This is a genomic window from Roseibium denhamense, from assembly GCF_009711415.1.
GTDB classification, from domain to species: Bacteria; Pseudomonadota; Alphaproteobacteria; order Rhizobiales; family Stappiaceae; genus Roseibium; species Roseibium denhamense.
In genome coordinates, this window is the sequence record NZ_SMLZ01000086.1 from 1 (window position 1) to 55,456 (window position 55,456).

Annotated in this window: 45 protein-coding genes; 24 read left to right on the forward strand and 21 right to left on the reverse strand. The window is 57.8% G+C overall.

All coding sequences use genetic code 11. The features are described 5' to 3' along the window. Positions 1–105: 105 nt before the first annotated feature. The 3 genes from tssH to E1180_RS02620 all read left to right on the forward strand — a co-directional run bounded on the left by tssH (position 106) and on the right by E1180_RS02620 (position 6,135). The gene (gene tssH, locus E1180_RS02610; RefSeq protein WP_155189532.1) at positions 106–2,853 is read left to right on the forward strand and encodes a type VI secretion system ATPase TssH; all 2,748 of its coding nucleotides are present in this window, start codon (positions 106–108) and stop codon (positions 2,851–2,853) included. 130 nt (positions 2,854–2,983) lie between these two features. Next, positions 2,984–4,600, forward strand: a complete 1,617-nt coding sequence (locus tag E1180_RS02615) for a sigma-54-dependent Fis family transcriptional regulator (protein ID WP_155189533.1) — start codon at positions 2,984–2,986, stop codon at positions 4,598–4,600. A gap of 197 nt (positions 4,601–4,797) precedes the next feature. Further along, on the forward strand, positions 4,798–6,135 hold the full coding sequence (locus E1180_RS02620; RefSeq protein WP_155189534.1) for a serine/threonine-protein kinase: 1,338 nt from the start codon (positions 4,798–4,800) through the stop codon (positions 6,133–6,135). A gap of 23 nt (positions 6,136–6,158) precedes the next feature. Here the strand turns inward: E1180_RS02620 and E1180_RS02625 are convergent, their stop codons facing one another. Next, entirely contained in the window at positions 6,159–6,932 is a 774-nt protein-coding gene (locus E1180_RS02625; protein ID WP_283404474.1) for a MinD/ParA family ATP-binding protein, read from the reverse strand. 19 nt (positions 6,933–6,951) lie between these two features. After that, complete coding sequence (locus E1180_RS02630) at positions 6,952–7,380, reverse strand: hypothetical protein (RefSeq protein WP_155189535.1); 429 nt, start codon at positions 7,378–7,380, stop codon at positions 6,952–6,954. Between the two features lie 297 nt (positions 7,381–7,677). On the opposite strand from E1180_RS02630, the gene E1180_RS02635 reads away from it, so the two are divergent. The 3 genes from E1180_RS02635 (at position 7,678) to E1180_RS02645 (ending at position 9,827) form a co-directional block, all read left to right on the forward strand. Next, positions 7,678–8,304 (forward strand): LysE family translocator, encoded by a 627-nt coding sequence (locus tag E1180_RS02635; protein WP_196220511.1) that lies wholly within the window; start codon positions 7,678–7,680, stop codon positions 8,302–8,304. 93 nt (positions 8,305–8,397) lie between these two features. Next, positions 8,398–9,279 (forward strand): 4-hydroxy-tetrahydrodipicolinate synthase, encoded by an 882-nt coding sequence (gene dapA / locus E1180_RS02640; RefSeq protein ID WP_155189537.1) that lies wholly within the window; start codon positions 8,398–8,400, stop codon positions 9,277–9,279. A gap of 53 nt (positions 9,280–9,332) precedes the next feature. Beyond that, positions 9,333–9,827, forward strand: a complete 495-nt coding sequence (locus E1180_RS02645) for a GNAT family N-acetyltransferase (protein WP_155189538.1) — start codon at positions 9,333–9,335, stop codon at positions 9,825–9,827. A gap of 104 nt (positions 9,828–9,931) precedes the next feature. Here the strand turns inward: E1180_RS02645 and metG are convergent, their stop codons facing one another. The 3 genes from metG to E1180_RS02660 all read right to left on the reverse strand — a co-directional run bounded on the left by metG (position 9,932) and on the right by E1180_RS02660 (position 14,122). Continuing rightward, positions 9,932–11,452, reverse strand: a complete 1,521-nt coding sequence (gene metG / locus E1180_RS02650) for a methionine--tRNA ligase (protein ID WP_155189539.1) — start codon at positions 11,450–11,452, stop codon at positions 9,932–9,934. A 330-nt stretch (positions 11,453–11,782) separates the two neighbouring features. After that, the gene (locus tag E1180_RS02655; RefSeq protein ID WP_155189540.1) at positions 11,783–12,778 is read right to left on the reverse strand and encodes a YeiH family protein; all 996 of its coding nucleotides are present in this window, start codon (positions 12,776–12,778) and stop codon (positions 11,783–11,785) included. Positions 12,779–12,793: 15 nt separating this feature from the next. Then, the gene (locus E1180_RS02660; protein WP_155189541.1) at positions 12,794–14,122 is read right to left on the reverse strand and encodes a cytochrome-c peroxidase; all 1,329 of its coding nucleotides are present in this window, start codon (positions 14,120–14,122) and stop codon (positions 12,794–12,796) included. Between E1180_RS02660 and E1180_RS02665 the strand changes: the two genes are divergently transcribed. Continuing rightward, on the forward strand, positions 14,114–14,596 hold the full coding sequence (locus E1180_RS02665; RefSeq protein WP_196220512.1) for a tetratricopeptide repeat protein: 483 nt from the start codon (positions 14,114–14,116) through the stop codon (positions 14,594–14,596). The two genes, E1180_RS02660 and E1180_RS02665, sit on opposite strands and share 9 nt — an antisense overlap. A 114-nt stretch (positions 14,597–14,710) precedes the next feature. Here E1180_RS02665 and E1180_RS02670 read toward each other — a convergent pair whose 3' ends face one another. The 6 genes from E1180_RS02670 to E1180_RS02695 are packed head-to-tail and all read right to left on the reverse strand — an operon-like array spanning position 14,711 to position 20,494. Next, positions 14,711–15,769, reverse strand: coding sequence for a TRAP transporter substrate-binding protein (locus E1180_RS02670; RefSeq protein WP_155189542.1), 1,059 nt, complete (start codon positions 15,767–15,769; stop codon positions 14,711–14,713). A 26-nt stretch (positions 15,770–15,795) separates the two neighbouring features. After that, positions 15,796–17,289: a TRAP transporter large permease gene (locus E1180_RS02675; RefSeq protein WP_155189543.1), complete on the reverse strand. Its 1,494-nt coding sequence runs from the start codon at positions 17,287–17,289 to the stop codon at positions 15,796–15,798. Next, on the reverse strand, positions 17,289–17,879 hold the full coding sequence (locus E1180_RS02680) for a TRAP transporter small permease (protein WP_155189544.1): 591 nt from the start codon (positions 17,877–17,879) through the stop codon (positions 17,289–17,291). Before E1180_RS02680 ends, E1180_RS02675 begins: the two co-directional genes overlap by 1 nt. A 55-nt stretch (positions 17,880–17,934) precedes the next feature. Further along, on the reverse strand, positions 17,935–18,450 hold the full coding sequence (locus E1180_RS02685) for a flavin reductase family protein (protein WP_155189545.1): 516 nt from the start codon (positions 18,448–18,450) through the stop codon (positions 17,935–17,937). Continuing rightward, positions 18,450–19,340 carry an aldo/keto reductase gene (locus E1180_RS02690; protein ID WP_155189546.1) on the reverse strand — a complete coding sequence of 297 codons (891 nt, stop codon included), beginning with the start codon at positions 19,338–19,340 and terminating at the stop codon, positions 18,450–18,452. The genes E1180_RS02685 and E1180_RS02690 overlap by 1 nt, the downstream gene beginning before the upstream one ends. Beyond that, a complete protein-coding gene (locus E1180_RS02695) occupies positions 19,340–20,494 on the reverse strand; it encodes an LLM class flavin-dependent oxidoreductase (RefSeq protein WP_155189547.1) in 1,155 nt (384 codons plus the stop codon). Before E1180_RS02695 ends, E1180_RS02690 begins: the two co-directional genes overlap by 1 nt. A 128-nt stretch (positions 20,495–20,622) precedes the next feature. Here E1180_RS02695 and E1180_RS02700 point away from each other — a divergent pair, with 128 nt between their 5' ends. Both E1180_RS02700 and E1180_RS02705 read left to right on the forward strand, forming a co-directional pair. Next, the gene (locus tag E1180_RS02700; protein ID WP_196220513.1) at positions 20,623–21,333 is read left to right on the forward strand and encodes a GntR family transcriptional regulator; all 711 of its coding nucleotides are present in this window, start codon (positions 20,623–20,625) and stop codon (positions 21,331–21,333) included. A 40-nt stretch (positions 21,334–21,373) separates the two neighbouring features. Continuing rightward, positions 21,374–22,498, forward strand: coding sequence for a Gfo/Idh/MocA family protein (locus E1180_RS02705; protein ID WP_155189549.1), 1,125 nt, complete (start codon positions 21,374–21,376; stop codon positions 22,496–22,498). A 50-nt stretch (positions 22,499–22,548) separates the two neighbouring features. Here the strand turns inward: E1180_RS02705 and E1180_RS02710 are convergent, their stop codons facing one another. Beyond that, on the reverse strand, positions 22,549–23,007 hold the full coding sequence (locus tag E1180_RS02710; protein WP_155189550.1) for a hypothetical protein: 459 nt from the start codon (positions 23,005–23,007) through the stop codon (positions 22,549–22,551). 339 nt (positions 23,008–23,346) lie between these two features. On the opposite strand from E1180_RS02710, the gene E1180_RS02715 reads away from it, so the two are divergent. Next, positions 23,347–25,998 (forward strand): SH3 domain-containing protein, encoded by a 2,652-nt coding sequence (locus tag E1180_RS02715; RefSeq protein ID WP_155189551.1) that lies wholly within the window; start codon positions 23,347–23,349, stop codon positions 25,996–25,998. Positions 25,999–26,025: 27 nt separating this feature from the next. Here the strand turns inward: E1180_RS02715 and E1180_RS02720 are convergent, their stop codons facing one another. Continuing rightward, positions 26,026–26,487 (reverse strand): Lrp/AsnC family transcriptional regulator, encoded by a 462-nt coding sequence (locus E1180_RS02720; protein ID WP_155189552.1) that lies wholly within the window; start codon positions 26,485–26,487, stop codon positions 26,026–26,028. A 104-nt stretch (positions 26,488–26,591) separates the two neighbouring features. Between E1180_RS02720 and E1180_RS02725 the strand changes: the two genes are divergently transcribed. The 3 genes from E1180_RS02725 to E1180_RS02735 all read left to right on the forward strand — a co-directional run bounded on the left by E1180_RS02725 (position 26,592) and on the right by E1180_RS02735 (position 30,146). Beyond that, on the forward strand, positions 26,592–28,058 hold the full coding sequence (locus tag E1180_RS02725; protein WP_155189553.1) for an aminotransferase class V-fold PLP-dependent enzyme: 1,467 nt from the start codon (positions 26,592–26,594) through the stop codon (positions 28,056–28,058). A 16-nt stretch (positions 28,059–28,074) separates the two neighbouring features. After that, positions 28,075–28,857: a class II glutamine amidotransferase gene (locus tag E1180_RS02730; protein WP_155189554.1), complete on the forward strand. Its 783-nt coding sequence runs from the start codon at positions 28,075–28,077 to the stop codon at positions 28,855–28,857. Between the two features lie 260 nt (positions 28,858–29,117). After that, entirely contained in the window at positions 29,118–30,146 is a 1,029-nt protein-coding gene (locus E1180_RS02735) for a hypothetical protein (protein WP_155189555.1), read from the forward strand. Positions 30,147–30,160: 14 nt separating this feature from the next. Here the strand turns inward: E1180_RS02735 and E1180_RS02740 are convergent, their stop codons facing one another. From E1180_RS02740 to E1180_RS02755, 4 genes are all read right to left on the reverse strand, one after another. Beyond that, positions 30,161–30,781 (reverse strand): HD domain-containing protein, encoded by a 621-nt coding sequence (locus E1180_RS02740; RefSeq protein ID WP_155189556.1) that lies wholly within the window; start codon positions 30,779–30,781, stop codon positions 30,161–30,163. Between the two features lie 136 nt (positions 30,782–30,917). Further along, the gene (locus tag E1180_RS02745; RefSeq protein WP_155189557.1) at positions 30,918–31,520 is read right to left on the reverse strand and encodes a helix-turn-helix transcriptional regulator; all 603 of its coding nucleotides are present in this window, start codon (positions 31,518–31,520) and stop codon (positions 30,918–30,920) included. Positions 31,521–31,569: 49 nt separating this feature from the next. Then, on the reverse strand, positions 31,570–31,932 hold the full coding sequence (locus tag E1180_RS02750; RefSeq protein WP_155189558.1) for a VOC family protein: 363 nt from the start codon (positions 31,930–31,932) through the stop codon (positions 31,570–31,572). A gap of 631 nt (positions 31,933–32,563) precedes the next feature. Further along, positions 32,564–33,190: a DapH/DapD/GlmU-related protein gene (locus E1180_RS02755; protein ID WP_155189559.1), complete on the reverse strand. Its 627-nt coding sequence runs from the start codon at positions 33,188–33,190 to the stop codon at positions 32,564–32,566. Between the two features lie 387 nt (positions 33,191–33,577). Here E1180_RS02755 and phnC point away from each other — a divergent pair, with 387 nt between their 5' ends. The 5 genes from phnC to E1180_RS02780 all read left to right on the forward strand — a co-directional run bounded on the left by phnC (position 33,578) and on the right by E1180_RS02780 (position 39,013). Further along, positions 33,578–34,411, forward strand: coding sequence for a phosphonate ABC transporter ATP-binding protein (gene phnC / locus E1180_RS02760; protein ID WP_283404471.1), 834 nt, complete (start codon positions 33,578–33,580; stop codon positions 34,409–34,411). 56 nt (positions 34,412–34,467) lie between these two features. After that, on the forward strand, positions 34,468–35,379 hold the full coding sequence (phnD, locus tag E1180_RS02765) for a phosphonate ABC transporter substrate-binding protein (RefSeq protein ID WP_155189561.1): 912 nt from the start codon (positions 34,468–34,470) through the stop codon (positions 35,377–35,379). Positions 35,380–35,452: 73 nt separating this feature from the next. After that, the gene (gene phnE, locus E1180_RS02770; protein ID WP_155189562.1) at positions 35,453–36,301 is read left to right on the forward strand and encodes a phosphonate ABC transporter, permease protein PhnE; all 849 of its coding nucleotides are present in this window, start codon (positions 35,453–35,455) and stop codon (positions 36,299–36,301) included. A 15-nt stretch (positions 36,302–36,316) separates the two neighbouring features. Beyond that, positions 36,317–37,657, forward strand: coding sequence for a phosphonate ABC transporter, permease protein PhnE (gene phnE / locus E1180_RS02775; protein WP_155189563.1), 1,341 nt, complete (start codon positions 36,317–36,319; stop codon positions 37,655–37,657). Positions 37,658–37,822: 165 nt separating this feature from the next. Beyond that, on the forward strand, positions 37,823–39,013 hold the full coding sequence (locus tag E1180_RS02780) for a lytic murein transglycosylase (protein WP_155189575.1): 1,191 nt from the start codon (positions 37,823–37,825) through the stop codon (positions 39,011–39,013). A 10-nt stretch (positions 39,014–39,023) separates the two neighbouring features. On the opposite strand, the gene E1180_RS02785 is transcribed toward E1180_RS02780, so the two are convergent. Continuing rightward, positions 39,024–40,577 carry a GGDEF domain-containing protein gene (locus E1180_RS02785; RefSeq protein WP_155189564.1) on the reverse strand — a complete coding sequence of 518 codons (1,554 nt, stop codon included), beginning with the start codon at positions 40,575–40,577 and terminating at the stop codon, positions 39,024–39,026. A gap of 251 nt (positions 40,578–40,828) precedes the next feature. Here E1180_RS02785 and parA point away from each other — a divergent pair, with 251 nt between their 5' ends. The 4 genes from parA to E1180_RS02805 all read left to right on the forward strand — a co-directional run bounded on the left by parA (position 40,829) and on the right by E1180_RS02805 (position 50,873). Next, complete coding sequence (gene parA / locus E1180_RS02790; RefSeq protein ID WP_155189565.1) at positions 40,829–41,470, forward strand: ParA family partition ATPase; 642 nt, start codon at positions 40,829–40,831, stop codon at positions 41,468–41,470. 110 nt (positions 41,471–41,580) lie between these two features. After that, positions 41,581–47,127: an alpha-2-macroglobulin family protein gene (locus E1180_RS02795; RefSeq protein ID WP_155189566.1), complete on the forward strand. Its 5,547-nt coding sequence runs from the start codon at positions 41,581–41,583 to the stop codon at positions 47,125–47,127. 48 nt (positions 47,128–47,175) lie between these two features. Next, positions 47,176–49,251: a penicillin-binding protein 1C gene (gene pbpC, locus E1180_RS02800; RefSeq protein ID WP_208996876.1), complete on the forward strand. Its 2,076-nt coding sequence runs from the start codon at positions 47,176–47,178 to the stop codon at positions 49,249–49,251. A gap of 428 nt (positions 49,252–49,679) precedes the next feature. Beyond that, positions 49,680–50,873 (forward strand): porin, encoded by a 1,194-nt coding sequence (locus E1180_RS02805; protein ID WP_155189568.1) that lies wholly within the window; start codon positions 49,680–49,682, stop codon positions 50,871–50,873. A gap of 108 nt (positions 50,874–50,981) precedes the next feature. Here the strand turns inward: E1180_RS02805 and E1180_RS02810 are convergent, their stop codons facing one another. Next, the gene (locus E1180_RS02810) at positions 50,982–51,908 is read right to left on the reverse strand and encodes an alpha/beta fold hydrolase (protein WP_155189569.1); all 927 of its coding nucleotides are present in this window, start codon (positions 51,906–51,908) and stop codon (positions 50,982–50,984) included. A gap of 274 nt (positions 51,909–52,182) precedes the next feature. Here E1180_RS02810 and dapA (E1180_RS02815) point away from each other — a divergent pair, with 274 nt between their 5' ends. Both dapA (E1180_RS02815) and smpB read left to right on the forward strand, forming a co-directional pair. After that, positions 52,183–53,061 (forward strand): 4-hydroxy-tetrahydrodipicolinate synthase, encoded by an 879-nt coding sequence (gene dapA / locus E1180_RS02815; protein WP_155189570.1) that lies wholly within the window; start codon positions 52,183–52,185, stop codon positions 53,059–53,061. Between the two features lie 123 nt (positions 53,062–53,184). Continuing rightward, positions 53,185–53,664, forward strand: coding sequence for an SsrA-binding protein SmpB (gene smpB, locus E1180_RS02820; RefSeq protein WP_155189571.1), 480 nt, complete (start codon positions 53,185–53,187; stop codon positions 53,662–53,664). A 181-nt stretch (positions 53,665–53,845) separates the two neighbouring features. Here the strand turns inward: smpB and E1180_RS02825 are convergent, their stop codons facing one another. Further along, positions 53,846–54,259, reverse strand: a complete 414-nt coding sequence (locus tag E1180_RS02825) for an acyl-CoA thioesterase (protein WP_244313944.1) — start codon at positions 54,257–54,259, stop codon at positions 53,846–53,848. Positions 54,260–54,297: 38 nt separating this feature from the next. Continuing rightward, on the reverse strand, positions 54,298–55,456 hold a 1,159-nt coding region (locus E1180_RS02830; RefSeq protein WP_155189573.1), incomplete at its 5' end, for an iron-containing alcohol dehydrogenase.

A 55,456-nucleotide genomic window follows, 5' to 3' on the forward strand; every position in this document is an offset into this window, starting at 1 on the left:
GTGTGACCTAGCGTAATCTGTTTCCCGGTCATGACATGTCTGTCATGAAACCAATCTAACCATTGACTTGCGCCGCTTGCGAGCGCCGAACCAGAGGGTGGAAAGTTGCTGGATCTTGATCTCCGTCGCCTCATTGGCCGTTTGAATACCTATTCCCGGCGTTCCCTGGAATCCGCTGCCGGGCTGGCGGTTACCCGAGGCCACTACGAGGTGTCGATCGAACACCTGCTGCACGTCTTTTCCGAAGACAGCCAGCATGATGTTCAAAGTGCCCTGAGGCATTTCGAGATTGACCCCGCTGTTTTGCGCAAGGGTTTGCAATCGGTCCTGGAGAAGATGAAGACCGGCAATCAGGGCCGTCCGGTCTTCTCGCCGCTTCTGATCGAGCTCATCTCGGATTCCTGGCTGATCAGTTCCGTCGAGCTGGACCTGGATCAGGTTCGTTCCGGCAGCTTGCTTGCAACGATCTTCGCGCAACCGAACCGGTATGGCGATGACCGCTGGATGCAACACCTGGACGCCATGTCCTTTGCCGAGTTCAAGAAGAACTTCGGCGAAATTATCGGCAATTCCGAAGAGACAACTGCTGGACTGACCGCCGTTGCAGCTGGCGACGACAAAGCACCGTCCGTTGCTCCGGGCATGAGCCCGGATAGCGCGCTGGCAAGATTTTGTACCAATTTTACGCAGGCCGCCCGGGAAGGGAAAATCGATCAGGTGTTCTGCCGGGATCGTGAGATCCAGCAGATGATCGACGTTCTCGGCCGCCGCCGGAAAAACAATCCGATTTGTGTGGGTGAGCCGGGCGTGGGTAAAACCGCGGTTGTCGAGGGTCTTGCCGTCAAGATTGCCGAAGGCGATGTTCCGGACATGCTGAAGAATGTTGAACTGATCGGTCTCGATCTTGGCATGCTTCAGGCCGGTGCCGGCGTTAAGGGCGAATTCGAAAACCGCCTGAAAGGCATTATCGATGAGGTGAAGTCCTCCCCGAAGCCGATCATCCTGTTCATTGATGAAGCGCATATGCTGATCGGTGCGGGCGGGTCCGCCGGTGGCGCCGACGCCGCCAACCTTCTCAAACCGGCACTTGCTCGTGGTGAATTGCGCACGGTCGCCGCCACGACATGGAGCGAGTACAAGAAGTATTTCGAAAAAGACCCGGCACTGGAACGCCGCTTCCAGCTGGTCAAGCTGGATGAGCCCAGCCCGGAACAGGCCATCACGATCATGCGTGGCCTGCGCGGTGCCTATGAAAAGAACCACGGCGTTTACATTCGCGACGGAGCGGTCGTGGCGGCGGCCAAGTTGTCCGCGCGTTACATTTCAGGGCGCCAATTGCCGGACAAGGCGGTCGATGTTCTCGACACGGCTTGTGCCCGTGTAAAGCTGTCCCTCTCGTCAAAGCCGTTCGTAATCGAACTGAAAGAGAAACGCTTGGGCGAGTTGAACCGCGCCTTGGAGTCCTTGAAACGGGATTATCAGGCTGACTTCAGCGGCGGCGAGCTTGACGTTGAAGAGATCGAGGCCGAGATCAAGACAGCGGAAACCGAGATTGCGGACTTGACCGCCCGTTGGCAGAAGGAACTCGGCATCGTCAACGAAATCCTCAAGCTCCGCCATGAACTAGGCTTGAGTTTGGCTGGCGATGAACCGGCTGATGTGGAGACGGTTGAAGCAGAGGCCGAGGCAGCCGCTGACGCCAATGACGGCGGCTCAGACACACCGGCAGACGAAAGCGCACCTGCGGAAGCAGCGCCGGACGCGGACGCCATGAAAGTCCGGTATGCGGAGATTGCGCAGGACCTGAAGGAAGCGCAGGCGGGCGATCCGCTGGTTTCCTTCGAAGTTACGGAAGAAGCAATCGGTCAGGTCATCTCTGATTGGACCGGAGTGCCGCTGGGCCGGATGGTTGAAAATGAGGCCGATTCCGTTCTCAAACTCTCCCAGAACCTCCAGGCCCGCGTCATCGGCCAGGATCACGCCATCCAGGCCGTGGACGAGGCGCTGAGAACAGCCAAGGCCGGTGTTCAGAACCCGGATGCCCCGATGGGCGTGTTCCTGTTCGTTGGTCCGTCCGGGGTGGGCAAGACCGAACTGGCGACAGCCATCGCCGATCAGCTCTTCGGCGGTGAGCGTTTCCTGATTTCCATAAACATGTCCGAATTCCAGGAAAAGCACACGGTGTCGAAGCTGGTCGGATCCCCTCCGGGCTATGTAGGCTACGGCGAGGGTGGCGTTCTGACCGAAGCCGTTCGTCAGCGGCCTTACTCCGTGGTATTGCTGGATGAGGTCGAAAAGGCCGATCTTGAGGTGATGAACCTCTTCTATCAGGTCTTCGACAAGGGCGTTCTGTCCGACGGGGAGGGCCGCCAGATCGACTTCAAGAACACGATTGTGGTTTTGACGAGCAATCTTGCGACCGACGTCTTGACGGAAATGGGGTCCTTGCCGAACAAGCCGGATGTGGATGAACTGGTGGCTGCCTGCCGTCCGATCCTGAGCGCGCACTTTAAACCGGCTCTTCTGGCGCGGATGCAGATCGTGCCATTCTATCCGCTGATCGGCGACCCGCTGGAAAAGATTGTCCGCCTGAAGCTGAACAAGGTTGGAAAGCGCCTGCGCGAAAACCAGAAGATGGAACTCGAATATTCGGACGACGTCGTCAAATCGATCGCCGCACGATGCACGGAAGTCGAAACCGGAGCCCGGAATATCGACCACATCGTCAACCGCACCATCTTGCCGGAGCTGTCCACCGAGCTTCTGACGCAGATGGGCGGGGAGGATGCCGATTTCACCAAAGCCTCAATCGGTGTCGGTGAGCCCGGACACTTTACCTATACGCTGTCCTGACGGCGGCACCAGATCCGGCGGCTCAAGAAAACGGTTGCCGGTGCGGAAGTGAACAACAGGCTGGACAGCGGCTGAAACGGCTGCTCTCCACCTGTATTTCCCGGCGGAGGCCGGATGGTGGGAGACCTTTATGCTCGATGAGATACTGGAGCTGACCGAAGCGCTCGCTGGGGCAGAAAAAGTTGAGACTGTTCTGGACCTGGTGCTGGATTCCGCACTGAAGATCTCACGTGCCGAAGGTGGATCCATCTACACGCTCGACACGCTCGGCCGGAACCTTCACCGGACAGCTTCGAAATATTTCAGCACTGCGTCGGCTGTTCCCTCCGGAGAGCGGATCGATATTTATGGCCCGGACGGGGTGCCTAATCTCAATTTGCCGTCGGCCCTTGTCGTATCCACGGGTACAGTGATCAATATTTCCGATATCAAAACGGCGGTCGGATATGATTTTTCCAGGATCGAGGAAGACGACCGTGTTGGCGGAACGACTACCCGGTCCCTCGTCATCGTTCCGATGACTGTTTTGAAAGACCGCTCGGTCGGCATCCTGCAATTAATCAATACCCGGAACGGCGTCGACCAGATCGGAGCCGTCAACGAGAAGGCGCTGAAACAGCTTCAGGCTCTGACCATCCATGCGGGCATTTGCCTTTGGAATGCGCGCATTCTTGAAGAAAATACGCGGATGAAGAAACAGTTCGACCGCTATGTGAACGAACTGCCGAAACAGATGACGAAGCGGCCGGACAAGCCGCTGAAACCCGCCCACAAAAAACCGCAAGGCCTGGTCGGTGACAGCCCGCCGATTGAAAAAGCAATCAACCTGATCGGCAAGGCAGCCGGTTCCGATGTTCCGATCCTTCTGCGCGGCGAGACCGGTACAGGGAAGGAGATGATGGCGGCCTTCATCCATCAGTCGAGTGACCGCACAGACAAGCCGTTTGTTGTGCAGAACTGCGCAGCCTTGCCGGAAGCCCTTCTGGAAAGCGAATTGTTTGGGCATGTCAAAGGCGCGTTCACGGGTGCTGGCACCAACAAGCAGGGACTGGCGCATGAAGCGCATAACGGCACGCTGTTTCTTGACGAAATTGGGGACATGCCGCTTGCACTGCAGGCGAAAGTCCTCAGGCTGCTTCAGGAAGGTGAAGTGCGGCGGGTTGGCGCCACAAAAACCGAATACGTTGATGTCCGGATCGTTGGCGCGACCAATGTCAATCTGGAGGAGAAGATCGAGCAGGGCGAGTTCCGGCGGGATCTCTTCTACCGGCTGAACGTCTTCCCGATCAATTTGCCCCCGCTTCGCGAACGTCCTTCCGATATTCCAAAGCTTATCGACCATTTCCTCAAGCAGGGCGCTGCCAAGGCGGGCCGCCCCGTGCCGGTTGTTGATTCAGAGGCGCTCGATGCCCTGATGTGCTGGAGTTATCCGGGGAATGTGCGGGAATTGAAGAACATTCTGGACCGTGCCCGGTTGATGGCGGAAGAGGGCTATCCGATCCAGTTGGAACATTTGCCGATTGAATTGTCAGGGCCGCGCGATGGGATAGGCGGGCGCATGCCGTCATCGATCCCGGACGGAGACCTGAAATCGATTGTCGGCCAATATGAAGCGCTGGTCATCGAAGCGAAAATGCGGGAAGCTGGCTGGAACAAAACGAATGCGGCCCGTTTACTGAAAGTAAGCAGGCGCACCATTATTGAAAAGCTCAATAGGTATAACATCACGCGCCCGGCCGGTTTCTGACGCCTGGGGGCTGCAGACGAAAGCTCGGACCGCTGCGACTTTTTGGATCAAAACCGAAGAAGATTGATCCGGCTGGAAATGGGCCGGATACCTCCGGGCTGCTGCAGCAGTTCGTAACAGGTCGGCTTTCGTATGACGCGCTGGTTCACAAGCTGAAGGACAGTGCCGCCCAGTCAGCCGAACATGCTGGTACTGTTTTGAAAACCCTTTCAGAAGCGGTGGAAACGGGCCGGATCCCGAATGATCTGGCGCAGATTATACGCACCCAGCTTCCGCAAGGCAGTCACGCCGTACCGGACAATGAACCTCCAGTGAAAGCAACTCCACAAGGTGATGCCGACGACCTGGATGAGCCAACCATTCCGCATGCAGTGGTCCGGGAAGAGGCGCCGCAGAACCCTGGCCCGAACCAATCGCCGTACCTGCCGCCTTTACCCTATCTGACCAGCCCGCCCGCTCATGCCGGGGATGAAATGCGGGAACGGGTGGACGACGTTGTGCTCGGGTCGCTTGTGGAAGGATACAAGGACTTCCGCAAAGCGCGGGAAAGCGGAGAACAAAACACACCTGCCGAGGAAGACACCGGAAATCTCGATCAGTTCCTTACCGGATACAAAAGCGCCCGGATGCGCTCGGATGCGCGCAGGGCAGCCTCGGGGCACTCGCGCGGGGCGGCAAGCCTTGAAAGTCTTGAAACCGGTCACCGCGCGAGAGCCGATGTCGGCTCTATCCTGCGGGACCGTTTTGTGCTGGACGAGGAAATCGGCCGGGGCGCCATGGGCATCGTTTATTCTGCGGTGGACCGGCGGCGGCTCGAAGCGGGGCATGACGAGCCTTATGTGGCGATCAAACTTTTGAACGATACCGTTCGCGCCGACGTGGATGCCCTGCGCCAGATGGAGGCAGAGGCGCGAAAATCCCAGATGCTGGCCCATCCGAATATCGCCAATGTCTACGATTTCGACCGGGATCGCGGCGAAGTCTTCATTGTGATGGAGCTGTTGCAGGGAACAACGCTGGACCGGCGCCTTTCGGCAATGGTGGGGCGGCCCCTGCCGGGGAGCGAGGCGTCCACATTGCTTCAGGGCATGTGCGCCGCGCTTGTTTATGCCCATAGCAAAAATGTTGTGCATTCCGACCTGAAACCCGGCAATGTTTTCGCCCATAAAGGCGCTGCCAAGTTGCTGGATTTCGGACTTGCGGCCGTCACGTCCGGTGACGCGAGCGGCTCCGGTCTGCCGAGCGGTCTGACGCCGAGCTATGCAAGCCCTGAAATGTTCGAAAATGCGCCGCGCGACCCCAGAGACGACGTGTTCGCACTTGGCTGCATCGCCTATCAAGTGCTGTCCGGACGTCATCCCTTTGGCATGATGCCGATTGATGACGCGGTCAAAAATGGCGCGCGCCCAGATCCGTTGGGTGACCTGGAGCCCGGTGTTTGGGAGACAATCGAAGCAGCACTTGCCTTCCAGAGGGAGGCCCGCCTTCCCAACGCGGAGGCGTTTCAAACGGGGCTATTTGCCCGCAGTGTTTAAATCAGCGGGTACCCGATCAAAGGCTATTCGATAGAGTCGACAATTGCCTCAATTGCCTTGGTGAACTGGTGGTCAGGATGCAGGGTTCTGATCAAACCCGTGCTGCCGATCTGGATCAGGTCTGTTGATAGCGGCAGGACGGCCGCGACCGGGGTACGGTAATTCGAAAAGATCCGCTGCGACAAGTCTTGAAAGTCGAACGTCTCAAGGGCCTTGTTGACGACGAGGAAGAGCTGCGGCACCTCGAGTTTACGGGCGAGCTCAAGCGTCACGGCGGTTCCCTGATAGTCCTGGATATCAGGCCGCAGGATCAACAGGAGCGTGTCTGAAATTGCGATGGACAGGAGCGTCTCTTCGTTAACCCCCGGATGGGTGTCGATCAGCAGATAGTCGAGTTCCATGGTCTTGCAGAATTCCATGAAACCGCGGTTGAGCGACTCCACATCATACATTTCCTTCACGATCCGGGCGATGTCTCCGGTCTTGATGGAGGAGGGGATGAGGAAGACCTTGCCGGGACCAGAGATTGACGGCGCCCCATCGGGGCCTGTCACGCCGTCGGTGATATCCAGAACCGTGTCCTGGATGCTGCAATAGCCCCAAAGATAGTTGTTGAGCGTATGGGTGACCGTGTTCAGATCAACATGAAACAGCGTGTGAATCCCGGGCGATTGAATGTCGGTGTCGACAATGCCAACGCGATATCCGCGCAGAGCAAGGCTTGCCGCGAGATTCGCGGTCACATTCGATTTGCCGGTCCCGCCTCGGTAGGAATGGGTTGAAATGATTTTGGTCACGCAGATCTCTTTTGTCTGATTAGCTATCTGAAGTCTTGTACTTGGCGCGCAGCGACTTGGCCCGGGATTGCAGGGACCGGAAGTAATCCGTATCGGCGACCTTCTCGACTTCCATTTGCGCCTCTGCTTCGTCATAGGCGACTTCAAACTTGTCCAGCCGGACCTTGAGTTCCGCGTTTTCCTTGCGCAGCTTGGCCTGAGCCATCTCCAATTGCCGCCGGGTTTCAGACAGATCCTCGATCAGCTGGCTGGAGTGGAACTCGCGCGCTTCCACCTGGACCACCATGCTGGAAAACGTTTCCGCAAGGCCGCGGATGGCCGCCGGAACGCTTTCATCCGTGATGACGTTATAAAGGTCTTCAACATCTTCATAGCGGCCGTTTGCAATTGCCTCACATGTCTTTGCAAGACTGGCAATGGCAGGCTCTATGGTGCTGGGTGAACTCACGGCACATCCCTTGGTGATTGTTGCGGCTTGATGCCGTTTGCCCATGGATACATCACCTGTCCCCCAAGCCCAAGGCAAAACTCCCGAACCGCGCCAAGACCTTGCGTCAAAACGGATTATGAAGGGCGGTTGCCCGGGCAATGCAGATTGCGCGGGCTGGAGAATAAAGCGCCTTGGAAACACGCTGAGAATGACCGGCAGTTTGAGATAATCGCAGCGGCATGTGAGAATTCGCTTTCCGTTCAAGGCTGCCTGATCTACGCAATTGGACCTTGCGAGACTGATTTGGAGACAGGCTTGATTCCCTTCGATGTTCTTTCGGTTTTCTTCGCGGCTGCCATCGCGCTTGGATTGGCGCCGGGTCCCGATAATCTCTTTGTTCTGACGCAATCAGCCCTTCATGGAAGGCTGGCCGGTTTCGTCGTCACGCTTGGCCTTTGCACGGGGCTAATATTTCATTCCGCCGCCGTGGCGCTGGGTGTCGCTGCAGTGTTTCAAACGTCGGCTTTGGCCTTTACCGTTCTGAAGCTGGCAGGCGCGGCCTACCTTCTTTATCTCGCCGTGCAGGCTTTCCGGGCCGGAGCGGATGATCCTGAAAACCGGGACGTTCCGGACTTGTCGCTCCTGGCGCTCTATCGCAGGGGCATCGTGATGAATGTCACCAACCCGAAGGTGGCGATCTTCTTCCTGGCGTTCCTGCCCCAGTTTTCCGATCCTGCGCGCGGCCCTGTTGCGGGTCAAATCCTGATCCTGGGCGCCTTGTTCATCTGCGCAACGGTTCTTGTCTTTGGCGGGGTCGCGCTGGGCGGCGGGACGCTCGGCAATTTTCTGAAGCGGTCGCCGGCCGCGCAGATTTGGCTGAACAGGCTGGCGGGCGCGGTCTTTGCAGCACTTGCTGTCCGTCTGGCCCTGGCAGAGAGGTGACCATCCACAACCGGTTTGCGCTCTCCGCTTAGTTTGGACATAAACGGCACAGACAAGATAACGCAGTGACTAGAAACTGGTTTGGGGATGGGAATGCCGGATTTCAAAGGATCGATACCAGCACTGGTAACACCGTTTCGAGAGGGGGACGTTGATTACGAAGCGCTGGCGCGGTTGGTCGAGTGGCACATCGAGGAGGGCAGCCACGGGCTGGTTGCCGTCGGCACGACCGGCGAGAGCCCGACCCTGCCCAAAGACGAGCACAAGCAAGTCGTCCGTGAAGTTGTGCGACTTGCCGCCGGGCGGATCCCGGTAATTGCCGGCACGGGGTCGAACAGCACGGACCAGTCGCTGGACATGCTCCAGGCGGCGGAAGCTGCGGGTGCCGACGCCGCGCTCATCGTTACACCCTACTACAACAAGCCGAACCAGGCCGGCCTTCTGGCGCATTACAAGGTGCTCCACGACAACAGCACGCTCCCGATCATTCTCTACAATATTCCTGGCCGCTGCGTGATTGACCTCGAGCCGGAAACCATGGCGGAAATGGCCCGGTGGCCCCGGATCATCGGTGTGAAAGATGCGACCGGAAGCATGGAGCGTGTCAGCCAGCAGCGCGCCCAATGCGGCCGGGAGTTTATTCAGCTGTCCGCCGAAGATGCCGCCGCGCTGGGCTTTAACGCCCATGGCGGGGTTGGCTGTATTTCGGTCACGGCAAATGTGGCGCCGCGGTTGTGCGCCGCATTTCAGGAGGCGTGCCTCTCTGGCCGGTGGGACGATGCGCGCGATCTTCAGGATAGACTGCTGCCGCTGCACAATGCTCTGTTTTTGGAACCGCCCGCCGCTTGTGCCAAATACGCCCTGTCGCGCCTTGGGCTTTGCACGGACGAAGTCCGCTCGCCGCTGACAACACTTGAAGACACCACCAAATCAGCGCTGGACCGGGCCATGGCGGCGGTTGGTCTGACAGGGTAGGCCACGCGTCTCGGCAATCGCCCCGAAGGGCAGGTATTCAAAACAGGCAGTTTATGATCGTCGTCCAGAAAGCCAATCCGGAAGATCCGCAAGTTCAGAAACTCATCGAGGCGCACGTGGCCCATGGCAACGCGCATTATCCGGCGGAGAGCAATCATCATATCGGGGCGGGCAGTTACGCCGACAGCGGTGTGCAGCTGTTCGGCGCCTGGGAGGAGGGGACGATTGTCGGCATGGCGGGTCTTAAAGCGCTGGATGCAAGTCACGGCGAACTGAAATCCATGCATGTGCTGGATGCTGCGCGGGGGAAGGGCGTCGGGGCCAAATTGGTTGCGGCCGTTCTTGAGGAGGCGCACCGTCTTGGTTTGAACCAATTGTCTCTGGAAACCGGCAGCCGGGAGGCTTCCAGCGCCGCCCGCCGTCTCTATGAGCGTTTCTCGTTTCAGTATTGCCCGCCCTTTGGCGGCTATGCTGAGGATCCGGAAAGCGTATTCATGACGCGGCCTGTTGGCCCCTTAGTCCAGCATCACGAGCGGGATGGCGCCTGACACGAAGATTGAGCGCGCACTTTCAGCCCGCATCCCCGCGTAACGCGGGGATGAATGCCGTTTCTTAAGACCCAGATCGAGAGGCGGTCTTAACGAGCCTGTCCTTACTGCACGCGTGGGAACAGGGTTCCAAGCTCGCCGAGCGGATTGCCGCCAGGTAGTCTGTCCAGTTCCGGTTTCCAGGGCGTTTCCGCACTGGGAGCGTTCAGCATCGCAAGAGCCTTCCCGGAAGAGGCCGGAATGACCTGGCGCAGGGCTTCGAACAGGACCCGCTGGCAATCGAGCGTGACATAGAGAACGGTCGCGCAGCGCTCGCGGGTCTCTTCGTTCTTGAACAGCGACCAGGGCGCCTGTTGATCGATGTATTCGTTCATCGCGGTGGCCGCTTCGACGATCTTTTGAACCTGCGCCGGAATGTCAGCCATGTCGATCCAGGCACCAAAACCGGCAACCGCATCCAGAACCGTCTTGCGCAGCGCCTCGTCTTCTGCGGTCAGTGCGCCCGGTGCTGGGACCTTGCCGTCGAAGTTTTTGTTGGAGAACTTGGCGACGCGGGACAACAGGTTGCCGATCTTGTTGCCAAGCTCGCTGTTGAACGTCTGAATGATCAGATCGACCGATATCTGGCTGTCGCTGTCCGCCCGCATGTGACGGGCGAGATACCAGCGCAGGCCGTCAATCCCAACTTTTTCGGCTACTTCTTCCGGGTCCACCGTGTTGCCGATGGACTTCGACATCTTGACGCCGCCCGCACCGACCCAGTGGCTGTGGACGGAGAGCTTCTTTGGCAGTGGAAGACCGGCCGCCATCAGCATGATCGGCCAGTAGACACCGTGCGGCTTCAAGATGTCCTTGCCGATCAGATGCTCGCAGCCTGCCCACCAGTCTTCATAACCGTTTTCAGGCCAGCCGATGTTGGTCAGGTAGTTCGCCAGCGCGTCGAACCAGACATAGGTCACAAAATCCTGGTCAAAGGGCAGCTCCACACCGAGCGTCACGCGTGACTTTGGCCGGGAGATACAAAGATCCTCCAGCGGTTCGGCCAGCATCTTTTTCAGTTCGTTCTTGAACGCTTCTGGCTGCACGAAGTCGGGATTATCGTCGATATGCTGCAGGAGCTTCTCGCGGAACGGTTCCAGCTTCAGGAAGTAGTTGGTCTCATCCGTCGTCTCGACCTTCATCGTCGGGTGCAGCGGGCACTGGCCGTCTTCGGTCAGGTCGCTTTCCTTCTTGAACTCTTCACAGCCCTTACAGTAGGTGCCGGTGTACTGCTTCTTGACGATCAGGTCCTTGTCGAAAATCGTCTGTTCCATTCCGGCAACGGCAGTCTTATGGCCGTCGCGGCTGGTGCGCACGAAATAGTCGTAGGACACGCCGAACTGGTCAAAGACGTCTTTGAACTCCTTGCAGCGCATGTCGAGATAGGCGTTGACGTCCATCTCCAGGTCTGCAGCTGCTTCCTGGTTCTTTTGGCCGTGTTCGTCCACACCGGTGGACAGCATCATCTCATAGCCCAAAGCCTCCCGGTTCCGCTTCATGATGTCGGCAACGATCGATGTGTAGGCATGGCCAATATGCGGCTTGCCATTGACATAGTAGATCGGGGTCGTGATGTAGCTTTTCATCAGGTGCTTTCGAAGTTCCGGGCAAAGTCTGTCGGGGACGACATTTATATGTGATGTGTGCGACCGCACAGGGCAAGTGCGCGCTATATTCCATACTCAGGGCTTGATGGAAAGGGGCGGCGGCGGGAAAGCCGAGACGCCGCGAAAATATGCCGTCGTCTTGTCCGCCTCCAAGTGGGGGCACTCTCATTTCCAATTACCGAAGCGCTCGATTGAAACAGCGAACGCTCTGCTCCTTAATCGATCCCGGGTCTGGGCGAAGGCTTCACCCGGGAGGACGAAGGAGCGTAGGTCTCGATTTTCCCATCTCGAGACGACTGTTGAGTCTACCTATCCAATCAGCCAGATCCCGGCGAGGACGAACAGCGCCAGAAAGGCGGTTTGGGTCACAACCATCCAGATCGCAGGGCCGCCGACTTCCAGAAGTTTCGGGATTGACGTTTTCATGCCAACGGCCGCGATGGCGGCAAGCAGTGCCCAGCGGGACACCTGGCTGGCCGTATCCTTGATCAGGTCCGGGATGAGCTCGAAGGAATTCAAGGTCGCCAGAACAAGGAAGGCGATCACAAAGCCGGGCATTAGCGGCGGCCGGCTGGCGCCGGGATCCATCCCCTTGCGCAGGATCAGGGCCGCAATCAGCACGATAGGCGCAAGAAGTGTAACCCGGATCAGCTTGACCAAAGTGGACAAATCTCCGGTTTCTTCGGAAACCGAAAAGCCAGCGCCGACCACCTGGGCAACATCGTGAATGGTGCCGCCGAGAAAGACGCCGGTTTCATCCATCGTCAGCCCGAGGTAACTGGTCACGATGGGATAGAAGATCATTGCCATGGTCGACAGCACGGTCACGGTGATCACGGTGAACGCGAGATCCCGCTCGGCGTTCTCGCGCTTTGGCAGGATCGAACCGATGGCCATGGCTGCCGAGGCGCCGCAAATGGCGACGGCGCCACCGGACAGGAACGAAAACAGCCGGTCCTTGCCAAACAGGCGGCCGACCAGAAGCGAAAAGCCGATGGTGGCAAAAACACCCGCAACCACCAAAAGAAGGAAGGGCAGACCGAGGGACTGCACCATCTCGACACTGATGCGCACGCCCAGAAGCGCCACACCAATCCGCAACAGGGTCTTGGCGGAAAAGGCGATCCCTTCCGATGTCCGGGTTTCCTCTGACAAAAAGTGCAGGGGCATGCCGAGCAAAATCGCCATCAACATGGCCGGAGCGCCATAGTGCTCATTCAAAAACTGCGCCGAGATCGCCACCAGACCTGCAATGGCAACTCCCGGGAAAAGCTCATTGGCCCGGCTTTTGATCGTTTCGACCATTTGGCGTCCTTGTTATTATCTGTCGACCGGCAGGCCGCTGGGTACGGCGTCGGGAATCCCGAAAGGTGGGGAAGTCACGGAATCCGTGCCTGTAAGCGCTTTCATAAAAGCAACTATATCATCGATTTCACGGTCCGAAAGAGTCATCGGCGGGAGATCGCGAAAAAGACTCTGCCGGGCCATCTCCCGGCTGTCGGTCCAGACCACGAAATCGATTGCCTCCAGCCAGGGCGCTGCGGGCAGGCGGGCATCCTCCGGCTTCCACTCGGCAAGCATACCGTCCGGGTCCAGGTGATGGCGGATAATGCCGTCAAGAGTCGCATAGGCACCGTTGTGGCCATAGGGGGCGGTCAGCTCGACATTTCGCAGCATCGGCGTCCGGAACCTGTAGGCGTCTTCCAGGCGGTTGCTTTCGCCCATGCGGCCCACATCCCGAACCATCGGATCGAATATGCGTGTCCGGCCAGGGCCAAAGGGCGGCAGGCCAAGCGCATGAAACTTCTGATCGGACAAGAGCGGGCCAGAGTGGCAGCTCGCGCAGTTTGCCTTCCCATAAAACAGGGTCAGGCCGCGGACCTGCTGATCGGACAAAGCGGTTTTGTCGCCCTGAAGATATTGATCAAACGGGCTGTCAAAGCTTTGCCATTCCACCGCCTGGAAAGCCGCCAGTGCATTGGCGATTTCGACAATGGTCACCTGTTCGGGTTTCTCAATGTGATCAAAGGCTTCGACGAATCTCCTGCCATACTCAGGAATGACCCGCACCCGCTTTGCCATGATGGGCCAGGCAGCATCGATCCGGTCATGGACCGCGCCTACGATCTCGTTTTCCTTCAGATTTCCCGCCATTTCGAACTGGGCCACCAGCGGGAAGACGGCCTGCGCCGCCAGAAGCGAGTTGAAACCTTCCGGCAGCCACTCTTCGGCCGGCGAGTTGAAGCCGTTTTCGAACGTGTCGGCAATGGACAGGCGTCCGTCATGAAACAGGGTATGAAGGTCTTTTGCGCCTAAATTCCAAAGGCCTGGCGCATTTCTCGGAATCCTTTTCTGAATCCGGTCCGGGCCCGAGCCTGCCGTTCTGTTTAGTCCAAGGCCTTCGCCGCCCTCGCCAATGCCGAGAGACAGCCGGTCGCCTGTACCAAGGGTGGGATGATGGCAGGTGGCGCAGGCAATATTCCTGTTGCCCGACAGGATCTTGTCGTAAAACAGGAGCTGACCGAGTTCGGCCTGTTTCCGGTCGAACGGAATAAAGGCGTCCTGTGTCAGGGGGGCAGGCAGATCCGCTGCACTCGCGGTCAGGGACGTTGCAAAAACCAGGGGAATGGCAAGCGCCAAATGAAACATACGCTGAAAGCCGCCGTGATCGCATTGACCGTTCTTGCCGGTCCGGCCTTTGCCGAAATCGAAGAAGCGCGCGACATGATGGAAGCCGGCCAGTTTGAGGAAGCCAAAGAAGCGCTGTGGCCGGCCGCCCGGTCCGGCAATGCGGACGCGGAGGAACTGATCGGCGTCATGTACGCCATGGGACTTGGTGTCGAGCGGGACGACCAGCGCGCCTTTGAATGGTACCTGCGCAGCGCCATGAAAGGCCATCCCGGCGCGCAATCCGGCGTTGGCTGGTACTACGAAATCGGCCGCGGCCTGCCGGCCCCCGATCTGGTGCGCGCTTACATGTGGTATACGCTGTCCGCAATCGGCGGCGATCCCGATGCGGCTATCTCTTTGGAAGAGGTGGTCAAGAAGATGACCCAGGAAGAGATCGATAAAGCGCATATTCTTGTCGATGACTATAAGGTCTGGATGTACCCGTTCAGATGATGGCTGTTTGACCTGATCGGCTCAACCCTTTCATGGATTAAAGACCTGAGCGGATGAGAACTTTTGCGCCAGATGAAAAGCCCGGCCTGGCCGGGCTTTTCCTGTTTTAAGCGGTTAGTTCAGGTCGGCGTCGCGTGCGCCATTGACGTCCGCCTCAGCCGCAGCAACGGCTTCTTCAAGTGCGCCGAAGATCTCGCCGCCGCGCCCGACATTGGCCTTGAACCAGTCAAACACCGGAGCGGCTGCTTCTCTGAAGGCTGCCTTTTCTTCCGGGGTTGGAACGTAGAGATCGCCGCCGCCAGAAACGAAATCCTCGTAAGCCTGAATGGATTTGCGCTTCGGCGAGGCAAACGTAGCCTGCTGCAGAGCATAGAAGCCGTCTACGACGACACGGCGCATGTCTTCCGGCATGGACAGGAACTTTTCGTTGTTCATCCACCAAAGGGCACCCATGTAGGCATGGCCGTCAAGAGTGACATATTGCAGGCCGGCGTCCGGGAACTTCATGCCCATGATGTCGGTGATGCCGTTCTTGGAGCCTTCAACCACACCGGTCTGGAAGGAAGTGAACAGCTCGGGCCACGGGATCGGGGTCGGGGAGGCGCCAAGGGCCTTTACGAGCACCTGCGGAAGGTCCGCAACAACGGTCCGGATCTTGAGGCCTTCCATGTCGGAAGGGGATGCGATCCGGCGCTCGGTATTGGCAAAGTTGCGCCAGCCGCCAGTATTGCCGATGGTCATCAGGCGGATTGTGTTCTGGCTGTCTTCCAGTGCCATTGCGCGCATGGTGCGGACAAAATCACCGGACAAAACGTGTTCCGCGATGCGGTCATCAGCCATCATGTATGGCAGGTCGAGGACCTGGACATACGGAAAGATGCCGGACGCGCCACCGGACGTGGAGATGTAGATGTCGATCGCACCGCCTGAAACGCCTTGCAGGCACTCAGCACCATTTGAGCAAAGCTGCGTCCCGATGAAGAGTTCGACTTCAATGGCACCGTTGGAAGCGGCTTCAACGTAGTTCTTAAATACGATCAGACCATCATAGTCTTCATCGTTTTCGTTGGAGTTCGCGGTCGCCCGCAGCGTGTAGTCGGCGGCAACGGCACTCATGGTGGAGCCGGCTAGCATCGCCGCCACCGTGAGTGATTTCAGTGCAGATTTGAGCATGAGGTACCTCCCTGTTGAGCTCAAGATCAGTTGGCAAATCCGGTCAGACGCGGGATCGTCATGGACAGTGCCGGAATATAGGTGATCAGGAAAATCACCGCGATCTCCACCGCCAGAAACGGTAGAATTGCCTTGGCTATGGTTTCAACCCGTTCCCTTGAAACCGACGCTGCGACAAACAGGACAAGCCCCATCGGCGGTGTCGCCAGACCGATGGTCAGGTTCACGCTCATGATGATGGCAAAATGGATCGGGTCAACGCCCATCTGGGTGAAGATCGGCCCGAGGATCGGGCCCAGGATGATGATGGCCGGTCCCGCATCCAGGAACATGCCCACTACAAACAGCAGCAGGTTGATCAGGAACAGCAGGATCAGTGGATTGTCCGACAGCGACAGAACGAAAGCGGCCATGGTTTCGGGCGCATGGCTCAAAGAAACTACTGTTTTGAAGGCCATGGCAGCGCCAACGAGCAAGAGTACAACTGCCGACGTGATGCCCGCACGGCTCAGGACGCCCGGGATCTCATGCATCTTGATGGAATGCAGAACGAAGAACCCGATCAGGAGCGCATAGGCAACGGCGACAGCCGCCGCTTCTGTTGGCGTGAAAACCCCGATCAAGATACCGCCCAGAATGATGATCGGCGTTTGCAGAGGGGCGACGGCCTTCTTGCAGACAACGCGGAAATCGCTGGACACAGCCCCCCGCAGGCCCATCAGGATGAAGTGGGAGATGATCAGCATCACCACATACAAGATGGCGTAGAAAAGCCCGGACTGGCCGTCAAACCCGAACAGGCCGGTCAGCAAATTGGCAAGCGCATAGAGCAGGAATGCAAGGTTGAGGCGCAGGACGACAAACGAGAACCAGTATTCGACCGGGGCCATTGTCTGGCCCGGATTCACAATCCGCTGGGCCTTGGGCAGGTCGTATCTGTTTGCCATGAAGCGAACCATGACCATCAGGCCGATGCCGACCATGGCACCGGGTACGATGCCCGCAAGGAACAGGGCGGCAACACTCTCACCCATGACATACGCATAGATGATCATGATGCCGGAAGGCGGAATGATCGGCCCGATGACAGAGGAGGCCGCCGTGATCGCTGCAGCAAAACGGCGTGTGTATCCCTGCTTTTCCATCGCCGGAATCAGCATCGAACCAAGCGCGGACGTATCCGCAACGGCTGATCCGGAAAGGCCTGCGAACAGCATGGAGGAAAGAATGTTGACGTGGGCGAGCCCGCCGCGCAGATGGCCCATGAGCGCCTGCGAAAACTCGACTAGCCGCATTGTGATGCCGCCCTTGTTCATCAGCTCGCCTGCGAGCATGAAGAACGGAATCGCCATCAGAGGAAATGAATCCATCCCATTGTAGACGTTGCGGTAGAGTAAGGTGATGTCCCGCTCCTGGCCGTTCAGCCACAACAAAAGTCCGGGTGCTGCGAGCAGGCCGAAAAAGACCGGAAGACCGATCATCAAAAAGACGAGAAAGACGGGCAGGAACCAGATCAGCATCAGTCAGCCCCCGCCATGTCAGCATCCGGAATATTCGGCAGCCGGTCTTCCGCTCCGAAGGCGGCCACCAGACTGCGAATGATCAGTTCGACATTCACCAGCAAGAGCAGGATGACGCCGACAAACATGGACATCATCATCCAGCTGCGCGGAACGCGGATCCACTCGGTGAAGGTGAAATTGCCTGGAACGTAGAGGGAAGCGGTTGCGAACTTGCCGCCGAAGCCGGTGACTTCGGCATATCCGATCTGCGCCGCCACGATCAGAACGGACAGGGAGATCAAGAGAAGGACCACGGACAGGATGTTGCCCAGCATGCGGGGCAGCATGAGGTTGATCATGTCGATGGCAACAAATCCGCCGCGCCTCAGGGCCGTCGGTGCCATCAAACCTGCCATCCACAACATGCAAAAGCGCGCGGCTTCGTCCGGCCAGGGCAGGGCATTGTTGAAGACATAGCGGAACACGACTTGGATCAGGATGGCCACCACCATGAGCGCGACCGCAATGATGCCGATAGCTCTGCCAAGACGCAAAAGATGCGTGTTGACGAAGGCAAGCGGCTTGAGCGCTGCCAGCAAAATGCCCATGTGGGCCCTCCCTAGTTCTTTTTATCGGGGCAGCGAGCCGCCCCATTGTCCGCCCTTATTCTGGAGCGATCTGGCCGAGTTTGCCGGAAAAAAATGTCAGCGCATCCCCCTTGCGCATTTCCGCCTGCATGACCTGTCCAAGGACGATCAAATGATCGCCCCCGTCATAGGCTGCAAATCTCTTGCATTCGAACCGGGCAAGACAGTTCTCAATCAAGGGAACACCCTGTTCGCAAAGCCTGTATGTCAGCTCGTCAAATGCATGGGCGTTCTTGACAAACCCATTGCAGATTTCAGCCTGTTCATGGCTGAGAATGTGAATGGCGTACCGCTCAGCCTGCTCGAAATACCGGAACCGCCGGGACCCCTTGTCCGGCATCCAAAGCACCAGCGGCGGGTCCAGTGACACGGATGAAAAGCTGTTCGCCGTAATGCCGACAGGACCATCGTCGGAATCTGCGGTGACCACCGTGACACCGGTTGCAAACCGCCCGAAAGCGTCGCGGAGCATCCGGGTGTTGTCCGTGTCCGGTTCGAAGGTGACGGAGTGATCTGCGTTTTGCATTGTCATCAGGGAACCTCGTGTCCAAGGGCCGCTTCATAAAGGCGGTACCAGGTTTCGCGGTCAATTATGACTTTGAGCGCGTCGGAGATTTTACCGATCCGTTCGAGATTGTTGGTACCCATTACCGGCAGGAGTTTTGCAGGATGCGCCAACAAAAACGCCACGGCAACTGCGGACCGGTCTGTGCCGAAGGCCTGGCCGATCTCATCCATGACGGCCCCGAGAGAGCCGCTATCCGACATCAGGTCGCCGCCGCCAAGCGGGGACCAGGCCATCAGCTTGGTGCCAAGTCGCTGATGGAAGGCCAGATCACCGTTGGTGAATGGCGAGACTTCCTTGAGTGATATTTCGATCTGGTTGGTGATCAGCGGTGCGGACATGGTCGACTGCAGAAGCTCCCAATCCCACGGGCGGAAATTGGACACACCGATGTTTTTCACTTTCCCGCTCTTCACCAGATCATCAAGGGCAGCACCCGTCTCATGATGATCCATGAATGGGTCGGGCCGGTGGATCAGAAGAAGATCGATCGTATCGATGGCCATGTCCTTGAGCGAGTGCTCGACCGACTTTTCGATGTGGGCACGTGATGTGTCGTAGTGTTTCACCTTGGCGTCTGCGTAACGCCCGACAGGCGCGACGATGTCGCATTTGGTGACGATTTCCATCTTCGAGCGCAGCGAAGGATTGGCCTTGAGCGCTTCCCCCAACACCGCCTCTGCGATGTAGCCGCCATAAATGTCGGCCTGGTCAAAGGTCGTGATGCCCTGGTCAAGACAGGATTGGATTTTGCGCTCCACATGTGCGGCAGATGTATCCGTGTCATCACCAAGCCGCCACATGCCATAGATGATGCGGGAAAACTCGAGTGTGTCTGAAAGATTGACGCGTTCCATTAGCGGCGGACTCCATTGCCAAGAGGGGTTTCAGGGACAGCGGCCGGAACGCGGCCATAGGCATGCGGAAGCGAAACGGTCTTCAGGCTCGGCATCACCCGGGCACCAAAGTGTTTGGCTTCTTCTTCGTGCGGGTATCCGGAGAAGATGAAGGCCCGGATGCCCATTTTCTGGTACTGCTCAATCTTGGTCATGACCTGATCGGTGGAGCCAACAATCGCCGCTCCGCAGCCCGACCGGGCACGCCCGACACCGGTCCACAAGTTCGGCTCGATATAGCCGAATGCGTCCGCGATCTCGCGGTTCTTGGCCTGATGGCTTACGCCCAGGGATTTCGCATCGAGTGCCCGTTCGCGGATGGCTGTGCCTTTTTCATTATCCAGTTTGGAGACGATATAGTCGGCGTATTCCTGAGCTTCTTTTTCGGTGTCCCGGACGACCATGTGCACGCGCAGGCCATAATCGAGGGTTCGGTCGTACTTTTCGGCGACCGCATGAACCGCCTTCATCCGACCCTCGAGTTCCTCGATTTTTTCCGGCCACATCAGATAGACGTCGCAATGCTGGCCGCACAGATCGAGCGCGGCTGGCGAATAACCACCGAAGTAAAGAAGCGGTCCGCCGGTCTGGTAGGGCCTTGCCGGATCTGTCGTCAGGCCCTTGAAGTTGTAGATCTCACCTTCGTAATTGATTTCGTCCTGCGTCCAGGCCGGCTTGAGAATTTCGACCACTTCCCGCGAACGCTGGTAGCGGTACCCGCTGTCCGCCTGTTCACCAGGAAAGTCGGAAGAGATAATGTTGACCGTCAAGCGGCCTTCCAGCATGTGATCGAGGGTCGCAATGGTGCGCGCCAGCATGATCGGCTGCATTTCCCCGCACCGGACAGCCGCTAGCAGATTGATCTTGTCGGTGATTGGCGCGCAGCCGGCGACGAAAGACAAAGTGTCCTGGCCGACCTGGTAGGAGGAGGGGCACAAAATATTGCGGAACCCCTGAGCTTCGGCGGTCTTCACAATGGACGAGCAATGGTTCCAGGAAGAACGCAAATGGCCTTCCGGCACACCCAGGAACTGGTAGTCGTCAGAACAGAGCGCGGCGAACCAGGATACCTCCGCCCCCTCCAGTTCCGGCGATGTTACTGGGACTACTGTCATGAAATGCCTCCCGAGCTTTCATTCGTTTTCGCTTGGCTTCGGAAAGCCTTCGATTTCCTCTTGCTTATCACCCGATTTGATGTAAATCAATAGTGTATCAATTTCGAGATTCAGACCCCGAAGACACGATGCGAATGCTGTCTCAAACATCCAACCCGTTGCCGCTCTACGTTCAAATAAGCGAGCTTTTAATTAGGGATATCGCCGCAGGACGCCTCATTGATGGCGAGCGGCTGCCCCCGGAGCGCGACATGGCGGAAGAGCTTGGCATCTCAATCGGCACGCTGCGCAAGGCCTTGGCGGATCTTACGGAAAAAGGCTTGCTGGAACGCGTTCAGGGGTCGGGGAACTACATTCGTCAGGGCGGGACCACAGACAGCATCTATGCCATGTTCCGTCTGGAGCTTCTGGGCGGCGGCGGGTTGCCGCGCGCGGACATATTGAATGTCCAGCGAACGGCAAAGCCCGGCGATCTGCCGGCGTTTGGAACAAGCTCCGAAGCAACACGCATCCGGCGGCTGCGGTATCTGAACGAGACAATGATCGCGGTGGAGGAGATCTGGCTTGATGGCGATGCTGGAACCGTGAAGCGGGAGCTCTTGTCTGATTCCCTTTACCGGTTCTACCAAAAGCATCTTCAGTTCTGGATAAGCCGGGCTGAAGACAGGGTCTCAATCGGCCATGTGCCGGATTGGGCGCCGGATGTTTTCGGCAAGAAGCCCGGAACATCGACGGGGTTCATCGAACGGTACAGCTGGTCTGACCGTCCGAAGCCAATCGAGTATTCGCGGACTTGGTTCGACACCGACAAGGCGCATTACGTCCAACGGCTTAAATGAGGCGGGCATAAAGAAACCGCCCTTGACTGGAGAATAAGGAATGCCTGCGAAGGTGAGATACGGTGTTATCGGCTGCGGAATGATGGGGCAGGAACACCTGCGCAACATTGCGCTTCTTCCCGACACTGAAGTGACCGTTATTTTTGAACCGGACACCGGAATGGCACAGGCCGCGGCGGAATTCGCCCCAGGCGCTGTGTTTGTTGATTCTGTCGACGCCCTGCTGGATATCGAGGCTCTGGACTGCATCCTGATCGCAAGTCCGAACCACTGCCATATCCCCCAGATGGAAGAAATCGGCCGCAAACGGCCGTTGCCGTTGCTCGTCGAAAAGCCGTTGTTCACGGACCCGAAGGAATTGGCTGCGCTGGACGCTTTCAAGGCTTCCTATCCGGCCCCGGTTTGGGTCGCCATGGAATACCGCTATATGCCGCCGATTGCCGCGCTCATCGAGCAAGCGGAAGAAACCACGGGCGGCATCAAGATGCTCACCATTCGTGAACACCGTTTTCCGTTCCTGGACAAGGTGGGCGCGTGGAACCGGTTCAACCGCTATTCCGGTGGTACCTTTGTCGAAAAATGCTGCCACTTCTTCGATCTCATGCGGCTCATCATGAAGTGTGAGCCGGTGCGCGTCATGGCATCCGCAGGCCAGGATGCAAACCACAAGGAAGAGCGCTACGACGGCGAACAGCCGGATATCCTCGACAATGGCTATGTGATTGTCGATTTCGAAAACGGTGCGCGGGCAATGCTGGAACTGTGCATGTTTGCCGAAGGCTCCCGTTATCAGGAAGAAGTGTCGGCGGTTGGCCCGGCCGGAAAGATCGAAGCGCTCGTCCCGGGACCAGGCCGGTTTTGGCCAAAGGACCTCGGAGAGGCGCCGGTTCCGCAGCTGATCGTATCACCGCGCCATCCGAAGGGCCCGCGCCAGATCGATATTCCGGTTGATCCGGCCATTCTCGATGCGGGCGATCACAACGGATCGACCTTCTATCAGCATCAGGGTTTTGTAGCGGTGGTTCGCGGCGAGAAGCAGCTTCCCGAAGTGTCACTCGAAGACGGGCGGCGGGCCGTCGAGATGGGCCTTGCCGCCCAGCAATCGGCCCGGACCGGCCAGGTGGTCGTCCTGAAAACCCCTGCCGTCTCGTCCGTCGCCTGTTAAGCGATTGAAACTTCCTAGGTGAGCCGGGGCGGAGCTGCCTGCGCCGGCTCTTAGTAGGTATTGCGCAGGCGGTTTTGCGGCGCGAACGCGTTTGTGCGGTCCGTACTGAACCCGTTCCGGCCCTTACGCATGTTCATTTCCCGGATTGGAAACTGGTAATTCCGCCCGGTGTCGGTTTTTTGGCACTGCTGCTTGCGGTAAGCGATGTTTGTCGGGACACCGCGATGGTCCTGCACCAGGACGCAAAAGACATCATAGCGTCCGTTCACGGCGACATTGGTCCGTGCGCCCCGGCGGACGACAATCTGCTTGTGCCGGGTGAAGGACCGGTCGAACAGCAGGAAATTGCAGTATTTTGCCTGCCCGTTCGGGGTCTTTGTGCTCTTGCAGTAGAATGTTTCCGCTTTCGCGGCTGTCACGGAAACCGGCACGGCAGTGGCAGCAGCGCCAAGGGCTGCGACGGCAAGCAGAGTTTTCTTCAATAGGGTCAGCTTTAAACGGATCGGCATGGCGGTCTCCTGGAGAATTGCTGTCGAGCGGTCATTGGGCACGCTTTCAACGTAGCGTAAGCCTCTTTTCCGTGCATGTGATTCAGCGCACATGAAAAGACTGGAGGGCCGATCGGTACCGACTGGACTGCTCTTTGATGGAAATCGTCCTCACAATTTCCCAATGCGCCATGAAGGCTTCATTTTCCGCGCTGATGCTGCTCCAGGGCGTGAGCATATCAATTCACAACTGGACTCTTTTGTTTCCGCCTCGCAAACTGACCGTGCCGTTGCGGCACCAATCAAGAGCCGGTCCACTGGCCATCCTTTCCAGCAAAATGTTTGCCCTCGGGAGGCCCCATGCGCAAAACAATCTCAGTCCTTCTTTCCTCTGCCCTTGTGGTTCAAACGGTCTTCGTTCAAGGCGTTCTTGCAGCGCCTGCGGTGACGACTGCCAATGTCAATTTCAGGCAGGGGCCCGGCACCGGATTTGGCAGCCTTGGAACCGTTGCGAACGGTACGGCTGTCGAGCTGCAGAATTGCGATGACACGGGAGCCTGGTGTTCGGTCAGTTACAATGGCCAGAACGGGTTCATCAGCGGCCAGTATCTCCAATTGACGGAACCGGAGGAGACGACCGGCTGGCCGCGGGCCTTTGAGACCGATGGCGGCGCAACGCTTGTGCTTTACCAGCCGCAGTTCACCGAATGGGACAATTTCAAAACGCTCAAGGCCCTGATTGCGGCCGAATACATCAAGGACAAGGATGCCGCGCCGGTATTCGGCGTCATTGGGGTGAGCGGGGAGACGCTGGCCGATCCCGGCAAGGGAGAGGTGGATGTCACCGGGATCAAGGTCACGCAACTTGATTTCTCGGCGCTCGACCGGGCGTCCTTGACCGATTTGACCTTGCAGGTCGGAAAGATCATGCCGACTGGAACGATCACAATAAAGGAAGATCGTATTACGGCCGGTCTCGCCGAGTACCAGCGCATGGACGATGTGAGCGGCCTGAATGCCGAAGCGCCCCCGGTTTTCGTTTCAAACGAACCGGCCATTCTGGTTCAGACTGAAGGCACTCCGATCTGGGCACCGGTCAAGGGCGACCAGGGCTTGAGTTTTGTCGTCAACACGAACTGGGACATTCTGAAGATAGACGAGACGGAAGAGCTTTATCTGCGGGATGAAAACTCCTGGCTGAAGACTTCTGATATCTCCACGGGCTGGGAGGCTGCCGGAACGCTGCCGGACTTGATCACCAACTTGCCTGATGATGACAACTGGAGTGAAACGCGGGCGGCCATCCCGGGAGAACCTTTCGCTGACAACAAGCCTCCGAAGGTGATCTATTCCGACAAACCAGCCGAAATGATTGTCTTTGAAGGCGAACCGAAGCTTGAACCCGTTGCCGGCACGGACCTTGAGTGGGCTTCCAACACTGATAGCGATGTCTTCTTCCTCAAAAGCACCTCCACCTGGTACATTCTTGTCTCCGGCCGCTGGTTCAAATCCGCTTCCCTTGACGGGCCCTGGACCTTCACCACACCGGACATGCCCTCTGACTTCCAGAACCTTCCCGAAAATGCGCCTTATTACTCTGTGCGGTCGTCCATTCCCGGCACATCCGAAGCCTCCCAGGCCCGCCTGAAAGCGAGTATCCCAACCACAGCGCGCGTAGAGCTTGGCACGGTCAGCGCAGATGTGTCCTATGCGGGAGATCCGGAATTCGAGCCGATCGAAGGCACGTCCATGTCCTACGCGGTCAACACCAACGAGCAGGTCATCCAGGTCGGCGCAAAATATTACGTACTTCAAAATGGGGTCTGGTTTGTCGGCGACAGCCCGCAGGGCCCCTTTGAGGTCGCAACGGCAGTCCCGGACGACATTTACACGATCCCGCCCTCATCGCCGGTCTACAACACGACCTATGTGCGTGTTTATGAAAGTGAGCCGGATGCGGTCTGGTACGGTTACACGATGGGGTATCTCACGGGCTTCCTGGCATGGGGCGTCTTTGTCTATGGCACAGGCTACTACTACCGGCCTTGGTATCGTCCGGGATACCGGCCAATCTATTTCCCGCGCCCTGTGACCTATGGCATCGGAGCGTTCTACAATCCGGTTCGCGGAACATATGGCCGCTATGGCTACGCCTATGGTCCGCGCCGGGGCATTGCCGGCGGCGGGATCTACAATCCGCGGACCGGAGGGTATATCCGGGGTGCGGCCATCTCCGGCCCGCGTGGCAGCGCCGGTTTCATTTCGGCCTATAATCCGCGCACCGGGAACAGGATCGTTGCAGGTGGTGCGCGCGGAATTTACGGGTCCTGGGGCGGTGCTGTCGTGTCCGGTCCGCAATGGGCCCGCACGCGTGACATTCAGGCTGGGGCGGTCCAGCGCTGGAAACGGGATGGTGATTTGGGCCGTGTTGCCAGCCTGGACCGGCGCGGTGATGTGTTCGCTGGCCGGGACGGCGCGGTCTACCGCCGGGATGGAGATGCGTGGCAGAAGTTTGAAGGCGGCCGCTGGGGGGATGTCTCAGCCCCGTCAAGGGACGCCATACAGAACCGGCTGGGTGACGTCGGCGCCGGTCTTGCCGGAGGGGCCATTGGCGCGGGCGCGGGAGCTGCGATCGCGAACAGGCCCAATGCGGGGAACCGGCCAAACGTGCAACGCCCGGCGAACCTGCCTGCCGGTGAACGGCCGAATGTACAACGCTCGGCGAACCGGCCGGCGGGTGACCGCCCGAATGCCCAACGTCCAAATGTGCAACGGCCAAATGTCCAGAAACCGGCGCAAAGGCCCAATGTTCAGCGTCCCGCTCAACGCCCGCAAACACGCCCGGCAGCCCGGCCGCAGGCACCCGCTCACCTCAACAGGGATAGGCGGGCGCGGGATGCAGGGAACCGCCAGGTGAACCGGCAGCGCAATGTTCAAAGGGCACCGCAGCAGGCCAGGCCTCAAAACCGCGGAGGTCAGCGCCGGGGCGGAGGGGGCCGCAGGAGAGGTTGATAAGGCGCCCGTTCAGCGGCACGGGTTTCAGATCGGTAGATCGCGGGCATCCGCGATCGCCTCCATGGTCATGTAGGATGTGACCGTATCCAGGTCGACCTTTTCGATCAGCCGCTGATAAATCCTGTCGAACGCGTTCATATCTTCCACGACCACCTTCAGCATGTAGTCGTAATCGCCTGCCAAGCGGTAAAAGTCGATCACGTTCGGGATCTTGGTCACTTCTGACCGGAAGGTTTCAAGCCAGGACTTGGAGTGGTGCCTGGTGCGGACCATCACAAATACGGTCAGATCCAAGCCGAGCTGAGCTGGATCCACACGGATTGTGTGCCGCTCAATCAGCCCGCTTTCATATAGTGCCTTGAGCCGGCGCCAGCATGCATTTTGGGACAATCCGACCTGATCGGCGAGGTCCCTCTGCGAAGCTCGCGAATCTCTTTGAAGGGCGCGCAATAACGCACGATCAATATGATCGAATTTTTTCTCCATAAGTGTTCAAATGACACAAAAATGGATGTCAAGCAATCAAAATAGGTGAGGAGGTCACATCGTAGATGGTCGTATGATCTTATCAATTGAACTTGGAGGATCAAATGACCCAATCAACCGGAACCGCGATCGACATCTTCAAATCTGCTCTCGCCGGTCCGGGCCTCCTGGATCGTCTCCGGGCAGGTTTGATTGGTGAAGGCGCCGTAATCGAAGGCCCATTTGGAGAGCGGGAACTGGTCTATGCCGACTATGTCGCCTCCGGCAGAGCTTTGCGGCAGATTGAAGACTTCGTTCTGGAAAAGGTGCTCCCCTACTACGCCAACAGTCATACCGAGGCGTCCTTTTGCGGAAGCACCATGACCCGGATGCGTGAAGCCGCCCGGAGCGAGATAGCACGTATCTGTGGTGCTGATGACCGGTTCGCAACGGTGTTTTGCGGCTCGGGCGCAACGGCGGGGCTCAATCGCCTGGTCCATGTGCTGGGGGTTTCGGGGGCAGCTCAAAACGGGGAACAGCCTCTGGTCGTCATCGGCCCCTATGAGCATCACTCGGATATTTTGCCCTGGCGGGAAAGCGGTGCTGAGGTCATCGAGATCCGGGAATCGAACACCGGCGGTCCGGACATGACCCACCTTGAATCAGTCTTGCAAGAAGCAGGCTCTAACCGTCTGATAGTTGGCGCATTTTCCATGATGTCCAACGTGACCGGCATTGTGACCGACGATGTCGCTGTGACCCGGCTCTTGAAGCGGTATGGTGCCGTGAGTGTCTGGGATTGTGCCGGTTCCGGACCATACCTGCCCATCGACATGATGGCCGGAACGGATCACGAAAAAGACGCCGTAGTCGTATCGCCGCACAAGTTTGTCGGCGGACCGGCCGCATCGGGTGTCATGATCGTCCGCAAGAGCGCGGTTCGAAAGAACATCCCTGTCTTTCCAGGTGGCGGCACAGTGCGCTTCGTATCGCCTTGGGGGCACGACTACTCCAAGGATATTGCAACGCGCGAAGAAGCCGGAACGCCCAATGTGATCGGCGATATCCGGGCCGCGCTGGCCTTCCTTGTCAAAGAGGCAATCGGGGCTGCTGAGATGGACCGCATCAACGCCGATTGGCGGGAACAGGCACTCGCTGTCTGGGCGGCGAATCCGGCGATTGAAATCATGGGCAATCCAAGCGCTGCCAATGTCCTGCCGGTCTTTTCCTTCCGGGTCCGCGATCTTGAGCGCGGCGGCTACATTCACCAGCAGCTGGTAACCCGCATGCTGTCTGACCTCTATGGTGTTCAGGCGCGGGGCGGGTGTGCTTGCGCCGGGCCTTACGCGCATCGCTTGCTTGGGATCGAACAGGACGAATCGGAGGCTTTGCGGGCAGGAATCCTGTCCGGTGAAGAACTGAAAAAACCCGGTTGGACCCGGCTGAACTTCTCTGTTCTTCTGACAGGGGAAAAAGCCGATAAGATTATCGCGGCCGTCGACGATCTGGCGCGGCATCCTTATCCGGTTGCAGATCACTATGCGTGCGACCAATCGACAGCGCGGTTCAAGGCGCTGAAAGATGCTGCTTGAAGAAAGTCTTTGAAGAATGTGCCGTTGGGCTGCCTGGAGCGGGTCTCCGAAATACCTTGAAGAGATTATCTGCGATCCTGAGCATTCGCTGATTGATCAAAGCCGCAATGCTCTTTCCTGTAAAACAGCGGTGAATGCCGACGGATTCGGGGTTGCGTGGTATGGGGAGCGTGAAATCCCGGCCCTTTACAAGGATGTTAGACCGGCCTGGTCGGATCCGAACTTGTTGCAGATTGCCCGCCATGTGCGGTCAGGACACTTTCTGGCGCACGTGCGGGCATCGACAGGGACAGCAACCACACGCGACAACTGCCATCCCTTCACTCATGGCCGGTGGACCTTCATGCATAACGGCCAGATTGGCGGCTATGACAAGGTTCGCCGCCGCCTCGACAATATGATCCCGGATGATCTGTTTAGAGATAGGATGGGCGGAACCGACAGCGAGAGCCTGTTTCTGATCGCCTTGGCTTACGGTTTGAAGCAGCATCCGCGCGCCGCCATGGCCCGGGCGGCGTTCGAGGCCGAAGCGCTCTCCAAACATACCGGATCCACCCCTCATATGCGGTTTGCGGCCGCCTGGTCCGATGGTGAGACGCTTTATGCCGCCCGCTATGCGTCCGACGCGTTTCCGCCCACGCTTTATTACCGCGAATATGCTGATGGCGTGATGATTGTGTCTGAACCCCTCGACCAGGCCCGAGACTGCTGGATGGAAGTCCCCAAAGGTCACATGATCGAGGTCCGCGCAGGTACAGTCCGGCAGACAGCCTTTTTGAGCGACGAAGTTCCCGCCTGAATCTTCTGCAAATCCGACACCTTGTTCAGGCCCGCGCAGTATGCGGTCTGTGCGTTGCTGCCATGCAGTTTTGACCACTCGGTCAAAAGTGTCAGAAAATCATGTACTTGGTTCGGAATGGTTAACAACATACTGATCTATATTGAAAATTCTATTTAAACGCCTAAATCAATGTTAGCGGCCTCCGGCTATTTTCCCCCAAATACGAGGACACCAAGCGGGGCCGTGCCGGCCAGGAGCTGCAATAACGGATAAGAACAATGGAAGTGGCATCGACTTCATCTGATTGGCACGGGTTTTACGACCCTGACGCCTCATCCCAAGACGACAACCAGGAAGATACAGAGAACAGCCAGCGGTTGGATTCAACACGCAGCACCTATTTGTATGTGCCTGCCCATCAGGATGAAGATGCCGAATCCCATGGTCTGGGAGCGTTTTTCCGCTTGGGCGAATACTCCGAGGTCGAGCAGGCGGCCTTTAACGCGAGCGAGGACGACCGGTTTTATCCAAACCAGCATATCTCGGATGAAGGCGGTGCTGCTGCGGTCTACACCAATGCTGCAGGCGGCACGGACGGTATCATGCTGGCCTGCGACGGCAGGTTCCTGATCAAGGCCGGCGAGAAACTGTACATCGAGAGCGCCGACTACAGCCAGCAGGTCAATGGCAACTACACAGTCGACATCGACGGCACGGCGGTGATGCAGGTCAGCGATGCTGTCGAGATCACTTCGGAAGAGTCAACGGTCACGATTTCCAGCGGTACAAACAAGAACATCACCTTGTCGGCTGGAAACGGCACCGGGGTGATCGAGACCAATGCCAAGGAAGAAACCAAAAACATCGCCGGTGACTCTTACGAGTACAATTCCGGCAATACGAAAAGCTTCACGGAAGGCAACAGCATTGATCTGACCTTCGGCGGGTCGTTGTCGATCTTTGGCGGTGGCGATTTGAGCATCGGCATGGGCGCCACGATGGAAGTCAACGCCACAGTGGCGGTCGGCATTGCCGCGGTGACAGTAGATGTGGTCGGCGTCGCAGCCGAAGTCACCGGATCAGAAGTCGATCTGAAGGAACTGGCCGTCAAATTGAAGACCTTGGTGGTCACCAATGAAACCTTGGCCGCCAAGATCAAACAGGTCGAAGCTGCTATTTCGACCTTGAAGGCGGAAAGCACCACAGTCAAAGCCGCCCAGACAACCGTTGCAGCCGATTCTGAAACCGTAAAGGCCAAGACCGGCGGCGTCACAGCGGATACCACCGGCATGGTGGTCAATATCTAAGAGGTTACCTTTTCTCAGGATCCGATGCGCGCAGGTCCGCGCATCAATTCCTCTGTCCGCGTGTCGATACGATCGCGTATCTGGCGGGTGAGGGGGAACGCATCGGTCCGATCCCTGCCATAGGTCAGGTTAAAGGCATGAAAGTCCTTTCCCGCCGATGGCATTAGTTGATGCTGGAGCATTGTTTCCAGCTTATCGAACGCTTTGGCGAGTTGTGCTTCCGGTGTCCTGGCATCGGCATATTCGTCCCATAGCTGCCTGAAATCTTCGGCCACATCATCGGGTAGGTCAGCACACAGCGTTTGAAAGTCCTGTCTTTCGCGCTCTTGCCGGTTATCGCCATCCGATTGATCCGGGGCCGGAACATCACCAGAGATTGCTTCGCCAAGATCATGAAGAACACACAGCTTAAGCAGCTTTTTGATATCGACGCCAACGAGGTCCTTTGCGAAGAGCAAGATCATCAAACACAGTCTCCAACTGTGCTCCGCAGTACTCTCCGCTCGTCCGCTCCGGCTCGTGCCGGAACGCAAAGTGTCCTTGAGCTGTTCGGCTGCTTGAAAAAAAGCAAGCATTCCGCTCAGACGGTTGTCGTCAATCATGGGGGCGTGGTTGCCGTTGGGTTTGCTGTTCATAGACGCAAGTTTACCCCAGCCAACAATACCTGACGACAGGCCGAATATTTTATTCAGCTAGGGTCAGGACCCTAAAGCAGGAGCATCGGGCGTTTTATTTGATACGCTCAAAGATGTTCGATCACTGCACAATCAATCAGCTTCGGGTAGCAATTCGATCCCGATTTGCCACCTGCTGATCCAGATCGTCACGGACCAGCCGGGCAAAACTGCCATCCGACAGTGGCATCCGGGAAATGCGGATCCTGCTTTCCGGGATGGTCATTTCCGCAAACTCGGCGCGCTCGGTCTCAAACACGACATCCTGGCTGGCCGGCTCGAACCAGCCGTGCTCTGCCAGCCGGAGTTCGTTTGCACGGATGCCTTCGGACGCGAACCGCCACAGCGGCTTTCCGATCAGCTCATTTTCCGGAGCGTGCCATTCTGATAACCGTACGCGGGAAGCAGCCAAAAGGGCATGGGTCTGGTCGCAAACAAGATGAACAGCCAACGTCGACTGCCTTACGAGATCCGCAAGGGCCCGGTCCGCAGCCGTTTCCGGTCTTGCATGCAGCAATTTTGCAATCCGGGTGGCTTCCTTGGCCGATGGTATGCTCTGCCCGGTCTCCCACCGGGAAATCTTAGCCTGCGAGACGTGAAGGTCTGACGCAAGGGCGTCCTGCTTTATGCGGTTCATGAGCCGCCACCGCCGCAGCGATGGGCCGATATTTTGCGCAAGAACGATTGGTGAACCGGACATGGTCCATCCATATCAGATGCTGGCCCACTTGGCAGCTCCCTTTACCGCATCAGGTCCGGGCAAAGATCCGGTTTGAAATAGAGATGGCATTGCCGGCCGGGTCCTTTGCATTGGCAAACTGATAGCCATCCCCCTTGTGAGTTGGGCCAAAGTCGAGACCACGCTCGGCAAACGCCAACTTTTCCGCCTCGACATCGACCACCTGGAAAACGAGTTTGACGAGGGTTTGGCCGGCTTTCCGGCTCTTGGCCAGAGGATGCAGGAGCAGGTCGCATCCACCGGTTGATGCGGTCAATTCGATCAGGCCACCATCGGCGTGAACCGCCGAATAGCCGAAATACCGACAATAGAACTCCGCGACGGTTTCGGTATTCCTGACGTAAAGGGTTAGGCGGTTGAGGAGAGGAGGCATGGAGGTTTTCCGGTTTAACTCCCGCCAGACTTCGCGAAAAGCACATGATGTGCAAGGGCCTCTGCGAACCATCGGGGCCAAAACCAGAAAGGGTGCTGGCTTTCACCAACACCCCCCTGTTCAGGTCAGAATTTCTAGCAACTCGCCGATGGCGTTAACCCTCGGAAACCTGCTGTATCCGATCTCAACTTGGCAAGGACCAATCGGGTGAAAGATCCCGCCCATGCCCTCAATCCCGAAGAACGGAGGCCACGCCGGCCGCACAGATAACCCGCTGCTGGCCAGAGCGCCGGGGCGCTTTCTGCGGAGCGCTCCGCATAAAGCACACACTGGGTGCCTCACAGCGGATCCGTTACAATCGCGAGCGATTAAACGGGACTGTGCCCAGACAGCGAGTTTTGGGACCGGGTGTCTCGGCTGGCGTTCCTTAACGGGCCCCGCCATCGCTGTTGAAAATCAGTTCACCACAGGATTTTGGGCCTGTCGAATCGGCCCTGTTAACCATTGTGACTACCGGGGAAACTTTCGGACGTAGCCGGAAAGCCGCAGAAATCCCGCCGTTTTAGGGAGCTGAATTTGCACTTGAAATCGGATTGCAAGTTAAGACTTCATTTTCCGGCAAAATAATGGGTCAGCGATACTTCTCTATAAAGGCGTCAATTGAAAGTCTGCGGATATCCGGGAGCCGGTCCTTCAGTTCCGCGTGGCTCCAGTCCCACCAGGCGATTTCCTGAAGGGCCTCGCCCTGACTTTCTGAGAAGCGCCGTTTGATGGGTTTGGCCGGAACGCCGCCGACAATCGTGTAGGGCGCGACGTCCTTTGCAACGACTGCTCCGGCAGCTACAACAGCGCCTGTCCCGATGGTAACGCCTGCAAGCACCGTTACGTTGTGCCCAATCCAAACGTCATGCCCAATCGTGACCCAATCATCCTTGCGCCAGTTGAAGAACGCCTCGTCATCATCACCCAATCCGTAAGCGGCAGCGCGATAGGTGAAGTGATGCTGTGACGCGCGCCAGGTCGCGTGGTTTCCCGGATTGAGCCGCACCCGCCGTGCAATCGAACAGAACTTTCCGATTGTGGACCAGACCACATCGCCTTCCTGAACGATGTAGGAATAATCGCCCATCTGGCTCTCGCGCATCTCGGTCAGGGCACCGACTTCCGTCCATTTGCCAAGATCACAGTCCAGCACCACCGCGTCGGGGTGGATATTTGGGGCCTCGGTCAGGGTCGGTTTTTGGGTCGGCGCAATCATGGCAACTCCTGAAGACGGCAAACAGAACGGCGCTGTTTAACCGGGATGGCTCCGCGGAAGATGACACTTTGATGTCAGTTTCATGATGCCCTGGTTTTTCCAGCCGTCAAAAACGCTGGAAGTTTTTCAACGGTTGTTGCTTGTGAAAAGAGCCAAGTCCGACCGAGAAAAACGCCATGTGGAGAAATTATTCGCATGAAGTAGCGAAGTAATTGTGCGCGTTACGGAAAATCCCTGATACGGCATGTCAGAAAGCGCAATCATTGCGCTATTTCATTGAAATGTCACATTAATTTAGATTGTATGTAGTCTCATTGTCATGTTTCTGTAATGTTCAAATGGCTCTTGTCCGCCAGCAATAAGGTCAAACACGGACAGGGCTGCCGCGTGATTCAATTTCAGAATGTCACCAAGACTTTCGGGTCCCGGACTGCGGTGAACAAAGTATCATTCAACATCGATAAGCCGCAGATGGTGGGTATTATCGGACGTTCGGGCGCGGGCAAGTCAACGCTCTTGCGCATGATCAACAGGCTCACACCTGCAACATCCGGCCAGATCCTGTTCAACGACCGGGACATCCTGAGTTTGAAAGGGGCCATGATGCGCCGCTGGCAGCGGGATTGCGCCATGGTTTTCCAGCAGTTCAACCTGGTTCCGCGCCTTGATGTCGTGACCAATGTGATGCTGGGGCGTTTGAATGGGCACGGAACACTCAAGAGCCTTTTCAACGTGTTCGGCCAGGACGATGTGAACGCCGCCCTTGCTAATCTCGACCGGCTCGGCATTGCCCAGGAAGCAACGAAACGGGCCGAGGAATTGTCTGGCGGCCAGCAACAGCGCGTGGCCATTGCCCGCGCCCTCATGCAAGATCCTCATATGGTTTTGGCAGATGAGCCGATTGCTTCCCTGGATCCGATGAACGCCAAGATCGTCATGGACGCTCTGCGGGAGATCCACGAGCGGGACAACAAGATCGTCATCTGCAACCTGCACACACTTGATACTGCCCGCACCTATTGCGACCGCGTGATCGGCATGCGCGACGGCTACATCGTTTTCGATGGCGCGCCGTCCGCCCTTACGACCGATGTGGCGCGCGAAATCTACGGTGCTGACGAAAGTTTTAACGAGGCGGCCACTTCGACCGCTATCGATGCCGGGTCCTCCGGCACCACCAAATCCGCCGGTGTGGTGACCCCGGCGGCGGCAGCGGGCTAAGCCGCTGCGCCACTTCTTGAACGTCATCGAAAGTTACTCTCGGGGGAGTGTCCCAAATGAAAATGGTTTCAAAAGTTGCTGCGCTGGCCGCAGTCAGCATGATCGCATTGAACGCAACAGCTGCTGTTGCTGAAGAAATCTCTGAATTCCGTATCGGCATCCTCGGCGGCGAAAACGCTTCCGACCGTCTGCGTGCCTACGAGTGCCTTGAAGAGAAGACAGCTGACCTGCTCGGCGTCGACGTCAAGCTGTTCGCACCGGCTGACTACAACGGTGTGATCGAAGGCCTCCTTGGCGGTAACCTCGACATGGCTTGGCTTGGTGCGTCTTCTTACGCCAAGGTTTACCTGACCGATCCGGAAGCTGTTGATCCGGTTCTGGTTAAAGTCAACGTTGACGGTGGCTACGGCTACTACTCCATCGGTTTTGCGCGCACAGATAGCGAAATCAACTCCCTGGACGATATGAAGGGTAAGGTCTTCGGTTTCGGTGACCCGAACTCCACATCAGGTTACCTGATCCCGTCCATCGCCATCCCGCAGGAAGGCTACTCCATGGCTGCGGGTGAGTACTTCGGCGATGTTGTCTTCACAGGCGGCCACGAGCAGACCATCGTTGCTGTGTCCAACGGCGACATCGACGCTGGCGTAACCTGGGCCGACGGTCTTGGTGAGTGGGAAGACGGCTACAACTCCGGCGCTCTGCGCAAGGCATCCGACGCTGGTCTGGTCGACATGACTGAACTGCGTCAGATCTGGCAATCCCCGGTTATCCCGGAAGGTCCGATCGTTATGTCCCGCGGTCTGCCGGAAGACGTCAAAATCAAGATGACCGGCCTGCTGGCTTCCATGAACTCCATGGACCCGGATTGCGCTTACAACATCGCAGCCGGTGAAACAAAAGGCTTCATGCCGATCTCTCACGAAGCTTACGTGAACATCATCGAAGCTCGTAAGGCGAAAAACTAAGAGCTGTCGAATATTCAGCGCGGGCCGGTCTCCGGCCCGCGTTTTTTTGCGTGACGTTTAAAGGACTTTGAAGATGACCGTCGCCGCTATGGAAGAGGAAATCCTCTCCTTACGCAAACGCCGTCAGCTGTATTCGCTGATTGGACTTTTGTTGGTCGTTGCCGTCATGGTTTCGGGATACTCGAAATCCAACGACATGAATTCCGGCGGTTTTCTGCAGGGTCTGAGCAAGTTTTTCGATTATCCCGGTGAAATCGTGCTCGAGGCCTGGCAAGCCGGTCCGGCTTTCTTCGGCCTGATGGTCAAGTATTTCCCGGCAATGCTCGAAACGTTGAACATTGCAGCAGTCGCAACACTTCTTGGGGCTGCATTGGCTGTGGTCCTTGCAATGGCCTCAACACGGAACGTGGACAGCTGGGGGCCGCTCATTCCGGTTGTCCGGCGCATGATGGACATCATGCGGGCTTTCCCAGAGCTGATTATCGCGCTGTTTTTGATCTTCGTTCTCGGCTCCAGCCCGGTTCCGGCGATGATCGCCGTTGCCTTCCATACGGCAGGCGCGCTCGGCAAGCTGTTTTCCGAGGTAAACGAGAACATCGACCGCAAACCGATTGAAGGACTGTCTGCCTGTGGGGCCAGCTGGCTGCAGCGCATCCGCTATGCGGTCATGCCCCAGGTGGCACCCAACTACCTCAGCTACTTCCTGCTGCGTCTTGAAATCAATGTCCGCGCGTCGGCCATTCTGGGCTTTGTTGGCGCGGGCGGAATTGGTCAGGAGTTGCGCCGTACAATTGGATGGGGGCAAGGCCAAGGTGATGAAACGGCTGCGATTTTCGTTCTCCTGTTCATTACAATCATGCTGATCGACCAAGTCTCGTCCTATCTCCGCGGCAAGCTGGTCGGCGCCGGTCGGGCGCACTAAGAGGGATCTTCCAATATGTCTACCGATACCCTCGAACAGGTTGTCACACCGCAAGACGTTTGGTCGAAAGTACGTCAACGTGCCTGGATGACCGTACTGGTGCCAGTCGCGGTCCTTGCGTATCTCACCTACACCTGGTTCGCCTTCGGTGTGCCGGATCTGCTTGCCAAGGCTCAGCCTGAACGCGCCGTCATTTTGGCGACCGACTCTGTTGCCTACAAGGTGCACGTCACAAAGCTTCTCCGCCGCGACATTCTGGAAGTGGCGATTGAGGGCGAGCGGCGCGCCACCTACGACGACACCAATCTGCCGGACGGGGTTGAAGTCGACGGCAAGGACGCAGTTGTTGATCTTGGCGACGGTTACATCGTCGAGATTGATGACCGGACCATGCGGTTCACCATTCCAGGCTACGGAACAGTCATTGGCACCGCGACAAACACGGGTGTTGAGACCCGTCTTCCGGAAAATGCCGGTGAGGTTCCGGAGTGGCTGAAAATCGATCCCAAGAAACTCGATTTGCGGCCAACCCTGGACCGCCGCGTTCAAGTGACCCGCACCAAGATCGAGGTGCATAACTACTTCGGCGGCTGGGAGAATTTCTGGTTTCCATTCAGCTCGGAATTCTACGGCAAGTCTTTCAGCCAGCTTTATGCGCTGGCCCTGAGTGCCGACCGTCTCAATCCTGACTATTCCAATCTCTGGTATATGGTTCAGGACTTCCTGGGAAATCCAGACTGGCAGCATGGCGAAATTTTCATCGCGCTGTTTGAGACGATCATGATGGCGGTGCTCGGCACAATTACAGCCGCTTTGTTTGGGCTTCCTCTGGCCTTCCTGGCCGCACGGAACTTCACGCCGTCCATGTTTTTGCGCTTTGGGGTCCGCCGGCTGTTCGATTTCCTGCGCGGCATCGACATGCTGATCTGGTCGCTCATTTTCATCCGTGCCTTCGGCCTTGGACCGCTGACCGGTGCGTTGGCGATTGCCTTCACCGATACGGGAACGCTCGGCAAGCTCTTTTCCGAAGCGCTGGAAAACATTGACAACAAGCAGGTTGAAGGCGTGCGAGCCACCGGCGCAAATCAGATCCAGCGCTACCGGTTCGGCGTTATTCCCCAGATCCTGCCGGTGTTTGTCTCCCAGGTGCTCTACTTCCTGGAATCGAACACCCGCTCGGCAACCGTGATCGGTGCTCTTGGAGCAGGCGGCATCGGCCTGATGCTGGTGGAAACCATGAAGACGTCGCGCGACTGGGAAAACACCAGCTACATCATCATCCTGACAATCGTGGTCGTGATCATGATGGACCAGACTTCAGGCTGGCTCCGCCGCAAACTCATTGAAGGCAAATAGGCCCTTCAGAGTTTGGCTCGTCTTCTTCGGCCCCGGAACGTGTTCCGGGGCCGTTGTCGTTTATCCTTGATAACTCACGCGGCTGGCTTTCTGCCGTATTTCAGTCGCGCTAGCGTGTCAGCGTAAAGTCTACTGACTCGGGTTGTTATGGAGCGGTGAATGCGAATGCGTTTGGGCAAGACTTGGACTGGAGCTGCTGCGGCCTTCTGCCTGTCAGGGTTTATGGCCACTGAGGCAGAAGCGATTGAAAGCTGTGTAGCATCCCTGAAACAACAGGCGATCTCGGCAGGCGTGCGGCCCGAGATTGCCGAACGCATGTTGTCCGGCGCAGCTTACGATGAAAAAGTCATCCGGTTTTCGACCGCACAGCCCGAATTCAAGACGGAAATCTGGGACTATATGGCGTTCCTTGTCGATGCTGAACGCATCCGGGACGGCAAGGCACTCTTGAAGAAACACGCCCGGACGCTTGCAGCCGTGGAGCAGCGCTATGGTGTGGACCGGCACGTGGTTCTGGCGGTCTGGGGCATTGAAAGCGACTACGGCAATTTCCGGGGCGATTTCTACACGCCGCATGCTCTGGCAAATCTCGTGTGTGCCGGCCAGAGACGCCAGAAGTATTTCCGGGGCGAGCTGATCAGGACCCTGCAAATCGCCTCCCGCGGGGATGTCGCCGTGAATGATTTCAAGGGGTCCTGGGCTGGTGCCTTTGGCCAAACCCAGTTCATGCCGTCGACTTATAACAGTCTTGCGGTGGACTTTGACGGCGATGGCCGCAAGGACCTCGTCAACTCCATACCTGATGCCCTTGCATCGACAGCCAATTTCCTGAAAAACGCTGGCTGGCGGGACAGCCGCCTATGGGGTTTTGAAGTCAAAGTTCCGAAAGGCTATTCCGGTCCGTCCGGACGCAAGAAATACGCTTCCATGGCCACCTGGACCAAGCGCGGCCTTACCAACGTTGATGGCAGCCCCTTCCGGAGCCGGCAGGAAACCGCACTTATCCGTCCTGCCGGGGTGAACGGTCCCGCGTTCCTCGTAACGCGCAATTTCCAGGCGCTTAGGTCATACAATGCATCGACATCCTACGGTCTTGCCATTGCACTCCTGTCCGAACTGGTTTCGGGGGGCGAAGCGTTCAAAACACCTTGGCCGACCAACAATCCAGGCTTGTCGCGGGCACAGCGCTTGGAACTGCAGAAGCTCTTGAACCGCAATGGCTTTGACGTGGGCGAACCCGATGGAAAAGTCGGACCGCTCACCCGGGCGGGGATCCGCAAGGCGGAAGCCAAATACGGGATGCCGGTGACCGGCCGCCCGTCCTGGAACGTCTATTATGCATTGGGTGGACGTTAGAAGCCGGAGGTCAGGTCACATCTACCGGAAGAGCGGTGGCAGAAGCGGCATGAACAGCAACGCGGTTGCGGCCGGAGCGCTTGGCTTGATACATCGCTTCATCTGCTGTTGATTGCAGTGTCCGTTCAAGGTTTTCGCCAACTTCCACCACTGTGATGCCGATGCTGACACCGACTGACCGCTCTTCGCCCTGAATGAGGATTGGTTGGTTGATCCTTTTGATGAGGTTATTGCCCAGCTGACGAAGGGCCTCGGGATCCGTGCATTTTGTGCTGATCAGCAGAAATTCATCTCCGCCCAGGCGAATAGTGACGTCGTCCTTGTGCGCAATACTTACCAGGTGCGCGGCCGCGGTCTTCAGAACCTTGTCGCCGGCCTCGTGCCCAAAACGGTCGTTTACTGATTTGAACCGGTCAAGATCGACGAGCATGGCCGCGACCCGTGCGCCTTGCGGCATCTTGGGTGCTGTCTCCTCGAAAAACCGGGCAAGTTTCCGCCGGTTTCCGAGGCCCGTAAGGTCATCGTGATCGGCAGTGTAGGCGACCTGTGCGTTCAGCTCCTTCAGCGCCGCATTGGCCTGTTGCAGTTCCGTATTCAGGGCAACGGTCTTTTCCCGGATTTCGCGCTCATAATCGGCTGACTGACGGGCGAGCCGGTACTCCAGCTGCCGCCGCAGCACATGGCTTTGCCGTTCCTGATCGAGCGTGAACAGCTTTGTCTGGATCTGCGTGTAGGCTTTCAGGTGAGAGTAGGCGCGGGGAATATTGCCCAGCTGCTCGTAAATCTCGGCCAGTTTCTGCTGGAAATTGCGCATCCAGAGCGGGTAGTTGGCGCGGTTTGCGGTTGCCAGCCCGTCCTCCAGGGTCCGGCAGGCAAGCTCCAGCTGGTTTTCCTTGAAATAGGACCGGCCAATCACGTGCTGGATCTGGCACGTGATACGCATATCCTGGGTAAATGCAGCGGCCCGCAAGCCTTTTTCCGCCTCGGAGCGGATGTCGACGTCGCTGCCCAAGGCAAGTGCGGCCGCGCAGTACATTTCATACCCATAGGGGAGGATAACGGCATTCCGGGTTGCCAGGGCCTCGTCAATGCAACGCCTGCCGCTGGCCAGAGCCTTGTCGAAGTCACCGCTCTTGAGAGCCACCCTGGCGACGACCTGCAAAACCCGGGCGGGCTCAAAGGTCATTTTCGCGTTGGTGGCAATCGCAAGGGCGTGCTGCAGCTGCCGCTCGGCTTCGTCGAAGCTTCCTGAATTGGCGCTGAAATTTGCCAGGATGGTCAGGAGTTCAATACCGGCGCGGTTTTCAATATCCCCGTCCAGAAGATCAAAACCCGCGGTAATCAGCTCATCGGCCTTGATGGTGTCGCCGAGGCTGTACACCGCCATGGCACGGCAGGCGAGCATTTCGACCCATCCCTTTGGATCGGCGGTCTTGTTCATGCCGGACAAGGCCATCTCGGCGCGCTGGGCGGCCTTTTCAAAGCCGCCGGACCAGCGCTCCAGCCAAGCAAGGTTGAAATTCAATGGGCGGCCATTGGCGCGTTGCCCGGCAGAACGGGCCATTTCGGACAGCACAAGACGTCTGCAAAACACAGGATTACGCCACCGGATGGCCCACGTGCGCTCTTGCAGGGTTGTGCTAATTCGAACCTCCTCAAGGCTAAGTGCCCAAGGCTATTAATCAACCTAAGTTCTACCGTTAAGTAAAGATTGGTACTGCCCCTTACAACCTGATGTCCTCAGGCAAGTGTGTTTGGTGGTTGCAACGGGCTTCGCTGCATCGCAATATGACCGCAAAGATGTGGAGGCGATGAATGTCCGGATGTATTTTGACGGTAGCGCAGCAAAAAGGTGGATCCGGCAAGACGACCCTCGCAGCCCATTTGGCCGTCGCGCTCGCAAAGAAATCCGGAGAACCGGTCGCAATCCTCGATGTAGATCCGCAAGGTTCGCTGGGGACATGGTATGAAGCCCGTGAGGACCGGCTGGGCCATGAGCAGACGGGTCTGGAGTTCCGCACCGCCTCAGGGTGGGGCGCCCGCCGGGAGGCGAGGTCGCTGGCAAGGTCTCATGGCTATGTGGTGATCGACACACCGCCGAAAACCGACACGGATGCCAAACCGGCCATAGATGCGGCTGATTTCGTGATTGTTCCAATCCAGCCAACACCCGTTGATCTGTGGGCAACTTCGCAAACGATCGGCCTGGCGGAGCGGGAAGATACCCCGGCGATTCTTGTCTTGAACCGGGTCCCGCCAAGGGCTGCCCTGACCGGCGAAATGGAAAATGCTATTGCCGAATACGGCTATGACACATTGAAGACCCGCCTTGGAAACCGCACCGTTTTCGCATCTGCCATGGGCAAGGGCGCTGCCGTGACCGAAGAGGCTCCCTCCAGCAAGGCTTCGCATGAAGTCGGGCTTTTGATCGAGGAGCTCGTCGGCAGGATTGGCTGACAAGCGGTCGGCTGTTGGCACCAGAGCTGACCTATGTCCAAGTTTTGCCTTGTCCTTGTCATGATCCGGTGCCTTGATAGAGGCAGTTTTTAGGCTTGGGAGGACAGGCCATGTCCCATTTGATTGATTCGTTCGCTTGGTCCGGAAAACCATTTTTAAATTCCAACAAGCGCGTTTGGCGCGCGCTGGCTGCCGGACTCCTTTCTGGATTGCTAGGGGGGGCGCTAGCCAGCCACTCCGCATCCGCCCAAGACCGGCGGATCGTCACGATTGAGGATGCTGACTTTTTCGGCAGCGACTACCGGACCGTCAAGGATGTCGATCTCGACGGCTGTAAAGCCGTTTGCCTCTCCGATTCCCAATGCCGTGCCTTTACCTTCAACACCTCTGCCGGATGGTGCTTCCTGAAATCCGATTTCGGCCAGCTGCAAAGTTTTGCCGGTGCAATTGCCGGGCGGGTCGTTGAGGTGCAGGCGCCCAGAGCGGACCAGAGCGCTGACCGCAGGGCCGAACTTGCATTTCTTCCGCTCTCCCGGCTGGAGACAGCGGAAACCTACTCGCAGCGGCTCGCTTCCTCCGCTCGGTCGGGAAACGAAACGGCCGACCAGATCCGCCGCAACGGAACAGCTGCCCTGAGTGACCGCAATGGCCCCTTGGCTGAGGCCGACTTCCGGCAGCTCCTGAGACTGGAGCCCGGCAACTTCGATGCCTGGAGCCAGCTGACAGCCGCGCTGTTGTTGCAGAATCCGGATAATTGGCAGGAACGGGAAACGAAACAGAAAAATGCTGTATCTGCTGCAGTAAACGCATATCTGCGCGCCATAAGCGGTCCCGAGAGAGCATTCGCGCTGGACCTTCTCGGGCGGTCCCTCCAGCGCCAGCGGGACTATCGGACGGCGATCAAAGCGCTCCGGGCATCTCTGTCTCTTGAGGACAACACCAGTATCCGCAGACGGTATGAGGATCTGATCGCCGAACATGGCTTCAGGATTGTCGACCATCAGGTGGATTCGGATGCGGCGTCACCGCGCATTTGCCTCGTCTTTTCACAACCGCTGCCCGTTGGCCAGGATCTCAGCCCCTATGTCAGCGTGCGCGGCGATGCCGCGCTGTCGATCGAAGCCGATGGATCGCAAGTGTGTGCCGACGGGGTTCGCCACGGTGCCCGGTACGAGATCACGGCCCGAAGCGGTCTCCCGGCTGCCGACGGCGAGGTATTGGAAAAATCAGCCAGCCTCTCGATTTATGTGCGCGACCGTTCGCCTTCGGTTCATTTTTTCGGCCGGTCCTATGTGCTTCCTGCGGGCGGGGATCCAACCATTCCAGTTGTGTCGGTCAATACATCGGAGATTGAGGCCAGTATTTACCGGGTCGGAGACCGGTCGCTGGCCGATATCTTGAGGGACAACCGTTTTCTCAGCCAGCTTGGCGACTATCAGGCCGACCAGATCGAAAACGATGTTGGCGAGAAAGTCTGGACCGGTATTGTCGAGACGGAGAACCCGCTCAATCAAGACGTGACAACAGCGATTCCGCTGTCCGAAACCGGACTGGAGTTGAAACCGGGTGTCTATGCGATCACCGCCCGGTCGAAGCTTGATGTAAAAAACCGCTGGGGACCGCAGGCAACCCAATGGTTTCTGGTGTCGGATATCGGTCTGACAGCAATGACCGGCGAAACAGGTATTACCGCAAACGTTCGTTCCCTTTCGAGTGCGGGCGCCCTGGAAGCGGTCACCATCCGCCTGGTTGCGATCAACAATGCGGTGCTGGGTGAAACTGTCACAGACAGCGATGGCTTTGCCGCGTTCGAACCCGGGCTTTCCCGCGGCCGGGGCGGCAATGCGCCCGGGATCTTGATCGCGGAAACTTCAGATGGCGACTTTTCATTCCTGGATCTTCGTAAGCCTGCCTTCGATCTGTCTGACCGGGGCGTCGATGGGCGCCCGGCACCTGGGCCGCTTGATGTGTTCTCCTGGACTGACCGGGGCATCTACAAGGCTGGGGAGACAGTTCGCGCGCAGGCGCTGTTGCGAACGGCAAACGCGCTTGCACAAGAAGGGCTGCCACTGACCTTCGTATTCAACCGGCCTGACGGTGTCGAGCACGCCCGCTATACCGTGGAAGACAGTGGTCTTGGCGGGCACTTGCAAGACCTGAGGCTGAGCAGTACGGCTCAGCAGGGGCTATGGTCCTGGGAGATACTTGCTGATCCGAAAGGTGAGGCACTGGCCCAATCCACATTCCTTGTCGAAGACTACCAGCCCGAACGTGTCGATTTTGAACTGCAGGCAGATGTTGACGCGTTCCGGCGCGACGCACCCACAGCTGTCTCACTGGAGGCACGGTTTCTTTATGGTTCACCCGCCAGCGGACAAACGCTGGAGGGCGACGTCATCGTGCGCCCAACACGCCAAATTCCGGCTTACCCGGGCTACGAATTCGGGATTGCCGACCGGAATGCCTTTTCTGAACGCGGGGCCTTGCCGTCGGGACTGAAGACGGATGACGACGGCAAACTCGGTTTTGATGTGTCCATGCCCGCCCTGCCAGAGACCACCCTCAGCTTTGAGGCCGAGTTGATCGCACGTCTTGTTGAGGCAGGCGGTAGATACGTCGAACGGTCATTGAAGCTGCCGGTGACGCTGGATGGGCCAAGGATCGGAATTAGGCCTTCTTTTGACGGCGGTGTTGAAGAAGGCGGGGCAGCGGAGTTCTCGGTTATCGCCATTGGTGCTGGCGGCGAACGGATTTCGGCAGATGGTCTGTCCTGGACCTTGTCGAAGGTTGACCGGAGATACCAATGGTACCGGGTGGATGGCCGTTGGGCCTTTGAGCCGATAACAACCACCCGCCGGGTTGCCAGCGGAGAGCTCGAGGCCGGACTGGAAACGCCGGCCACGCTGTCGGTGCCCGTCGAATGGGGCGAATACCGGCTTGATGTTGAAGGCTCCGGGGCGCTGCAGACAGCGACGGATTTCACGTTCCAGGCGGGCTGGTATACCGTCGGGGCGGCATCCGATACGCCCGACTATCTTGATGTCGGTCTGGACAAGGAATCCTACCGGCCCGGAGAAACTGCGAAACTGCGCTTGAAGCCGCAGATGGCCGGAACGGCTGTCATCAATGTTCTGTCCGGCGGCCTTCTTGCAAGCCAGACAGTAGAGGTTACCGGCGACGAGATGGAAGTTGGCATTCCGGTGACCGACGATTGGGGGGCAGGCGCCTATGTGACTGCCAGCCTCTACCGTCCCATGGACCTGAAAGAAGAGCGCATGCCGTCGCGGGCCGTAGGTTTGTCCTGGCTGCAGCTGGATCCGGGAGACCGGAAGCTGGATGTGGAACTGACCGCACCGGACCGTATCTTGCCGGAAACAACATTGGATGTGCCGGTCCGGCTGGCAAATCTGGCGCCGGGTGAGAAAGCCTATCTGACGCTTGCGGCGGTGGACGTAGGCATACTGAACCTGACCGCGTTTGAAACGCCGGAGCCGGACACCTGGTATTTCGGCCAGCGCCGGCTTGGAACGGACATCCGTGACCTTTATGGGCAACTGATTGACCGCACCGCCGGAACAAGGGGACAGGTGCGCTCCGGCGGAGACGCGTCTGGCATGCGTCTTGACGCTCCGCCACCGGACGAAGAACCCGTCGCCTTGTTTTCGGGCCTCGTCGAGGTCGGGCCTGATGGGACAGCTTTGGTTTCCCTCGAAGTGCCTGAATTCAATGGGGCATTGAGGCTGATGGCCGTCGCCTGGACAAAGGATGGAACAGGCCATGGGGAGCAGGAAGTTGAGGTTCGCGCGCCATTGGTCGTAACGGCCAGTGCTCCGGCATTTCTAGCTCCCGGGGACTCATCCCGTCTTCTTCTTGAGATAGACAATGTGGACGGTCCGGCCGGAACCTATCAACTTGAGGTCTCTGCGGGAGATGGTCTGAGCATCGGTGAAGGCACCGGCAATGACGTCCGGACCCTTGAACTTGCCGAAGGTGGCAAGCAGGTGGTCATTCTTCCACTGGCTGCCGGAAATGCGCTCGGCCAGGGTGAAGTGGTTGCTTCCCTGACCGGACCTGGCGGCGAGAGTATCGTCAAGAGTCTGGCGTTAGAGGTCAAGGACACCCAACCATCCGTTGTCCGTCAATCTGCGTTTGAGTTGGCGGCCGGGGACAGTCTCTCTTTGTCTGCGGACGCTTTCGAAGGCCTGCGTCCTGATACGGTCGCCTTGACGATCTCTGCTGGCGGGGCTGCGAGCATTGACATCGCCGGGCTGCTGGCTGCACTCGATCGCTATCCCTATGGCTGTACGGAGCAGACGACCAGCCGGGCTCTGCCGCTCCTTTACTTGTCGCAGGTCGCTGAAAGCGCTGGGCTCGGAGGAGATGCAGCTATCCGGGAGCGCGTGGTCAAGGCAATTTCGGATGTCCTGGCGAACCAGTCGTCCTCTGGCGGGTTCGGGCTTTGGAACAGCTATGGTGGCGGAGAAATCTGGCTGGATGCCTATGTCACCGATTTTCTGACACGGGCCCGCGAGCAGGGGTACCGCGTTCCGGAGATCGCGTTCACCACCGCGCTCGACAATCTGGAAAACCGCCTTGCCTATGTGTCCGATTTCCAAAATGGAGGGGAGGATATCGCCTACGCGCTCTATGTGCTGGCGCGAAACGGCCGGGCATCGACCGGTGATCTCCGTTACTATCTGGACGCAAAGCTAAGCAGTTTTGCAACGCCGCTCGCCAAGGCACAGCTAGCCGCGGGCCTTGCGCTTTATGGGGAAGGCGAGCGCGCGCAGACAGGTTTCGAAGCCGCACTTGCTTCCCTGCCTGAAACGGGCGCTCAATCTTACCGTGACGACTTTGGCTCTGATTTGCGCGATACCGCGGGTGTGACAGACTATATCGTCACGGCTGCTTTGGGAGACGCGTTGTCATCGGCTGCAGTTGACCGGCTTTCACGTGCGCAATCCCGTGCAGGGACAAAATCCACACAGGAAATGGCCTGGCTGCTTTTGGCAGCAAATGCGCTGAACCAAAGTGCGGAAGAAGCGCGCGTGTCCGTCAATGGCGAGGAAACGCCCGGCCGCTTGGCATGGGCTTTCACTGGATCAGGCATTGAGCAAAACGCGGCCGACATCACGAACAATGGCAGTGTTGCCACCGAATTGCTCGTGTCTGTCACCGGGCAGCCGCTTACTCCGGAACCTGCAGGCGGGCAAGACTACGCGATCGAGCGGACGCTTTATGACCTTGATGGCAATGTGCTCGATCCAAGCGCTGTTCCGGTCAACACGCGAATTGCCGTGGTCTTGACTGTGCGCCCGTTAACCGACCAGCTTGGCCGTCTTATGGTGGTTGATCGTCCGCCTGCAGGCGTGGTGATCGATAATCCGAGATTGGTGAGGTCCGGCGACCTTGGCGCATTGTCCTTTTTGTCGACCGTGGATCAGCCGGCTCACACAGCCTTCTACAGCGACCGTTTTGAAATTGCCGTTGATCAAACAAGCCATGCAGACGGTGTATTGACCTTCGCCTATCTGGCACGGGCGGCAACACCGGGTGCGTATCAGCATCCGCCGTCGAGTGTCGAGGATATGTACCGCCCCGACCGGCGGGCGGTAAGCGCGACGGGCCGGTTTGTTGTGCTCGGTCCGACCCGGTAAGCTGCGATGCGTTGGTCGCTTCAGCAAGGCTTGCGAAAAGGATGGCGGTTGGGGGCACTCCTCGGCCTTATCCTTTGCGGGGTGGCCGGCCTTGCTGTCTTCAAGGTTGCCTCTGATATTGCAGACCTGCCGCAGCCGCCGCGTCCAGAAGAGCTGCCTGTCTCTCCGGTTGTTCTGGATCGGAACGGACTGTTGTTGAGGGCTTTCACCAGCGGCGATGACAAGTGGCGGCTTCCGGTGACACTCGATGACATCGATCCCTTGTACTTCCGGATGCTTCTCGCCTTTGAAGACAGGCGCTTTTACCAGCACTCCGGTGCGGACTGGCGCGCCTTCTTAAGGTCTGCTGTTCAAAGTGTTCGTCAGGGACGTCTGGTTTCAGGTGGATCCACAATCACGATGCAGGTGGCACGGCTTCTGGATGAAAAACCGACCAGAAGCCTGGCGCGGAAATATGAGCAAATCATCAAGGCGATCCATCTGGAGCAAGTCTTCAGTAAAGACGAAATCCTGACCCTTTACGCGCTTCGGGCGCCCTTCGGCAGCAACTTGGAGGGCGTTCGCGCGGCAAGCCTGACCTGGTTTGGCAAGGAGCCGGGCAGGCTGACGCCAGCGGAAGCGGCCCTTCTGGTTGCCTTGCCGCAAAGCCCGGAAGCCCGCAGGCCTGACAGGTCACCGGAAAGGGCTCGGATCGCCCGGGATCGGGTACTCCGGCGCGCACAGGACGCCGGCGTGTTGTCCGAAGACGAAGCGCTTTCGGCAATGGCCGAGCCGCTGCGGGCGGAACGTCACCCGATGCCGCTGCTGGCAGCCCACAGCACTCGTCATGCTGTTCATGCCAACCAGGCGGCACAGGTTCTTGAATTGACACTTGACCGCAAGTTTCAAAGCGCGGTCGAAGAGCTGGCGCGCCAACGGGTCAAAACCTTTCCGCCGCCAATCTCCATGGCGGTTTTGGTTGCCGATCATCAAACAGGCGAAATTCTCGTAAGCCTTGGCGCCCCGGATCTTCTGGATGAAAGCCGCGATGGGCATGTCGATATGAGCCGGGCGGTGCGCTCACCCGGTTCAACGTTGAAGCCCTTGATTTATGGTCTTGCCTTTGAAGAGCGCATCGGCCTGCCGGACAGTTTGATCAAGGACAGGCCCATCAATGTTGCTGGGTACCAGCCGACGAATTTCGATATGGCGTACCAGGGAACGGTCAGCCTTCGCGAAGCCCTGCAGCTGTCTTTGAACACACCTGCGGTGCAATTGCTGGAAGCGGTCGGACCCGCAAGGATGCTGGCACGGATGAAGCGCGCCGGTGCTCACCCCGTGCTGGATAAGCAAACTCCCGCAGGACTGGCAGTCGCGCTCGGCGGTATGGGGCTTTCCTTGCGCGATCTTGTCCAACTGTACGCGGCTGTTGCCCGCGGCGGTGAGGCGGTGCGTTTAAAGGAGTGCCGGATCACGTGTCCTGAGATCCCGTCTACGCCAAATGGGCTCCCGGTCCTGTCGCAGGAAGCATCCTGGATGCTGGCTGACATTCTGTCGGACATGCCGCAGCTCCATGCAGCTGAAACCCGTCAGATCGCTTATAAGACCGGAACATCATACGGCTACCGCGATGCTTGGGCCGTTGGCTATGACGGGCGCTATGTTACTGGCGTCTGGATTGGCAGGCCTGACGGATCTCCCATCGCCAAGATCACGGGCGCATCCGCAGCGGTTCCGGTTCTTTTTGACGTTTTTCAAAAACTAGGCGCCGAGCCGGTCCCATTGCCGACCCATGAAAAGCCGCTTTGGTCACGGCAGAATGGATCGGTCCCCAAGGCATTAATTTACGCACGCTTACCGAACACTGACGAAAGCCCGTCCTCGGCCAACGGTTTCGGAATTGCGTTTCCGCCAAACGGCGCCGAACTGGATCTGGGTCTACAAACGGAAGGCAAGGAGCAGCCGCTCATAATCAAGCTTCAAGGCGGCACGGGCCCCTTTACGATTTTCAAGAACGGTGTGCCTCAGAACGTCAGAAGCATCCGCCGCAATCTCACGGTTGATGTTCAAGGTCCCGGCTTTGTGGATCTGATGATTCTCGATTCGAGCGGGCAAAGCGCCCAGGTTTCGATTCTAGTGCACTAGAATCGCGCGCAGGAACCGTCCGGTTCTGGATGGGGATGGTTCGGCTTTGGTTTGAAACAGCTCTGACATGATGTGATTCCGCCCCGAGTCTTCGGCAAATTGCCGTGAGAAGACCTGGAGCCCTGCGCTCAGAAGGCCTTTGTTTCCGGCGATTTGGCCGCCATTTGCTAACGGAACCTTAATTCCGGAGCCTCTTTTGTGATATTCGAGCAACACCGGGTTTTGAAAACATGCTCTGGGACCTTCCGAACCCGCATTCTGTGTTGAACCTCAAATCTGGATGCGTATGGTCACTTTGCGAGCGGCTTCGAGCCGCACTGGTTTGCACGCCACGGACATCCAACCTTCGACCGGAAGCAAACTCAGAATTTATTCGCGGGGACACTGACGCTGATGGCGTCAATTGAAATGACTGATTGGAGGTCACTATGAAACTCAAGAGCTTGATGCTCGGCGTTGCAGCCGCTGCAACCGCTACCACCGCCCAGGCAGCCGATCTTCCGGTTGCTCCGGAGCCGGTCGACTACGTTCGTATCTGTGATGCATACGGCGCTCGCTTCTTCTACATCCCGGGCACAGAAACCTGCCTGCGCGTTGCTGGTCGCCTGCGGACACAGGTTACCGTGAACAACGTTCTGGAAGACGGTGACTGGAGCACTCGTGATTCCGACGGCATCACCTGGGAAACTCGCGGTTACGTTCGCCTTGACGCACGCACCGCAACTGAGTTTGGCGACCTGCGCACATTCATCAGCATCTCTCAGGCAGCTACCAACGGCGCTGAAGCAGCTAATTTCGACGTTGCTTACATCCAATGGGGTGGTCTGAAAGCTGGTTATGACGGTTCTCTGTTCCAGCACTACACCGGTCAGGTCTTCAAAGGCTCTCTGACACGTAACTGGTCTGACAACACCATCAACCAGATCAACTACACTGCTGCTTTCGGCAACGGCTTTTACGCTGCATTTGGTCTGGAAGATCAGGACGACCGTTTCAACCTCGGTGGGACTGTTGCAACAAGTGGTGGTGGCACGCTGACTGTAGGCGAAGGCGGCACTCGCATGCCTGACTTCGTTGCTGCGATCGGTGTAACTCAGGGCTGGGGTGCTGCCAAGCTCTCCGGTGCTCTTCACCAGTCTGTACCGAACACTGTACACAACAGTGTTGGCTTCAGCGGTGAAGATACCTTGGGTTGGGCTGTCGGCGCATCTGTCCTCTTCAACCTGGACATGCTGTCTTCCGGTTCGAACGTGTTCTTCCAGGGCTTCTACGCTGATGGCGCTCTGAACTACATCGGGTACACGCCGGTAATCGATAACATCGGTGACGACACCGCAACCGGTTACTCTCTGTCTGCTGGTGTCTACTTCCAGGCAACCCCGACAATCGGCCTGGCTCTCGACGGTTCTTACGCTGACGTAGAGGCAGCTTCTGACACTGTTGGTGGTGTTGTTGTTTCCCAGGCAGACGCAACTCGCTACGCGATTGCTGGTTCCGTCCAGTGGGCTCCGGTTTCCGGTCTCGCTATCGGTGCTGACATCGGCTACGCCAACGAAGACATCGATGGCGCTGGCGACACCGACGAACTCGTCTTCGGTGTACGTATGCAGCGTGACTTCTAATCAATCCTTATTTTAAGGTTTGATGGAAAACCCGGCGGAAACGCCGGGTTTTCTTTTTGTCTTGAGTGATAAACGCTACGGGTGAAAGCGCTTCGGCCGCTTGCCCTGTTAGACCAACTGCAAAAAAGATCTGATTGCTTGTTGAGATGCCACGTCCCATAACAATGGTGCGTGCCCTTCACCTTGAACAGTATGGAGCTTTGCACCGGAGTGGCGCTTGAGCATCTCCCGGCACGTTTCTCCGCTCAAAAGGTCCGAATTTTCACCATGGATAATGAGGACCGGCCGGTCCGTCAGGTTGTCAAACAGTGGCCAGAGATCCGGCGCCGGGGCTGCATCGTCCAGGCTGGCAAATTGGTGGGCAAGCGCGGGGTCGTAATCGAGAGCGACGCCGCCATTGGGACGTGATGCCAGTTGCCTCGCAAGTTTTTCCCAATCACTATCGGTAAGGTTTGGGAATTGGTGGCCAATCATATGCCGCTGGTTTTCTGCGATCTCCTGGATGCTTCCAGCTTTCATATTGTGGCCTAGAGTTGCGGCAATCCGATGGATGGCGCGCATCTCGATATGCGGACCGATATCATTTAAAATGACAGCTACCATCTTATCGGCAGGATAGCGGTAGGACATGGCAAGCGCATGGAGCCCGCCGCGGGACGTGCCCAGCAGTGCAAACCGCTCCAGACCTAAGAAATTGATGCCGGCATCAATGTCTTTCTCTTCCATCGGCAGTGCGTAATTGCGCCAGTCTGCGTCCCAATCGCTATCACCACGGCCCCGGTAATCAAACGCGAACACCACGTGCCCGGCTTTTTGCAGCGTGATTGCAATATCGTCGAAGTCCCGCGTATTACGCGAAAGGCCCGGTAAGCAGAGGACTGGAATGCGGGTGTTTACACCGCCCCCGGAGGTTGATGGCCGCCAAACACGGCCGGCCAAACGCAATCCATCGGGCGCCGTCCAGCTTAACGGTTCCGGCGCGGATAGCGGCTCATCAGGCTTGGCATGTCCGGCCGCACTTTCGGTAATTGTCATATGGTGCTCCCAAGGCGTTTCCATCCGTTATCTGTTTTGGTCAAGGATACCGGTTTGGGTGGTGGTCCGCCAGTCTGGCGTCGGCGCCGCAACATGCGCCCGAAACGCCACGCGTCGCCGGAAATGCCCGCGGGCGGTAAAGAAAACAGCCGTTCCAGCCGAATAAACACAAAGGAAGCATTGCTCCTCATTAGGCGGATGAGTATTGTGCGCCTCCGTCGGGATCTTGACCCTCTTGCCGGCAAAACAAATCCACATCCAAAAGGAAACCGAAATGTTCAAAGGTTCAATTCCAGCGCTGATTACGCCGTTCAAGGACGGGGCGCTTGATGAGAAACGGTTTCAGGATTTCGTTGAGTGGCAGATTGGGGAAGGGTCGTCCGGGCTCGTGCCGGTGGGAACGACTGGCGAGAGCCCGACGCTGACCCATGATGAGCACAAGCGCGTCGTGGAGCTGTGTGTCGAGGCGTCCAATGGCCGGGTCCCGGTCATCGCCGGTGCCGGGTCCAACAGCACATCCGAAGCAATCGATCTGGCCCAGCATGCGGAAAAAGCCGGTGCTGATGCGCTGCTGGTCGTCACGCCCTATTACAACAAGCCAAATCAGGCGGGCCTGAAGGCCCATTTCAAGGCAGTAAATGACGCGGTTGGCGTTCCAATTCTGATTTACAACATTCCAGGCCGCTCGATCATTGATATGAGCCCGGAGACAATGGCTGAGCTGTTTGAGACATGCGAGAACATTGTCGGCGTAAAGGATGCGACAGCGGATCTTGCAAAGGCCAGCCGTCAGCGCCATCTGTGTGGGCCGGACTTTGTCCAGTTATCCGGGGAAGATATTTCTGCCTTGGCATTCAACGCTCATGGCGGCACTGGTTGCATATCAGTTTCGGCCAATGTCGCCCCGCGGCTTTGCGCGGAATTCCAGGCGGCAACCCTGGAGGGTGACTACAAAAAGGCTCTGTCTTATCAGGACCGCCTTGCACCATTGCACCGGGCCCTGTTTGTGGAGCCAAGCCCAGCGGGCGCGAAATACGCTCTGTCTCTGATGGGCAAGATCGACGAAGACCTGAGGCTGCCACTTGTGCCCATGTCTGAGGCAGGCCGGGCAGAGGTGCGCGATGCTTTGGCCCATGCGGGATTGATCAACTAAGGTTCCATGGCCGTAAGCCGGGACCAATGGGATCTGTTGAGGCCGGATGGCCTGATCTGGTAACAGTTGGCAGTTTGAAACAAATGTGAGCGGGCTGATTTAAGACGGTCCGGAGTGAAGAACATGGCTCCGAAAAAAGGAGAAGCGCCCGGACGGAAGATCATTTCCGATAACCGGAAGGCGCGGTTCAATTTTGAGATCGAAGATACGCTGGAAGCAGGTATCGAGCTTAAGGGCACAGAGGTAAAGTCTCTGCGCAACGGCAAGGCGAATATTGGCGAGTCCTACGCGGCTGAATATGCCGGGGAGATCTGGATCTATAACGTCTATATTCCCGAGTACCTTCAGGCCAACCGCTTCAATCACGAGCCGCGCCGCCCGCGGAAACTTCTGCTGCATAAGCGCGAAATCGGCAAGCTCGCGGGTGCCGTTCAAAAAGAGGGCAAGACCATTGTCCCGCTCAAGCTCTACTTCAATGATCAGGGCAGGGCGAAACTGGAGATTGCGCTTGCACGGGGTAAGAAGCTTCACGACAAGCGCGAAACGGAAAAGAAACGGGATTGGCAGCGTGAGAAGTCCCGCTTGATGAAGAACTTTTCATGAGGCGGTGAAGGACTGAAATCGGATGTTTTACCGATACTCCAGATACCCGTAACTCGGTGGAAGAGGTGTGGGTATCATGTGTGTAAACGGTGGAAAGTTTGCAGTTGACGAGCTGTGCGCGCGCTGTTGAGATGTGGAGAATTTCACCTTGGCGGTTTCCCACTCGGCGTCTTCTCAGCAATTAGCACAGTGTTTCCAAAACCTTGCGTGTTTCATCCGGAATTGGAAGCGGGCGCCGGGTCTTTCTGTCAACATGGATATGAACGAAACGCCCATGTGCGGCGGATGAAGGCTCGTTTCCGGAAAACAAGCCGATGCGGAAAATCACAGAACTTCCGCCGAGTTTCTCGATCTTGAGGCCCGCAGAAACAGTATTTGGAAACAGGAGCTCGGTGAAATAGGTGCAGCCGGTTTCTGCCACAAGAAACACGGTTTTCCCGTGCATCGGATCGAGCAGACCGTTTGCGATATACCAGCTGTTCACAGCCGTATCGAAGTAGCTCAAGTACTGCACGTTATTGACGTGGCCATAAATGTCCACATCCATCCACCGGGTGGGGATTTCCAGGAAACTCCGGAAAACTGACCGTTGCATTGGTTTTACGCGCTCAGGTGCTACAGAATTGTTTGCCGTCATAGGGCTGCTTTGTAGATGTTGAAGGCGTCCGTCTCTGTTACCTCGCGCGGGTTGTTTACGAGTAGACGGGTCTGTTTCATGGCGTCCGAAGCCATTTTGGGCAGGTCATTTTCGGAAATGCCAACTTCGCTCAAACGGGTCTGCAGCCCTAACTTTTCTGTAAGTCCTGCAAGACGCTTGGCAAAAGCATCCGCGCGATCATTTGGATTGGCAAGATCAATCAGATCTGGAAAAAGGGCCGGGGCAAGTTCCGCATAAGTTTCTGAGGCGACGGCATTATTGTGCTCAAGGACATGCGGCAGGACCAGCGCGTTGGACAGTCCGTGGGGCACATGAAACGTTCCGCCAATCGGGTAGGCGAGGGCGTGAACGGCCGCCACCGGGGAATTGGCAAAGGCCATGCCGGCCAGCATGGACCCGAGCAGCATGCCGCCACGTGCTTCCTTGTTGCCGGGCTCAAAAACGGCTGTTTCGATATGGGTGCCCAGAAGCTTCAAGGCTTCGATGGCAAGCGTACGCGACAAAGGGTTGTTGTTGGCGGACTTTGACGCATAGGCCTCAATGGCGTGCACCATGGCGTCAACACCGGTGGCGGCGGTCACGTGAGCAGGCAAGCCCAGGGTCAATAGCGGATCGAGGACCGCTAAGTCCGGCAAGAGAAGTGGCGAAACCACGCCGCGTTTTTCATCTGCGCCGACGGTCACGATGGAGATGGGGGTCACTTCCGATCCCGTGCCGGCAGTGGTCGGGAGCAAAATGAGGGGAAGGCGCGGGCCCTTGGCATTGCCGATCCCCCAGGCATGATTCAGGTCTTCCCCGCTGCCGAGCAACAGGGCCACCAGTTTGGCGACATCCAGAGAGGACCCGCCGCCAAATCCGACAATGGAGGTGGCGCCATGGTCTTGGGCGGCGGCGACGGCCTCCTCAACGAGTTTTTGCGGCGGATCGGCGGCAACCTCCGCGTATTGACCAACGGCAAGACCTTGGGTGGCAAGGGCGGATACGCACTCTTCTTGAAGGCCAAGCGAAACGATGCCCGGATCCGTGATCAAAAAAGGACGGGCGCCTAAAAAGTCCGCTGCATGAGTGCCGAGATCGGCAGCAGCGCCCTCTTGAAAAACGATCCGCCCGCTCGTGTTGAATGAAAATGCCCCG

Bases quoted from the DNA above. Each gene is read 5' to 3' on its own strand.
- E1180_RS02665 (WP_196220512.1), top strand. From the start codon at position 14,114: ATGAAACATACGCTGAAAGCCGCCGTGATCGCATTGACCGTTCTTGCC.
- phnE (WP_155189562.1), top strand. From the start codon at position 35,453: ATGACCGTCGCCGCTATGGAAGAGGAAATCCTCTCCTTACGCAAACGC.
- E1180_RS02735 (WP_155189555.1), top strand. From the start codon at position 29,118: ATGGAAGTGGCATCGACTTCATCTGATTGGCACGGGTTTTACGACCCT.
- E1180_RS02715 (WP_155189551.1), top strand. From the start codon at position 23,347: ATGCGCAAAACAATCTCAGTCCTTCTTTCCTCTGCCCTTGTGGTTCAA.
- E1180_RS02695 (WP_155189547.1), bottom strand. From the start codon at position 20,494: ATGACAGTAGTCCCAGTAACATCGCCGGAACTGGAGGGGGCGGAGGTA.
- E1180_RS02670 (WP_155189542.1), bottom strand. From the start codon at position 15,769: ATGCTCAAATCTGCACTGAAATCACTCACGGTGGCGGCGATGCTAGCC.
- E1180_RS02705 (WP_155189549.1), top strand. From the start codon at position 21,374: ATGCCTGCGAAGGTGAGATACGGTGTTATCGGCTGCGGAATGATGGGG.
- phnD (WP_155189561.1), top strand. From the start codon at position 34,468: ATGAAAATGGTTTCAAAAGTTGCTGCGCTGGCCGCAGTCAGCATGATC.
- E1180_RS02660 (WP_155189541.1), bottom strand. From the start codon at position 14,122: ATGTTTCATTTGGCGCTTGCCATTCCCCTGGTTTTTGCAACGTCCCTG.
- E1180_RS02680 (WP_155189544.1), bottom strand. From the start codon at position 17,879: ATGGGCATTTTGCTGGCAGCGCTCAAGCCGCTTGCCTTCGTCAACACG.
- E1180_RS02700 (WP_196220513.1), top strand. From the start codon at position 20,623: ATGCGAATGCTGTCTCAAACATCCAACCCGTTGCCGCTCTACGTTCAA.
- E1180_RS02725 (WP_155189553.1), top strand. From the start codon at position 26,592: ATGACCCAATCAACCGGAACCGCGATCGACATCTTCAAATCTGCTCTC.
- E1180_RS02755 (WP_155189559.1), bottom strand. From the start codon at position 33,190: ATGATTGCGCCGACCCAAAAACCGACCCTGACCGAGGCCCCAAATATC.
- E1180_RS02780 (WP_155189575.1), top strand. From the start codon at position 37,823: ATGCGTTTGGGCAAGACTTGGACTGGAGCTGCTGCGGCCTTCTGCCTG.
- E1180_RS02810 (WP_155189569.1), bottom strand. From the start codon at position 51,908: ATGACAATTACCGAAAGTGCGGCCGGACATGCCAAGCCTGATGAGCCG.
- E1180_RS02740 (WP_155189556.1), bottom strand. From the start codon at position 30,781: ATGAACAGCAAACCCAACGGCAACCACGCCCCCATGATTGACGACAAC.
- E1180_RS02825 (WP_244313944.1), bottom strand. From the start codon at position 54,259: ATGCAACGGTCAGTTTTCCGGAGTTTCCTGGAAATCCCCACCCGGTGG.
- phnE (WP_155189563.1), top strand. From the start codon at position 36,317: ATGTCTACCGATACCCTCGAACAGGTTGTCACACCGCAAGACGTTTGG.
- E1180_RS02690 (WP_155189546.1), bottom strand. From the start codon at position 19,340: ATGGAACGCGTCAATCTTTCAGACACACTCGAGTTTTCCCGCATCATC.
- E1180_RS02750 (WP_155189558.1), bottom strand. From the start codon at position 31,932: ATGCCTCCTCTCCTCAACCGCCTAACCCTTTACGTCAGGAATACCGAA.
- metG (WP_155189539.1), bottom strand. From the start codon at position 11,452: ATGAAAAGCTACATCACGACCCCGATCTACTATGTCAATGGCAAGCCG.
- E1180_RS02645 (WP_155189538.1), top strand. From the start codon at position 9,333: ATGATCGTCGTCCAGAAAGCCAATCCGGAAGATCCGCAAGTTCAGAAA.
- E1180_RS02785 (WP_155189564.1), bottom strand. From the start codon at position 40,577: ATGGCCCGTTCTGCCGGGCAACGCGCCAATGGCCGCCCATTGAATTTC.
- E1180_RS02720 (WP_155189552.1), bottom strand. From the start codon at position 26,487: ATGGAGAAAAAATTCGATCATATTGATCGTGCGTTATTGCGCGCCCTT.
- E1180_RS02805 (WP_155189568.1), top strand. From the start codon at position 49,680: ATGAAACTCAAGAGCTTGATGCTCGGCGTTGCAGCCGCTGCAACCGCT.
- E1180_RS02745 (WP_155189557.1), bottom strand. From the start codon at position 31,520: ATGTCCGGTTCACCAATCGTTCTTGCGCAAAATATCGGCCCATCGCTG.
- E1180_RS02795 (WP_155189566.1), top strand. From the start codon at position 41,581: ATGTCCCATTTGATTGATTCGTTCGCTTGGTCCGGAAAACCATTTTTA.
- smpB (WP_155189571.1), top strand. From the start codon at position 53,185: ATGGCTCCGAAAAAAGGAGAAGCGCCCGGACGGAAGATCATTTCCGAT.
- dapA (WP_155189537.1), top strand. From the start codon at position 8,398: ATGCCGGATTTCAAAGGATCGATACCAGCACTGGTAACACCGTTTCGA.
- E1180_RS02615 (WP_155189533.1), top strand. From the start codon at position 2,984: ATGCTCGATGAGATACTGGAGCTGACCGAAGCGCTCGCTGGGGCAGAA.
- E1180_RS02710 (WP_155189550.1), bottom strand. From the start codon at position 23,007: ATGCCGATCCGTTTAAAGCTGACCCTATTGAAGAAAACTCTGCTTGCC.
- parA (WP_155189565.1), top strand. From the start codon at position 40,829: ATGTCCGGATGTATTTTGACGGTAGCGCAGCAAAAAGGTGGATCCGGC.
- E1180_RS02730 (WP_155189554.1), top strand. From the start codon at position 28,075: ATGTGCCGTTGGGCTGCCTGGAGCGGGTCTCCGAAATACCTTGAAGAG.
- E1180_RS02685 (WP_155189545.1), bottom strand. From the start codon at position 18,450: ATGACAATGCAAAACGCAGATCACTCCGTCACCTTCGAACCGGACACG.
- dapA (WP_155189570.1), top strand. From the start codon at position 52,183: ATGTTCAAAGGTTCAATTCCAGCGCTGATTACGCCGTTCAAGGACGGG.
- E1180_RS02655 (WP_155189540.1), bottom strand. From the start codon at position 12,778: ATGGTCGAAACGATCAAAAGCCGGGCCAATGAGCTTTTCCCGGGAGTT.
- E1180_RS02675 (WP_155189543.1), bottom strand. From the start codon at position 17,289: ATGCTGATCTGGTTCCTGCCCGTCTTTCTCGTCTTTTTGATGATCGGT.